54 protein-coding genes, 1 tRNA gene and 1 pseudogene (1 of these 56 only partly in view) are annotated in these 56,193 nt (G+C 62.9%); 25 read left to right on the top strand and 31 right to left on the bottom strand.

What is annotated here, in order from left to right; translation table 11 throughout:
* Together FJ978_RS13285 and FJ978_RS13280 are read right to left on the bottom strand one after the other, a co-directional pair.
* Positions 1–1,926 carry the 5' portion of a CheR family methyltransferase gene (locus FJ978_RS13285; protein ID WP_140572463.1) on the bottom strand. Its footprint begins 162 nt before the window's first position, so only the first 1,926 of its 2,088 coding nucleotides appear in the window; the start codon lies at positions 1,924–1,926; its stop codon lies beyond the left edge, outside the window.
* A complete protein-coding gene (locus tag FJ978_RS13280; RefSeq protein WP_013897203.1) occupies positions 1,880–2,980 on the bottom strand; it encodes a chemotaxis protein CheB in 1,101 nt (366 codons plus the stop codon). Before FJ978_RS13280 ends, FJ978_RS13285 begins: the two co-directional genes overlap by 47 nt.
* Positions 2,981–3,203: 223 nt before the next feature.
* Between FJ978_RS13280 and FJ978_RS13275 the strand changes: the two genes are divergently transcribed.
* Positions 3,204–3,407: a CsbD family protein gene (locus tag FJ978_RS13275; RefSeq protein ID WP_013897204.1), complete on the top strand. Its 204-nt coding sequence runs from the start codon at positions 3,204–3,206 to the stop codon at positions 3,405–3,407.
* 559 nt (positions 3,408–3,966) lie between these two features.
* Here FJ978_RS13275 and FJ978_RS33390 read toward each other — a convergent pair.
* The 4 genes and pseudogenes from FJ978_RS33390 to FJ978_RS13255 all read right to left on the bottom strand — a co-directional run bounded on the left by FJ978_RS33390 (position 3,967) and on the right by FJ978_RS13255 (position 6,799).
* On the bottom strand, positions 3,967–4,101 hold the full coding sequence (locus FJ978_RS33390) for a hypothetical protein (protein ID WP_281406135.1): 135 nt from the start codon (positions 4,099–4,101) through the stop codon (positions 3,967–3,969).
* 203 nt (positions 4,102–4,304) lie between these two features.
* Positions 4,305–4,520, bottom strand: a pseudogene (locus FJ978_RS13265) (hypothetical protein); the annotation flags it as partial.
* A 2-nt stretch (positions 4,521–4,522) separates the two neighbouring features.
* Positions 4,523–5,551: a YihY/virulence factor BrkB family protein gene (locus FJ978_RS13260; protein WP_140572461.1), complete on the bottom strand. Its 1,029-nt coding sequence runs from the start codon at positions 5,549–5,551 to the stop codon at positions 4,523–4,525.
* Positions 5,552–5,767: 216 nt separating this feature from the next.
* The gene (locus tag FJ978_RS13255; RefSeq protein ID WP_181176685.1) at positions 5,768–6,799 is read right to left on the bottom strand and encodes an SDR family oxidoreductase; all 1,032 of its coding nucleotides are present in this window, start codon (positions 6,797–6,799) and stop codon (positions 5,768–5,770) included.
* Between the two features lie 293 nt (positions 6,800–7,092).
* Here FJ978_RS13255 and FJ978_RS13250 point away from each other — a divergent pair, with 293 nt between their 5' ends.
* Positions 7,093–7,395 carry a DUF982 domain-containing protein gene (locus tag FJ978_RS13250; RefSeq protein WP_041164431.1) on the top strand — a complete coding sequence of 101 codons (303 nt, stop codon included), beginning with the start codon at positions 7,093–7,095 and terminating at the stop codon, positions 7,393–7,395.
* Positions 7,396–7,579: 184 nt separating this feature from the next.
* The gene (locus FJ978_RS13245; RefSeq protein WP_140572460.1) at positions 7,580–8,101 is read left to right on the top strand and encodes a ferritin-like domain-containing protein; all 522 of its coding nucleotides are present in this window, start codon (positions 7,580–7,582) and stop codon (positions 8,099–8,101) included.
* 382 nt (positions 8,102–8,483) lie between these two features.
* Here FJ978_RS13245 and FJ978_RS13240 read toward each other — a convergent pair whose 3' ends face one another.
* From FJ978_RS13240 to FJ978_RS13225, 4 genes are all read right to left on the bottom strand, one after another.
* On the bottom strand, positions 8,484–8,729 hold the full coding sequence (locus FJ978_RS13240) for a hypothetical protein (protein WP_140572459.1): 246 nt from the start codon (positions 8,727–8,729) through the stop codon (positions 8,484–8,486).
* Between the two features lie 147 nt (positions 8,730–8,876).
* Positions 8,877–10,031: a DUF3182 family protein gene (locus tag FJ978_RS13235; RefSeq protein WP_140572458.1), complete on the bottom strand. Its 1,155-nt coding sequence runs from the start codon at positions 10,029–10,031 to the stop codon at positions 8,877–8,879.
* A 38-nt stretch (positions 10,032–10,069) separates the two neighbouring features.
* The gene (locus FJ978_RS13230) at positions 10,070–10,324 is read right to left on the bottom strand and encodes a hypothetical protein (RefSeq protein WP_013897213.1); all 255 of its coding nucleotides are present in this window, start codon (positions 10,322–10,324) and stop codon (positions 10,070–10,072) included.
* Between the two features lie 2 nt (positions 10,325–10,326).
* Positions 10,327–10,518 carry a hypothetical protein gene (locus tag FJ978_RS13225; RefSeq protein ID WP_140572457.1) on the bottom strand — a complete coding sequence of 64 codons (192 nt, stop codon included), beginning with the start codon at positions 10,516–10,518 and terminating at the stop codon, positions 10,327–10,329.
* Between the two features lie 81 nt (positions 10,519–10,599).
* On the opposite strand from FJ978_RS13225, the gene FJ978_RS13220 reads away from it, so the two are divergent.
* Positions 10,600–11,244 (top strand): redoxin domain-containing protein, encoded by a 645-nt coding sequence (locus FJ978_RS13220; protein ID WP_013897214.1) that lies wholly within the window; start codon positions 10,600–10,602, stop codon positions 11,242–11,244.
* A 116-nt stretch (positions 11,245–11,360) separates the two neighbouring features.
* Here the strand turns inward: FJ978_RS13220 and FJ978_RS33180 are convergent, their stop codons facing one another.
* The 7 genes from FJ978_RS33180 to FJ978_RS13180 all read right to left on the bottom strand — a co-directional run bounded on the left by FJ978_RS33180 (position 11,361) and on the right by FJ978_RS13180 (position 15,795).
* Complete coding sequence (locus FJ978_RS33180) at positions 11,361–11,576, bottom strand: hypothetical protein (protein ID WP_013897215.1); 216 nt, start codon at positions 11,574–11,576, stop codon at positions 11,361–11,363.
* 750 nt (positions 11,577–12,326) lie between these two features.
* Positions 12,327–12,668, bottom strand: coding sequence for a hypothetical protein (locus FJ978_RS13205; protein WP_140572456.1), 342 nt, complete (start codon positions 12,666–12,668; stop codon positions 12,327–12,329).
* Between the two features lie 2 nt (positions 12,669–12,670).
* Positions 12,671–13,030: a hypothetical protein gene (locus tag FJ978_RS13200; RefSeq protein ID WP_013897218.1), complete on the bottom strand. Its 360-nt coding sequence runs from the start codon at positions 13,028–13,030 to the stop codon at positions 12,671–12,673.
* Positions 13,030–14,250: a divalent metal cation transporter gene (locus FJ978_RS13195; RefSeq protein ID WP_140572455.1), complete on the bottom strand. Its 1,221-nt coding sequence runs from the start codon at positions 14,248–14,250 to the stop codon at positions 13,030–13,032. Before FJ978_RS13195 ends, FJ978_RS13200 begins: the two co-directional genes overlap by 1 nt.
* Complete coding sequence (locus tag FJ978_RS13190) at positions 14,247–14,732, bottom strand: hypothetical protein (protein WP_013897220.1); 486 nt, start codon at positions 14,730–14,732, stop codon at positions 14,247–14,249. Before FJ978_RS13190 ends, FJ978_RS13195 begins: the two co-directional genes overlap by 4 nt.
* Positions 14,733–15,146: 414 nt before the next feature.
* Positions 15,147–15,395 (bottom strand): hypothetical protein, encoded by a 249-nt coding sequence (locus FJ978_RS13185; RefSeq protein ID WP_140572454.1) that lies wholly within the window; start codon positions 15,393–15,395, stop codon positions 15,147–15,149.
* A gap of 82 nt (positions 15,396–15,477) precedes the next feature.
* Positions 15,478–15,795 carry a DUF768 domain-containing protein gene (locus FJ978_RS13180; RefSeq protein WP_013897221.1) on the bottom strand — a complete coding sequence of 106 codons (318 nt, stop codon included), beginning with the start codon at positions 15,793–15,795 and terminating at the stop codon, positions 15,478–15,480.
* A gap of 544 nt (positions 15,796–16,339) precedes the next feature.
* Here FJ978_RS13180 and FJ978_RS13175 point away from each other — a divergent pair.
* The 3 genes from FJ978_RS13175 to FJ978_RS13165 all read left to right on the top strand — a co-directional run bounded on the left by FJ978_RS13175 (position 16,340) and on the right by FJ978_RS13165 (position 17,979).
* Positions 16,340–16,597 (top strand): hypothetical protein, encoded by a 258-nt coding sequence (locus tag FJ978_RS13175; RefSeq protein ID WP_049802428.1) that lies wholly within the window; start codon positions 16,340–16,342, stop codon positions 16,595–16,597.
* 191 nt (positions 16,598–16,788) lie between these two features.
* The gene (locus FJ978_RS13170) at positions 16,789–17,229 is read left to right on the top strand and encodes a hypothetical protein (protein ID WP_140572453.1); all 441 of its coding nucleotides are present in this window, start codon (positions 16,789–16,791) and stop codon (positions 17,227–17,229) included.
* A 177-nt stretch (positions 17,230–17,406) separates the two neighbouring features.
* A complete protein-coding gene (locus FJ978_RS13165; RefSeq protein WP_246678116.1) occupies positions 17,407–17,979 on the top strand; it encodes a hypothetical protein in 573 nt (190 codons plus the stop codon).
* A gap of 9 nt (positions 17,980–17,988) precedes the next feature.
* Here FJ978_RS13165 and FJ978_RS13160 read toward each other — a convergent pair whose 3' ends face one another.
* The 3 genes from FJ978_RS13160 to FJ978_RS13150 all read right to left on the bottom strand — a co-directional run bounded on the left by FJ978_RS13160 (position 17,989) and on the right by FJ978_RS13150 (position 21,840).
* Positions 17,989–18,900, bottom strand: a complete 912-nt coding sequence (locus FJ978_RS13160; RefSeq protein WP_140572452.1) for an alpha/beta hydrolase-fold protein — start codon at positions 18,898–18,900, stop codon at positions 17,989–17,991.
* Positions 18,901–18,920: 20 nt separating this feature from the next.
* Complete coding sequence (gene fhuB / locus FJ978_RS13155) at positions 18,921–20,900, bottom strand: Fe(3+)-hydroxamate ABC transporter permease FhuB (protein WP_246678132.1); 1,980 nt, start codon at positions 20,898–20,900, stop codon at positions 18,921–18,923.
* Between the two features lie 64 nt (positions 20,901–20,964).
* Complete coding sequence (locus FJ978_RS13150; protein WP_140572450.1) at positions 20,965–21,840, bottom strand: ABC transporter substrate-binding protein; 876 nt, start codon at positions 21,838–21,840, stop codon at positions 20,965–20,967.
* A gap of 369 nt (positions 21,841–22,209) precedes the next feature.
* Here FJ978_RS13150 and FJ978_RS33175 point away from each other — a divergent pair, with 369 nt between their 5' ends.
* Complete coding sequence (locus tag FJ978_RS33175) at positions 22,210–22,551, top strand: hypothetical protein (RefSeq protein ID WP_013897228.1); 342 nt, start codon at positions 22,210–22,212, stop codon at positions 22,549–22,551.
* 46 nt (positions 22,552–22,597) lie between these two features.
* Here the strand turns inward: FJ978_RS33175 and ggt are convergent, their stop codons facing one another.
* The 3 genes from ggt to FJ978_RS13125 form a co-directional block, all read right to left on the bottom strand.
* Positions 22,598–24,334: a gamma-glutamyltransferase gene (gene ggt / locus FJ978_RS13140; RefSeq protein WP_140572449.1), complete on the bottom strand. Its 1,737-nt coding sequence runs from the start codon at positions 24,332–24,334 to the stop codon at positions 22,598–22,600.
* Positions 24,335–24,634: 300 nt separating this feature from the next.
* Entirely contained in the window at positions 24,635–25,927 is a 1,293-nt protein-coding gene (rhaI, locus tag FJ978_RS13130) for an L-rhamnose catabolism isomerase (RefSeq protein ID WP_140572448.1), read from the bottom strand.
* 95 nt (positions 25,928–26,022) lie between these two features.
* A complete protein-coding gene (locus FJ978_RS13125; protein WP_013897231.1) occupies positions 26,023–28,125 on the bottom strand; it encodes a bifunctional rhamnulose-1-phosphate aldolase/short-chain dehydrogenase in 2,103 nt (700 codons plus the stop codon).
* A 184-nt stretch (positions 28,126–28,309) separates the two neighbouring features.
* Here FJ978_RS13125 and FJ978_RS13120 point away from each other — a divergent pair, with 184 nt between their 5' ends.
* From FJ978_RS13120 to FJ978_RS13090, 7 genes are all read left to right on the top strand, one after another.
* Entirely contained in the window at positions 28,310–29,113 is an 804-nt protein-coding gene (locus tag FJ978_RS13120; RefSeq protein ID WP_140572447.1) for a DeoR/GlpR family DNA-binding transcription regulator, read from the top strand.
* 55 nt (positions 29,114–29,168) lie between these two features.
* Complete coding sequence (gene rhaS / locus FJ978_RS13115) at positions 29,169–30,164, top strand: rhamnose ABC transporter substrate-binding protein (protein ID WP_013897233.1); 996 nt, start codon at positions 29,169–29,171, stop codon at positions 30,162–30,164.
* A 118-nt stretch (positions 30,165–30,282) separates the two neighbouring features.
* Positions 30,283–31,839, top strand: a complete 1,557-nt coding sequence (locus FJ978_RS13110) for a sugar ABC transporter ATP-binding protein (protein ID WP_224730534.1) — start codon at positions 30,283–30,285, stop codon at positions 31,837–31,839.
* Positions 31,836–32,813, top strand: coding sequence for an ABC transporter permease (locus FJ978_RS13105; RefSeq protein ID WP_013897235.1), 978 nt, complete (start codon positions 31,836–31,838; stop codon positions 32,811–32,813). The genes FJ978_RS13110 and FJ978_RS13105 overlap by 4 nt, the downstream gene beginning before the upstream one ends.
* A complete protein-coding gene (locus FJ978_RS13100) occupies positions 32,810–33,805 on the top strand; it encodes an ABC transporter permease (RefSeq protein WP_013897236.1) in 996 nt (331 codons plus the stop codon). Before FJ978_RS13105 ends, FJ978_RS13100 begins: the two co-directional genes overlap by 4 nt.
* Positions 33,805–34,122, top strand: coding sequence for an L-rhamnose mutarotase (rhaM, locus tag FJ978_RS13095; RefSeq protein ID WP_140572446.1), 318 nt, complete (start codon positions 33,805–33,807; stop codon positions 34,120–34,122). The genes FJ978_RS13100 and rhaM overlap by 1 nt, the downstream gene beginning before the upstream one ends.
* Complete coding sequence (locus FJ978_RS13090; RefSeq protein ID WP_140572445.1) at positions 34,119–35,495, top strand: FGGY-family carbohydrate kinase; 1,377 nt, start codon at positions 34,119–34,121, stop codon at positions 35,493–35,495. Before rhaM ends, FJ978_RS13090 begins: the two co-directional genes overlap by 4 nt.
* A gap of 163 nt (positions 35,496–35,658) precedes the next feature.
* Here the strand turns inward: FJ978_RS13090 and FJ978_RS13085 are convergent, their stop codons facing one another.
* Both FJ978_RS13085 and galE read right to left on the bottom strand, forming a co-directional pair.
* A complete protein-coding gene (locus FJ978_RS13085) occupies positions 35,659–36,909 on the bottom strand; it encodes a D-amino acid dehydrogenase (RefSeq protein ID WP_140572444.1) in 1,251 nt (416 codons plus the stop codon).
* 99 nt (positions 36,910–37,008) lie between these two features.
* The gene (gene galE / locus FJ978_RS13080) at positions 37,009–38,004 is read right to left on the bottom strand and encodes a UDP-glucose 4-epimerase GalE (RefSeq protein WP_140572443.1); all 996 of its coding nucleotides are present in this window, start codon (positions 38,002–38,004) and stop codon (positions 37,009–37,011) included.
* A gap of 277 nt (positions 38,005–38,281) precedes the next feature.
* Here galE and hemA point away from each other — a divergent pair, with 277 nt between their 5' ends.
* Entirely contained in the window at positions 38,282–39,559 is a 1,278-nt protein-coding gene (hemA, locus tag FJ978_RS13075; protein ID WP_140572442.1) for a 5-aminolevulinate synthase, read from the top strand.
* Positions 39,560–39,632: 73 nt separating this feature from the next.
* Here the strand turns inward: hemA and FJ978_RS13070 are convergent, their stop codons facing one another.
* Together FJ978_RS13070 and mscL are read right to left on the bottom strand one after the other, a co-directional pair.
* A complete protein-coding gene (locus FJ978_RS13070) occupies positions 39,633–40,799 on the bottom strand; it encodes a pyridoxal phosphate-dependent aminotransferase (RefSeq protein ID WP_140572441.1) in 1,167 nt (388 codons plus the stop codon).
* Positions 40,800–40,903: 104 nt separating this feature from the next.
* A complete protein-coding gene (gene mscL / locus FJ978_RS13065) occupies positions 40,904–41,326 on the bottom strand; it encodes a large conductance mechanosensitive channel protein MscL (protein ID WP_013897243.1) in 423 nt (140 codons plus the stop codon).
* A gap of 251 nt (positions 41,327–41,577) precedes the next feature.
* Between mscL and FJ978_RS13060 the strand changes: the two genes are divergently transcribed.
* Complete coding sequence (locus FJ978_RS13060) at positions 41,578–45,069, top strand: PAS domain-containing hybrid sensor histidine kinase/response regulator (protein ID WP_140572440.1); 3,492 nt, start codon at positions 41,578–41,580, stop codon at positions 45,067–45,069.
* A 1-nt stretch (position 45,070) separates the two neighbouring features.
* Here FJ978_RS13060 and FJ978_RS13055 read toward each other — a convergent pair whose 3' ends face one another.
* Positions 45,071–45,730, bottom strand: coding sequence for a response regulator transcription factor (locus FJ978_RS13055; protein ID WP_013897245.1), 660 nt, complete (start codon positions 45,728–45,730; stop codon positions 45,071–45,073).
* Positions 45,731–45,857: 127 nt separating this feature from the next.
* Positions 45,858–46,292, bottom strand: a complete 435-nt coding sequence (locus FJ978_RS13050) for a hypothetical protein (protein WP_023768334.1) — start codon at positions 46,290–46,292, stop codon at positions 45,858–45,860.
* A gap of 163 nt (positions 46,293–46,455) precedes the next feature.
* Here FJ978_RS13050 and FJ978_RS13045 point away from each other — a divergent pair, with 163 nt between their 5' ends.
* Both FJ978_RS13045 and FJ978_RS13040 read left to right on the top strand, forming a co-directional pair.
* Complete coding sequence (locus FJ978_RS13045; protein ID WP_041165157.1) at positions 46,456–46,806, top strand: DUF952 domain-containing protein; 351 nt, start codon at positions 46,456–46,458, stop codon at positions 46,804–46,806.
* On the top strand, positions 46,803–47,882 hold the full coding sequence (locus tag FJ978_RS13040; RefSeq protein ID WP_140572439.1) for a quinone-dependent dihydroorotate dehydrogenase: 1,080 nt from the start codon (positions 46,803–46,805) through the stop codon (positions 47,880–47,882). Before FJ978_RS13045 ends, FJ978_RS13040 begins: the two co-directional genes overlap by 4 nt.
* Here the strand turns inward: FJ978_RS13040 and FJ978_RS13035 are convergent.
* Entirely contained in the window at positions 47,875–49,215 is a 1,341-nt protein-coding gene (locus tag FJ978_RS13035; RefSeq protein ID WP_140572438.1) for an MATE family efflux transporter, read from the bottom strand. The two genes, FJ978_RS13040 and FJ978_RS13035, sit on opposite strands and share 8 nt — an antisense overlap.
* Before the next feature lie 131 nt (positions 49,216–49,346).
* Here FJ978_RS13035 and FJ978_RS13030 point away from each other — a divergent pair, with 131 nt between their 5' ends.
* Entirely contained in the window at positions 49,347–50,276 is a 930-nt protein-coding gene (locus FJ978_RS13030) for a histone deacetylase (protein ID WP_140572437.1), read from the top strand.
* Here the strand turns inward: FJ978_RS13030 and FJ978_RS13025 are convergent.
* Positions 50,264–50,527 (bottom strand): DUF6460 domain-containing protein, encoded by a 264-nt coding sequence (locus FJ978_RS13025; RefSeq protein ID WP_140572436.1) that lies wholly within the window; start codon positions 50,525–50,527, stop codon positions 50,264–50,266. The two genes, FJ978_RS13030 and FJ978_RS13025, sit on opposite strands and share 13 nt — an antisense overlap.
* Before the next feature lie 268 nt (positions 50,528–50,795).
* On the opposite strand from FJ978_RS13025, the gene FJ978_RS13020 reads away from it, so the two are divergent.
* The 5 genes from FJ978_RS13020 to FJ978_RS13000 all read left to right on the top strand — a co-directional run bounded on the left by FJ978_RS13020 (position 50,796) and on the right by FJ978_RS13000 (position 56,163).
* Positions 50,796–51,785, top strand: coding sequence for a glycosyltransferase family 2 protein (locus FJ978_RS13020; RefSeq protein ID WP_140572688.1), 990 nt, complete (start codon positions 50,796–50,798; stop codon positions 51,783–51,785).
* Between the two features lie 29 nt (positions 51,786–51,814).
* Complete coding sequence (locus tag FJ978_RS13015) at positions 51,815–52,270, top strand: GtrA family protein (RefSeq protein ID WP_140572435.1); 456 nt, start codon at positions 51,815–51,817, stop codon at positions 52,268–52,270.
* A 102-nt stretch (positions 52,271–52,372) separates the two neighbouring features.
* Positions 52,373–53,863: a hypothetical protein gene (locus FJ978_RS13010; RefSeq protein WP_140572434.1), complete on the top strand. Its 1,491-nt coding sequence runs from the start codon at positions 52,373–52,375 to the stop codon at positions 53,861–53,863.
* Positions 53,864–54,098: 235 nt separating this feature from the next.
* On the top strand, positions 54,099–56,066 hold the full coding sequence (locus FJ978_RS13005; RefSeq protein WP_140572433.1) for an acyltransferase family protein: 1,968 nt from the start codon (positions 54,099–54,101) through the stop codon (positions 56,064–56,066).
* A gap of 23 nt (positions 56,067–56,089) precedes the next feature.
* Positions 56,090–56,163, top strand: a tRNA-Gly gene (locus FJ978_RS13000).
* The last annotated feature ends 30 nt before the right edge of the window (positions 56,164–56,193 follow it).

The following is a 56,193-nucleotide window of genomic DNA, read 5'->3' as shown; positions in this document are numbered from 1 at the left end:
TCCACGGCTTCCGGTTTGATGCCCGCCGATATCGCGGAACACGAGCATGTAGAGCGGATCTGCCGAGCCGTCAGATGGCAGCGGCTGAACGACGAGGCTGATCGTCTGGCGTCCGCCATTGGTGCCTACCGTAATGTTGCTCTGGACCGCCACCTGTCCGGAGCTGACTGCTTTGTGAAGCGCTGCCCGCAAGTCCATGCGCAGACCCCGCCTGGCCATGGAGAAGACGTTGTGGTCGGGTGCGCCGGCGGCGAGCTCAAGATACTTGCCTGTGCCGCCGGAACTGTGCATCAGTTCGCCGGCGGCGTTGACTACCACATGGGCGGGCGAATAGCGCTGGAGGATCAGCCGTTCCGCGAACTCCTGCAAGGTTGAAGTCGTGGCGCGCTGACGTGCATGCGGGGCGGGCTGCCTGCCCGCTGCGGCGAGCGGGAATTCCGGCAGCCGCTGCACCGCCACCTCACCGCGCTTCTGGAAGATGCGGCTGGTCTTGTCCACGGTCGAGAACAGGCGCCCGTGACGCGTGACGTTCTCGGACGATCCGAGAAACAGATAGCCGTTGCTGCGCAGAGCGTAGTGGAAGACCGGCACGATCTTCTCCTGCAGTTCAGGGCCCAGATAAATCAGCAGGTTGCGGCAGGCGATCAGGTCGAGCCTGGAAAACGGCGGGTCGCGTAGAAGATTGTGTGCTGAAAATAGGCAGATTTCCCGCAAATCGGCGCCGACACGATAAGTGCCATCCTCGCGCGTGAAGAATTCCTTGAGGCGCTTCGGCGTGACATCGCTTGCGATCGCCGCGGGATAGCGCCCGGCGCGAGCTATTTCCAGCGCGCGCTCGTCAACGTCGGTCGCGAATATCTGCAGGCTGGCCGAAACGGCACCGCGCGCGTTCTCCTTCAGCAGCATCGCGATCGAATAAGCTTCTTCGCCGGTGGCGCAGCCCGGCACCCAGACCCGGATCGTCTCGTCCGGTTTGCGGTCCTCGAAAAGCTTCGGAATGACGAAACGTTCGAGCGCTTCGAAGGCCCGCGTGTCGCGGAAAAAACTGGTCACGCCGATGAGCAGATCCTGGAACAGCAGATCGATCTGCTGCGGATCGTCGCGCAAGTGCTCATAGAAAGTCGCCGGATCGTCGATCTGCAGCACCTGCATGCGGCGCTGGATGCGCCGCATGATAGTATTATCCTTGTAGCCGCTGAAATCGTGGCCGGTGCGTACTCGAAGCAGCGTCGAGATCCGCGAAAGCTGTTCCGCCAAGTCGCGCTTGCGGCGGTCGCGCTCGCTTTCGGTCCGGTTGGAGCGGCTGAAATAACCCACCAGCTTTCCCGCCATTTGACCTGCGGGAAGCACCATGTCGACCAGCCCACCCTGGACGGCGCTTCGCATCATGCCGTCATGTTCGGCGCTTTCCTGCGCCAGCGTCAGTCCGCCGTGCTCCTTGATTGCCCGCAGTCCGATCGTGCCGTCGCTGCCGGTGCCCGAAAGGATAATGCCCGCCGCATACTCAGCCTGCTCCCGCGCCAGCGACGTGAAGAAATCGTCGATCGGCGTGCGCTTGACACGCGCGGCAGGCATCTTGGCGAGGTGAAAGTGGCGGTCCTCGACTGTTACCGAGACGCCCGGGGGGATCACGTAGATATTGTCCGGCTCGATCTCCACACCCTCTGCCGCTGTTTGCGTTTCGATCGTGGTGGAGCGTTGGATGATGCTGGCAAGCGCGCTTTCATGCTCGGCGTCGAGATGCTGGATCACCACATAGGCAAAACCGCTGTCGGCCGGCACTTCGGGAAAGAATTGCTGCAGCGCTCCGATGCCGCCCGCCGACGCGCCGATGCCTATGATGGGGAAGGACGCGGGCTCTTTGGCATCCCCACGTGGCCTAGCCTTCGCGTTTCTTGCCGTTGCCTTCCTGGTCGACTGTTCCATTGCCCGTTACCCGAACCCGCCTGCTTTCGAGGATGCGCTCGACGAGAGCGGCATCCGCATCGTATTCTTTTGCCCGCTGGCCAAGCTCTTTCGCGAGCTGCGAGCGATGCCGTGTTCTTTCCCGCTCGGCCATGCGCCGGGCAAATTCCGCCCGTTGCTGATGTGACCGCAGCAGGCTCCATAGAATCTCATCCGCCTCGATCGCCTGCGCTTCCAATACCGCCTCGGCAGTAAAAGCGTGTCCGGTATGACACCGGTAGCGCAGCATGTCACCGTCTTCGAGCTCCCACAGCGGCCCGTTGCATTCTGGGCATGTAAACACCGACAATTCGCCAAGTCGATCTGCTTCTTTCATGGTCGAATGCTCCTGCGCGGCGATGGCCGCCTCCAGTCTGACCATTGGCGGGGCAGGCAAGGTGCTGTCAGCCGGCTCGGCCGCCAGCTTAGCCAGCAGGCGAGCGAGCTCGGCCGCCGGCACGCAATGGTCGACCTCGACATATTGCAGCGCGCTTTCCACCATGGATGGCACCAGCGCGTCCTTCGGGTGCTGCACGGCCGCGATCCCGCCGACCGCCTTGACGGCTCTCAAGCCGGCGGTGCCGTCGGAAAGCGCACCCGAGAGCAGGACGCCGATGACGCTCGCGCCGTAGCTGAGCGCCGCCGAGCGGAACAGCGGATCTATGGCCGGCCGGGCGAGGTTTTCGCGCGGTCCGCGCCGCAGCATCATGTGGTCGCCATGCAGGAGAAGATGGAAGCCGGGTGGCGCCACATAGATGTTGCCGGTCCTGAAGGACGCGCCGTTCTCGGCGACCGAGGTTTTGAGCGTGGCGACGCGGTCGAGGATTGCGGGCAGATAGCTGATCTGGCCGACATGGAGCACGATGAACACGGCTGCCGGCAGCTCGGCGGGCAGATCGCTCACGATCTTCTTCAGCGGTTCGATTCCGCCCGCCGACGCGCCGATGACAATAATGAAGCGGTTGCGCGCCTGTTCTTGCGGCGAGCTTGTCCGGTTCGCGCGAGCAGGTGAAATGCGGTTTCGAATATCGACCATGAAATCCGTGGGCGCCCTTGCCCTCGATCATAAAGTCGACCAAGCGGGATAAGGTTCCATCAGGTGGCGCCGTCGTCGATCTGCAACTGCAAAATGTAGTTGGGTACCAGCGAGGCGCAATACGTTTGCAAAAGCAAACGCCTACTCGCGACAACCCTCTTGGCAGGAACTCCCGGACATCGCCGCCGTTGTTATGCAATGCAACCTAAGGAGACTTTGGACCATGGATTGGAACCGCGTCGAAGGAAATTGGAAGCAGGTCAAAGGCAAGGTGAAGGAACAATGGGGTAAGCTCACCGACGATGATCTCGACCGCATCGCCGGCAAGCGCGACCAGCTTGAAGGCAAGATCCAGGAACGTTACGGCATCGAGAAGGATCGTGTCCGCGCCGACGTCGATGACTGGGCTCGCCGCCAAGGCTGGTAGGCCAACGCTCAATGAAGAAGGGTTGTATCGCTCGAATCAACCCTTCTCCAACTCGCGTCAGCGTATGACCACACGAACGTTGCGCTCTCGCCATGCTTCAAAGTCCGAATTTGGGGCCGCGAAGCTATTAGCTGACCAAATGAGTCTGCCACGGTGAACCATGGCCAAGAAGAAATTGAAATCAGCATTGTCCGCCATAGCGACAGCCTCTCGCTCGGAGGCTACCGAGGCGGTTTATTTTGCCCGCAAATGCGGTCTCACGCCTGAGGAAGCGCTAAGAATTATTCGGCAGGCAAGTGAATCCCCGGGGTACGAGATTCCAGCGAACGGGAGCGCTAACACTCAATCTCGTTAGGCTTGGCCTGCATGGATGGCGGCTGTGTTGCGGGCATTCTGGATAAGCACGTGCCGAGAGGGAACCTGCGCCTTTGCGATCGCAAGCCGACCCGGACGGAGCCGCCCGGCGCCCCGCCGCTGGAGACATATCGCGGAGATGGAACTTCAGTCACAGCTAATTGTTCCATCTTTGGAGGCGGATTAGCATGACCAGATCGTCGCTTCATCTGCTCAAGGGCATCGGATATTCGATCTCCGCGGCAAGCGTGATCCTGCTGGCGATCGTCAGCTGGGATAGCGCATCGAAAAGTCCGTTGCTGATTGCCTGCTTGCTCGGCGGCGCCGCCACTTCGATCATCGGCATGTTCTGCCGCTGGCTTTCCTACGAGATCGAAAAGCGATGGGAGAACGATAGGACCGACAATGAGGCGACGCCAGCCGCCAGGGCGGCTCGGGATGACTACCTGCCAGCTCCACTAAAAATAATTCGCCCGCCGGCAAGCCAGCGGGCGAATTTGATTGAGTAATGTCAGCAAGCGAGCGGCGTTTGCAGTCAGTCCGGACGAACAGCGCCTCGTCTTCATCGCGCTGCTTGCCGCCGAGCGCTGCGGCGACGCTGGCGATGAAAGCGCCCACAATCACGGATAAAGCGCCGACCAGCGCGAAAGCGGCGCTTGCCTTCCTGGCCGTATCGGCGGCCGCTTTTGCCTTGTTCTTGGCATCGTCCATGCCGGCGAGGACGGTGTCTACGCGCTTGGCGGCGTCGGCAGGGGCGACGCTCAGTCCTCCCGCCGCCAGACCTGCGAGACCAGCAGCGTGATCAGGCAGATGAAAACGATCCAACCACGAATCTTGTTCTCAGGAGATCCGAACCGCACTGCGGTCGTGGGTCCAGATCGAAATTGCGAGCCCGGCCTGCTCTGCACCATCGGCGCGCGATCCTGCCGGCTGCCGCTCAGCACCGAATAGGCGCGGGTGATCTCGGCGCCGAATAGAAATATCTGGGCCGAGTAATAGACCCAGAGCAGCACGACCATCAGCGCGCCAGCGGCGCCATAGGACGTCGCGATGGCGCTGGTGCCGATGTACCAGCCGATCAGCGACTTGCCGATGGTGAACAGCAGCGCCGTGACCAACGAGCCAACGGCGACGTCGCGCCATTTCAGCGTTCGGTCCGGCAGGACCTTGTAGATCGCGGAAAAGAGCAGCGCGATCAGCACGAACGACACGACGGTGTTGATCGCGCTCACGATCAGCTCGCCGAAAGGCAGGTGCTGGTTGATGACCGCGCCCAGCGCCGAGATCGCCGTGCTTGCCGCGAGCGACACCAGAAGCATGAAACCAAGAGCCGCCACCAGGCCTAGGCTCGCAGCCCTCGCCCGCACCAGGCGCGAAAGCGAAACGCCATTGGGCCTGACCTTCCATATCTGGTTCAGCGACAGCTGCATCTCGCCGAAGACGCCGGAGGCGGTAACAAGGAGCGCCATCAGCCCGATGAGGGTGGCCAGCGTGCTGGATCCTCGATGCGAAGCGGTCTCGATCGTTGCCTTGAGGAGATCGGCGCTCTGCGGCCCCATCACGCCCGCGAACTCGGCTGAGAGCGCGAGCTGGGCAGCATCGTTGCCGACGACGATGCCGGCGATCGCCACCACGATGAGAACGATCGGCGCAAGGGAGGTCGCCGCGTAGAAAGCAATCGCAGCGCCGTGGCTCAGCGCGTTGTCATTGACGTAGCCGCTGACGCTTTCCTTCAGCAAAAGCCAGCCTTCCTGCGACCAGTCGGTCTTCGATTTCTTGTCTTCCGCCATGCGATGGCCAGCGCCCAATTAAAGCGGGTCGGGTGGGACAAGAGCTCGACTGCCTTTTCGTTGGCCAAGGTGTGAAGCCGGAAAGACCACCCTGTTCTCTTTACCACCAGGTCCGACTAACGCGGCCCGCAGAGGTCAATTGCGCGTGGATCGAATGGTTCCGACCTTCAATGCCTGGTCGAAATAGGCCTGGTCTTACGGCAGCGGCGGTTGCGTTCAATAGCCTCCGATGATCGGCAAGATCTCGCCGGTGATATAGCTGGAGCATTGCGGCGAAGCGAGAAAGACGTAGGCTGGAGCGATCTCTTCCGGCTGGGCCGGCCTCTTCATCGGCGTCTGGGCGCCGAAGCGCGAGACATCCTCCGCCTCCTTTTCCGATGGGTTGAGCGGCGTCCACACAGGTCCAGGCGCCACGGCATTGACGCGAATACCCTTGCTGACCAGACTGCCCGAGAGAGCCCGCGTGAAGGCATGGATGCCGCCTTTGGTCATCGAGTAGTCGATCAGATCCTTCGAGCCTTCGATGCCGGTCACCGAACCGGTGTTGATGATCGCCGAGCCCTGTTTCATGTGCGGCACGGCCTCCTGCGCCATATGGAAATAGCCGTAGAGATTGGTCTTCAGCGTGGTGTCGAAATGCTGCTCGGTGAGATCGGCGAAATCCGACGAATGCACTTGAAAGGCGGCGTTGTTGACGAGCACGTCCAGTTTGCCGAAGACCTTCAGCGTCTGCTCCACCGCCTTGCGGCAGAAGGTCCGCCTGGCGACATCGCCGCGTATGGTAATGCAGCTCCTGCCTTCGGCCTCGACTGCTTGCTTTGTCACCTTCGCGTCGCGATCCTCGCTGAGGTAGACAACGGCGATATCGGCCCCTTCACGGGCGAACAGCACGGCGACCGAGCGGCCGATGCCGGAGTCGCCGCCAGTGATCAGCGCCACCTTGCCAGTCAGCTTGTTCGATCCCTGCCAGAACGGCGCATCATAAAGCGGCGCCGGCTCGATCGCCCATTCCTCACCGGGTTTCGGATGATGCTGCTTCGGGAACGGCGGCACCGGATATTTGCGCGCGCCCGCCTGCATGGCTCGTTGCGATTTGGATTTGCCGTTCGGCTTGGCGCGATCGGCCGCATCGACCTTGCGCTGCACACTCCGCTGCTTGCTAGCCGCCTGCTCGGAAGTGGATCTGGTCCGCGTGGCGGATTTGGTCGGTACGGCGGATACTGCGGCCCTGGCGGATTTCGTCGGCATCGGTTTTCTCCTTCGCTTTCGGGGGACAACGCATGCGGACAGAAAAGGTTGAGGTTGCACCGCGCCTCCAGCTTTCCGGTCATCTTCGGGCAGGCGCCAGCCCTCTGTGGATACATCGAAGTTGGATGCAACCACTCGGCGGCAGCTTCGTTTATGGCCACTACACGGTGGCAAGATGAAATCCTTTTGGACCTACAATCCCATTCTTGTTCCGGCAGCGGCGGCCCTGACGGCGGTGCCCTTCATCGGCCCCGCCTGCGGCGTGAACGAGTGGTTAGGATGGTGAAAGAGCCTTGAGCAGATTCCTGCCGCTCACGATCCACTTCGTCAACGGCGGCACGATGGTGGTTTCCTCGATCGCCGACGCCAAGAAGGCACTTGGCAGGGCGTGGAAGAATAAGGACGCGCCAGCCTATCTCAAGGCGGCTCGCCTTGTGGAAGACGCGGGTGAAGGGATTTGCCGTCCGGCAATCGCCTTTGCTGCTTTCAAGAAAGCGGCCGCTGAGCAGGGTCTGCTGGAGGATTCCGGGCCGAGCATAGCGCTGAGCATACTCGACCAGCTTTCGTCCGGCGACCGTAAAGGTCCGCTGACGTGACTACCTCCTCCTACTTCGGCTCGTCGGAATTTTCTGAACATCAGTTCACAAGTTATTTCGTCGGGAACATCGGTCGATCATGCCTGTTTTGTTGCTCAAGGAAGTCGAACACCTTCCTTGAGTTCAGTAGCTTAGAACAATGGGCGCCGTTCCTTGGAAAGGCATCCCGTCGAAGGAGACATTCATGGCGAAGAAAAGTTCGTCCGGCGCCGCGAACGGCCTCGAAAGCCTGTTCGTGGACGGCCTGAAAGACATCTATTATGCGGAAAAGAAAATCCTGAAGACGCTGCCGAAGATGGCTAAGGCGGCGCAGGCGGAAGAAGTGAGCGCGGCCTTCGAAAAGCATCGCACCGAAACGGAAGGCCAGGTCGACCGGCTCGAACAGGTTTTCGAAATGCTGGGCAAGCCGGCACGAGGCAAGACGTGCCCCGCGATCGACGGTATCATCGAAGAGGGATCGGAGATCCTCGAGGAATACAAGGACGAGCCGGCGCTCGACGCCGGCCTTGTAGCTGCCGCCCAGTCGGTCGAGCATTATGAGATAGCGCGCTACGGCACGCTGATCGCCTGGGCGGAGGAACTGGGGCTGAAAGACGCCCTGCCCTTGCTGCGCGAGACCCTCAAGGAAGAATCCGCCACCGACGAGACACTTACCAAGCTCGGCGAAAGCGGTGCGAACAAGCGGGCCCTGCAGGCGGCCGCGTAAGGCGCGCTGACGAGATATGCGCTGCCGTTCGCATGCCAGCGCCGAGCCTGGGGATGCGGTCCCGGTCACCTGACCGGGCCGCATTCTTTTGACGGGATAATGGCGCGGCGAGACAGCAACCAATCAGCGTGTCGTCTTTTTCTTTCTAGCGATATTCCTCATTCCTGCTTTTTTAGCAGAGCGGCCGCTTGCTTGGCGTTGCACCAGCCTTCCGCGAACCCTCGGCATTCCTTTGTTTGACGCGCATGAACTCATTCGATCGGGCCAAAAACGACTTTGTTGGCATCGAACATCACCGAAGCGGAGGTTCAAGAATTCAGAGATAGGGGTGCAAGAGCCAAAGCCGAAAGCGGACGCGCCGCTGCGCCGGTGTAAGGCGGTGCTACTTAGCACCTCGATTCGTGTTGTGTGCACTTTCCTGATTTTTGCCGCGAAGGATGTTGCGGTCGTCCGGGTCGACGAGGTCGGGCGGGTCGCTTCTGATATCCGACCCCTTCCGGCGCGCCTCGCGCTCGGCAGCCGATTGCTTCAGGTCCGCCTCGGCGTCGAATTCCTTGGGCGCGTTTTTCGTGTTCTCGCGCTCCTCGATGATGCGCATTTGCTGCTCACGGGTTCTGCGTCCGGTCATCGCTTTCTCCTGTGCTTTTATTGCTAACGGCAATTGGGACTGTGTCGTTCCGGCTGCGTGCGAGGAGTTTTTATCGTTCTGGATTTGATAAGCGCTCAGGCGCCGGTTCGGTTCTGAACGACAACAGATCGCCTACGACGAGAATGACTATCCAGGCAGGCGGCACTTAGCTTGCAGGACGACGGTATAGCGCGTGATCAGGCCTTCCTCGGGATCGTCTCCCTGGAAGTGGATGTCTGCGGCCTCCGGAGGCCTGCAATCTTTCCCGTACTGCTTGACGGCGGACACGCGGACGGTTCGGATTTCCGGATCCTCTCTCATCAACTCTATTGCAGCGAGCTCGGCCGTGCTGCTGCCGCCGACCCGCCAACTGGCCTCGAGCACGCCTGACCGCCAAATGCCGGACGAGTCGATCCCTTGGCCGACATCGTAGTTGCGTCGCGAGGCAAAAAATCCGGGGTAATTGGCCATGGCCGCGTCGTACGCTTGCGCCTGCTCGACGGCCAGCTTCAGCGTGAGCGGATGGTCCGAATTCTGAAGTGCCCGCCAACCACCACGCAGAACGTTCAGATGAGAGGCGCCATAGACGGCCTGACCTTTGTTGTCGAGAGTCGTCGTCTGGGTGCCGTGGTAGCCGACTTCGATTTCATTGATTCTCGTTATGCCAACGCTCAGCGTGATGATGGCGTGAATATTCGTTTCGAGCACAAGCCCACACGCTTCCAGATCAGACGAGGAAAAACGCTCCATCAGCCTCTCGAAGTCACGAAACGTCGTCGCGACGACTTGGCCACTGCCCCGCGACAAAAGCGGGGGCTTGAGACGAACCGGACCACGCCTGAGCAGACGTTCTGCTGCTCGCAAAGCATCCGATCGCGAGAAAACAGTATAGCCAGGTAGCACAGCCATGCAGGTGGCTTCGCCGAACTGTGAGCGCCATCCATTCGGTCGGCCGGCTGAACCGTCGAGGAGTGGGTGCGTTATGGCCTTGGTCTTTACGAAATGCCACGGCACAACCCCGCCATAGAGGTGTTCTGGTCCACGAATTCCCAAGCGGGCTGCATCGGCCGCAAGCAGGCTATCGTCAGGGACAAAATAGTGGTTCCCCGCCTTGTTGGTGACGCCTGCGACATCCTCTTCGAAGGAAAATCCCTTGAGACGAGCGATGGCGCGAACGACGGTCCCGATCACCGATAGCTCGTGGGCGCGGATCGGTTCACCCCCTGGTGCTCGGAAAGCAACGACCACGCCGGTTGCCTCGGTCGACATGTCCAAATGCACGCGGTTGTCGCGGTCTGACATTTTTGTTCGCCCGGAAAGTCGCAGCCCGAACGTCCCAGTCACGGCTCGTCAATGTCTCGCCTCGACGGGTTCTGCGAGGTGACGAGCTCTTCCTCGTCGTCCGGCAGTGGCTCGTCGCTGACCGGATGCGCATCCTGGTCATTTCCGTCGAGCGCTCGCTTCTTCTTGGGCCGACGAGGAAAATCGTCGCCCGTCGGCGCGGATCCCGGCAGCGTCCCGCTTTCTTTGATCGCGCTGCCCTCTTGCCGTTCGACCTCCGATTTCTCGGACGCATTTGTACGCTTCCTACGCATCGTCAGCTGCCTGTCTGCGCCTGCTGCGCAACGATGATGAAGGTCACTGCCAGTATGGTTTCGCTCTCACTGCCACCGTTGGCATTCTCCTTTGCAGCATAAACAACAGTTTCACAAAGCCGCTGTTCCATTCCACGAAAGCGGCCATGAGCGGCCCAGCGCGAGACCGGCGCGCTCAGCCTGGAGGCTTCCACCTCTCGCGCCGCGCAAATCCCAGGAACAAGCAGCAGCCACGCGGGTTCGGTACATGTCCCAAACACATAGGAGAATTCCGGATGAGACAGGATATATCGGCTGGAGCGAAATTCCCGGATTATGTTCTTCCCGACCACACCAAGACAGCTCGGCGCCTATCGGATCTGCAGGGCGACCAGCTTATGGTCATTGTGCTGACGCGTGGCTCATTCTGCCCGAAGGATCGTCGGCATATGCTCGAGCTCGTGCGCTTCCATCCGCAGTTCGTCGTCGGCTACACCCAACTTGTCACCATCACAACGGACGACTGGCATACCACGAACAACTACCGCCAGCAGACCGCGGCCTCGTGGCCGTTCCTCTATGACGAGGAGCGGATCGTACAGAAGGATCTGGACATCAAGGAATATACTGACACGTCGCACGACGTGATGATCCCACACACAATCGTGCTCGGCCGCGATCTGAAAGTGTTTAAGATCTACAACGGCTATTACTATTGGGGACGACCGGCGGTCTCGGAGTTGCACGCCGATCTGCGCGAGTTGGCGCGCCAGACCTATCGCGATTGGGACATTACCGAACCCGAACTGCGGCAGAAATGGAAAACCGGCGACAAATCAGACTTCTATCCCTATGGAGACAATTCAATCTCAATGGACGAGCTGATGCTACAAATGGCGGGGGCAGTCGATCAATTCGCAGGCCGATCTGACAAAGGGTGAAATCGTTCGCCCGCGATTTCAAGCAACTCGTTTCTTAGCCCAGCACAGCCACGGCAATGGCCCCGCGCGAGCATTCGGAGTCAGAAGCAAACCCGCCAGACAACCCGGGAAGCGGTTCACCGCCGGTGTGCAGGGCGCGTGTCGCCTTTTCTCTCCGGATCATGGCTATGATGACGGTCGCGCTCGCCGCCACCACCGGAGACCCCGCTATGGCTGCGCTGATCGGAACTCGCCGTTGGTTTTCTGATCTTCAATGGAGCTTTGGCGTTCTCGTGAGCTGCGCCCGGGCCGCCTTGTCTTACGCTCGCGGGCGTCTTGCTGGATGTCGACATGTTCAACGGTCCTGCTGACTACGCTGTGGAGTGACGTTCACCCTGGTATTGCCCTGGTGCCCGCGTTTCTCTGGATCTTGAACTGGAGATCCGCCCTTGCTCTTCTGATCAAGCGGCGCCTGTTTCGGGTCGCCGGGACCCTTCGGGCTTTGGTTCCCGGGAGGTGTGGGTGGTGCTTTGCCGGTCATCGAAACCTCCTTCCTGACTCGAAGCCTGAACGGCGAGGCCGAGGCGATGGTTCCGGAGGCATCCGCGCAAAACGGCTGGCGAAATGTCACGTTGCCGACCGTAGCGGCCTTGAGCTGGATGTGAACGCCTTGCGACTGTAGTCCATGGGCGAAAGCATTGGTCCCAATCCCGAAGCATAAGCCGGTGAAGCTCATTTGGTTAGGAACCGGCGAGCATCAGTCCCTTTGTCGTCGGTTCACAAACACCCGCCGTTGCCTGCGACACGGCGGGTGTTTGTTTGCGGGAGTTGCACATGCAGTTCGGCGAAATCATTGCGAACCTATTCGTAGCGCTTCTCCTGACATGCGTGCTCGCAATCCCCTTCTCGCTGGCCGGCAGACCGCTTTGGCGGAGCGAGAAGCGAAGATGATCGTCCTCTTGCCGCCGGACGTTTGTGACCACTGCATCCGTCAGGGCACCATTTCACCCGCGCTTGCCCGACACGTTCGATACCCGACTTTTGCAGCCTAGACCCGAGCGGGATCAATGGTTGGTTGGCTTGAGCCGTGTCTGACGAGCATTTCAGTGCGAAGTTTTTCGTCGTTGGCTTCCGGCCGTAAAGCCGGAAAGCTCTTGCTCCGAGCAGAGCAGCCTCGGGCGTGCCGGTTCGGAAATATCGATCTTGTCCCAGGGAATCCGATAAAGACCCTCGCGGCGCCGCAGCGCGAAGACGTCGAGCAATGCAGTGCCGATGGTCGAAGCGGACAGGCGCTCGAAAGCGGCGAAGATACCGACATGGAATTCAGTCACGACGAGGTCGTCGCCATCCTGCTCTGCGATGATCTCCTCGATATAGCCGATGCTCCTGCCGTTTTCGGACCACACGCGCCTGCCTGCCAGATGGTCGAGATTGACAGTCGCCATCGTCAGGCTCCCGGAATCCGGCCGACGACGTGTTGGCGCAGCCAGTCCTGCCAGGCAAAGACTTTGGTCCGGCGCACGTCGATATCGAATTCGATGTCGACCCCGATGTCGCGCACCTTGTTCCACGCGATCCGATGCGGCCGTGCCTGGCGCTTGCCGCTCAGCCTTGCCGCGAGCCGCGCGGCCCATCGCCCGGGCGCCGCGCCAAGCCGTCGCCCCAGCGCGACCGAGCCAAGTTCGATGGCAACGACCCTGGGCGGTTTTCCTTGTCTCAACTCGGCGACCAGCCCATCAACCTTGCCGATCTTGACCTGTTCGCGGTCGACGACCTGCTTGTCCAGGATATCGCGCAGCAGTTGCATCAGGTGCCTCCGAATATCTGCAGCGGAATGGTCACCACCGCCAGCACGAAGCCGAGTGCGATGATGAAGATCACTGCCGTGTTCGAAACGACGCCGTTGCGGTGCTCGCCGACATAGCGGTCGTCATTCAGCAGGATAAGGAACGGAACGACGGTCAGCGGCAGGCTGGCTGCGGTCAGCGCCATTGAGAAGATGGTGAGCTTCAGGGGATCGAGACCGAGCGCTATCGGAACGGCGGCGAGGAAGAGGCTCAGCGTGTAGACGAGGCTGAAGCCGGGATCGTCGCGCGGCTTGAGATCTTCGCCCCACGTCCACCCGAATCCCTGCGCGACAAGATAGGCTTGCTGCAACGCCACTTCGAGCGTGGCGCCGAAGCAGGCGACGGCCAGCGAAGCAACGAAAAGTACGAAACCCGAGAAGCCGAATATCGGGATCAGCATCAGCGGAAGCTGGTTATAGTCGTCCACCTCGGTAACACCATTAGCGCCAAGCACCACCGCCGCCACGATCAGAACGCCCACGGAAATCGTTCCACCGAAAGTCATGCCCAGGCCAGCAATCGCCCGATTGGCGCCGAGATAGCTCTTGTCCCACTGATCCTCGATCGCGCCTGAGGAATAGAACATAAAAAGGTAGGGCGAGATCGAGGCGCCGAGAATGCTGACGGCCATGAACCAGTATTTTGCCGTGTCATGCTGCGGCAGGCTGGGCACGGCACCGGCAGCCACCCCTTTCCAGTCGGGGTGAAGCATCACGGCTGCCACGACGAGGCAGAGGGTGACGAGGCCAAGGATCGACACGCCTTTCTCGATAAGGCCGAACGTGCCCTTCCACAACAGCAGCCACGCGAAAAACGCCACCGGCAACGCCCACCACTGGAAACCAATGCCCGTGGCAAGCTCGGCCGCAATGGCAACGCCGCCTATCTCGGCGGAGAGCACCAGGAAGTTGACCAACAAGGCTGCAAGCAGCGGCCAGATGAACGCATTGAAGCCGAACCGTTCGCGGATGCCATCGGAGATGGTATGACGGCTCACCGCGGCGAAGCGACCAGCCATCTCGACCAGAAAGATGATGCAGATGGTGCCGAGCGCGACCGCCCAGATGAGCTGGAAGCCGAACAGCGCGCCGGCCTGTGCCGCCGTCGCCATCGAACCGACCTCCAGGAAGCCGCCGACGCTGGTCACGACACCCAGCGAGATCTCGAGCAGCTTCTTCATCGTTGCGGCGCGAAATATTCGCTGTAGGCCTTGGCGAGATCGCCTTGCGCGGCACGAAGCTCCTGTTGCGCCTGGTCGGCCTGCGCGTGGTGTTCGGTCTTGACCGCGCTCGCGGCCCGGTTCGCCGCGTTCGACAACCGGCTGAAGGCAGTGCTTAACGCATCGCGCTTCGCTGGATCTGACGGAGAGGCCGACTGCACCTGCCGGGCGGCGTCGGCGAGAGTCTCGGCGAAGGATAGCAAGGCAGAAGAGGCGTAACAGGATGGCGCGGCACCCGAAAGCCAGGCATCAGTCACCATCGCGGCCGCCTGCGCCGTCGAGCTTGCAAGCTCCGTTTGCTGTTCGGCGGTGTCGGACGAAGAACAGGAGGTTAGCGCCAGTAAAAGCAGCGGTAGGCAGGCGCGGCTCAGCCGAATAACAGGGCCGACCATCTTCCCCTCATTGCAATCGCTTGAAATCATGAAGATAAAGCCCGCAACCACAGGAAAGTTCCTCTCGTCCGCGATTTGCGGCGTCGAGGCTGGCCTGGGTTCCGTGCTGGCAGCAGGGCCTGCTTCCGACATCGTTTGGCTATTGTTCGGTGGCCTGGCGATCGATCATCTGCTCGCGCTGCGCGCCAGACTCCAGCCGAGGCGGACTTAGCATTGGCCCATGGCCTGCCTCCAAGAAATGCAGCTTCGTTCTGCGGAGGTGGATGAAGCGCCCGAGCGGGCGTCCAGCCAATGCCCGTCTCGCAGGCAGGTTGTTGTACAGGGCCAAGCCAACCGTTGCCGCCGCAAGCAACAGGACGGCTTTCCGTTTGGGCTTTGCGGTCACGATTGCAAGGATTCGAGGGCGGGGAGTCCACCAGCAGGGCTTAACGATCCTCGGGGGCGCAGCGTCACTGATGGGCCGGTTCAGGCCGATCCTTTCTGGGGCAGTTCGGTCTCTTCCTCGACCTGATTGCGTAGCGCCTGGCGTCCAGATTTCGCGTTCTCGGTGTCAGCCGGCTGCTTTTGTCGATCGAGCTCATGATCCACCGTCTTGCGAGATCCCTCCACGGGATCTTCTTGCGACAAACGTTCGTCCGTCGCGGTTTGCCAGACGGGCTGACTGCTGCTAGATTCCGATCTGGCAGGATTCGCTTTCTCATTAGACTTCGTCATCGATACGTTCTCTGTTTCGACGGATTATCTGTCCGCCAAACCTTTGGCATCGGCCTTTTGTTCCGGCATGCACGCAGATCCATTACTGCGGGCCCTCGGCATCCTCCGAAGTCTCATGCCCAGGCTCGGCTGCTTCCAGGGCATCGATGACTGGCGCCAGTGAATTCTCCTCGCCGAGATACGCCTCCTCGTTTCCGTCGCCGGTTCTATCGAGTGCGCGCTGGATGGCATCTTCAATGTTGCCTAGCTCCTGCTCCCGCACTTCGCGCCCGTAACCGGCCGCATCGGCATCCTGCTCGAACTGCTGCGCCAGCATCGGAACGCTGACCTCGGTGTCGGCCGGCAAGTTGCCGACATTCTCCTCCAGCCAGCTGCGCAGGAATTCTTTCGTCGCATTCATGGAGCACCTCCTCGCAGTGAGATAACCGGGCCATGGCGCCGAGGTTCCGATGTGACTACAGGAGTTGGAAGCGCGCTTCGGCATGCCGCCGTTCGACCGCTCCCAGCGCACACCCCGACTGACGTTGCAAATTCTGATCGAGCCGCCGTTGCCTTCCCGTTTGGTCCCGAGTGCCGGTTCGCGACGCCCGGCGCGCCGATACATCAAAGTTAAATGCAGCGACTGCCGCGTTAGTGTATGCAAGCTTCGGGGGGCTGCTCGGGAGGAGCGCCCATGGAGATACGAGACTTCGTTTCCAAGCTGTCGGCCGCGTTGCGCAAGCGGCAGGCTGCTGCCGTGCCATCGCTGCCCGGCAAGCCGATGCGGGTATCGCTGGCCGATGTTCCGCTCAAACCACCGCAGAGGCCGGAATATCGACCTCGGCCACCCATCCGGCCAGCTTCAAATATGTAATTCGCCATCCGTGATCAGTCGTTGTCGGAACCAACGCGATCAGCAGCGGTTAACGAAGCGAAGGGACCGCAACCCGAATGGGAGCGGAAGAATGGATTTGCTGGATATGAAACTGGCCAAGGCCAGGCAGAATGTCGGCCGGGCGAAGCTGGATCTCGAACGTGCTGAAGAATTGCTCGGAGACGACTGCGGCATCGGCATCAGCTTGGCGTTGTGCGGCCGGATACGGTCCGCTCAACGCCGGGTGAGCGAGGCCAAGCGACAGATGATGAAGATCGACCCGCCAGCCCGGAAGGCTTCGGCACGACTCGGCGCACCAAGTCGAGCACGCACTGGCAAAGCTGGCTGAGGCAAACATGGCCGACCGCGTGCAGCGATTGGCCGGCGTCGCGACTGTCGATCTTCTCCCCAAGACCCCGTTGCGACTTCCCCCGCGATCTGGCGGAACAACTTTGCTCTGATCCACCCGTGTCGGGATTCAATTTGCTTGGCGCCCCCTCAACCCTAGGGCAAACTTCCCTTGGGGCCGCAGGAGGTGAAATGAGAGCACGCGCAGCTACGCTCGGCGATCTCGAGGACGTCTTTCATGGCCTCTCCAAGCGGATGTCGGACGAGTACGTCGCCGCCGGCAAGGACAGCAAGATCGCCTACGACAATCTGATGATGAATTTGAAGGAAGGCCGTGCGCACGCGCTGATCGAGGGCGAGAAGGCGGTGGCGATCATCGCCTGGCATGAAAGCAGCGACGCCGCCGATACGCTGTTCGCCGCGCAGGATGATTTCTTCCGGGCCTCGACCGTCCGCTTCTGCAAGCGGCATATCAGGCATATCCAGGCGCTGGCCGGTAACCTTCCCATCCACTCGCGCAGTTGGCTCAAGGGGCCCGATGTCGCCAGATGGTTTCACATCATCGGCTACGTCGAGCGCGGCCAGGAGAACGGCGCCAATCTGTTCGAACTGCCCTCGGCTCGCGCCGGCTAAGGAGCCCCTGGCCAGCGGCAGGTGTTGCTGCTCCTTACCGCAAACGCCGACTGTACCCCGCCATTGCCCGTGCAGATTTGTCGGTGCGGGTCACCGTCTTCGGCTCCTCGCCCTTCGACTGCGGCGGCCTTGCGAATTGCACACCCGACCGCCTTATTGACTGCCTCAGCAAGCGGCTTGCGCAGGGCGACGATTGGCGGGATGTTGCTGGGGGCAACCGGCGCCAAACCGGCAGGCCGGGATCGATATGGCTGCTGGAAAATGTCGCGAGCTTGCTTCGCCTTTCTTGTCTTTGTTGCCTTGCTGACGCCGGTAGAGGCAAGCGAGCGCATGTCTCATCTGCTTGACCGCTCCAACCTGCCGATCTCCTATTTTCGCGGATCGGATCTTGTGACCGCATACACGACTGCAATGGCGCATTTCCGTCTGCAGCTCGCAGGGCGTGCCGGCGAAACCAATCTTGCGGTCCCTCTCGAACCATCGCTTTTGCGGGCGGAATTCCGTGCGCGGACATGGCGCTCGGCGGATGGCAGCTTGTTGCAAGGCTTCGCCGGCAAGGGCGGCTTCCGGTTGACTATCGGCAACTGCCTGGCGCGTATCTGCGCCGCCAGCGAATGCAGCGATGCCGGTTGGCCGGTCTACGCCTGCAGCGACGGACGCAAGCGCAAGATGTCCGTCACGGATTTTGTGACGGCAAGATTCGATGGCATCCCCTATCGTCGATTGAGCGCGCCCCCCTCACAGGAATGATGGCGCTTCTTACCGAGGCAGGCGTTCGGCAGCGGCAATATTCCCTTGCCGCACCTCGAACGCCGCCTGCACAGCTCGGTTGACTGTCACAGGCAGGATCGACATGTGGTTCTCGCCAGCGTGCAGTTCGAAGCTCGCGCGTATCCCGGGCAAAGCGTCGAGGCGCTCCGCCATCGCCCGGGCGAATTCGTCGGTGCGCGTCAGCTTTTTCTGCTCAAGGCGCTTTTGTTCGTCGTCGGCACCGATCTGGAATGGTGCCAATTTCGCGGTCTCATATTCGCCTGCCGACAGGATGACATTGGCCGTCAGGCCATCGGGAACAGCCGCTTCGAAAGTTTCCAGGAAACGGTCGATGGTGCGGTCCTCCCAATAGATGGCGGGGCTGGCCGCGATGAAGGTTCGGAACGAAAGCGGGCGCGTGAACAGGGCGTAGAGTGCGAACAGGCCGCCGAACGAGTGGCCATAGAGTGCCTGGCGTTTCCCGTCGATCCTGGTCCGGCCGGCGACCCACGGCTTCAACTCGTCTTCGATGAAGGCCAGGAAATCCCCTGCCCCGCCGGTCCTGACTTCGGACGTGCCCTCGTGGAAGGGCGGATATATCTTGCCGGGCGGCGGGCCGAGGTCCCATGAGCGGCGCAGCGGGTCGTAGGCGCTCTCGACGGGATAGCCGATGGCGACGATGACGCCCCAGCCGACATTGGTGCCCAGGGGATAGAAGGCCTGCGCGCGCATGGCGTCGACCGCCGTGGCGATGACGGCGTTGCCGTCGGTCATGTAGAGCACCGGCCAGCCGGCCTCGGGCGCCGGGCCTGATGGCACATGGATGAAGACGCGCCAGGGATCGCCGCCGTCCTTGGGTACAAGATCGTGCATGGTGGTGTCGGCGATCAAGGTGGGCGATGCCTTCGGCGAGACGGTCATGGCTCTTCCAGGAGACAAGATCAGCGACGGCGCAGCAGCCACATCAGCACCGGGCCGCCGATCAGCGTGGCGACGAGGCCAGCCGGGATCTGCCGCGGGAAGATGGCGGTGCGGCCGATCCAGTCGGCGGCAACCATGATCAACGCGCCGGCGAGCACCGCGCCGACGGCTTGCGGCAGTGCGCGGGCGAGGCCGAGACGGCGGGCAAGATGGGGCGCCATCAGGCCGATGAAGGTCAGCGGCCCGACCACCAGGGTCGAGGCCGCGGTGAGTGCGGCGACCATCAAAAGCACGAGGAGCCGCGTTACGCTCAGATTGACGCCGAGGCTTTGCATGGCAGCGGACCCAAGCGGCAGCATGTCCAGCCAGCGCATGAAGAGCGGAGCAAGCAAGGACAGGCAAAAGGCGATCGCCGAGGTCAAAAGCGCCGAGTTCGCATCGACGCCATAGGTCGAGCCGGTCAGCCAGTTGAGCAAAAGCATGGCGCGCGGATCGCCGGTGGCGGTGAGCACCAGGATCAGCGCGTCGAACAGGGCCGTCAGGGCAACGCCGGCAAGCAGCAGCCGCTCCGGCGCATAGGCGGCGCGGCGGCCGATGGCGAGCGTTACCAGCAAAGCGGCGAAGGCACCGACGGTGGCGGCCGCGGTCTGGACGGAGCGGCCCGCATCGGACAGCGAAAACAGCGCCACCATCATGCCGAGCGCGGCGCCGGCGCTGATGCCGAGCACTTCGGGGCTGGCCATCGGGTTGCCGGTCAGCCGCTGCATCATAAGCCCGGCCAGCGCCAGCATTGCGCCGGCGGCAAGCGCGGCGCACACCCTGGGCAACCGCCAGGACAGCAAGGGCTGCAGCTGGTCGCCGGACGCGAATGTCCAGCCATGCGGCCCCGGTGCATAGAGCAAGGCCAGCGCGAGCAGCAGAAGCAAGAGGCCGCCTATCGCCGCAAGCGCCAGGCCGGGACGACGGGCACGCGGCAGACGATCCGAGCCCAGCGACAGCGTCTCGGTGGCAAGTTTCAGGCGCGGCAACAGCCAGAGCAGCAGCGGCGCGCCGAGAAGTGCTGTCATCGCGCCGGTCGGCAGCAGATCGCCCTGCGGGCCGGTCGCGACCTGCACGCCCTGGTCGACGGCCCACAGCAAGGCGCCGCCGATCAGCGGCGCTATCAAGAGCTGCTGGCCGAGCCGCCGGGCGCCGCCGATGCGCGCCAGGGTCGCGGCGGCGAGGCCGACGAAACCGATGACGCCGACAGCGGCGACGACAAAGGCGATGAGGGCGACGGCGGCCGCCAGGCCGGCGAAGCGCCAGATGCCGAGCGGAACGCCCAGGCTGCGTGCGCCTTCGTCGCCGAGGCCAAGCAAGGTCAGCGGCCGCACCATCAGGCCGATCGCCAGCGCCGTGCCGCCCAGGCGCGGCAAGAGCCACAGCGTCGTCGACCAGTCCTGCTGGCCGAGCGAACCGGCGCCCCAGATGAACAGGCTGGCCAGCCATTCATGCCGCAGCACCACCAGCGCCGCGCCGATAGCGCCGGCATAGAGGCTGACGACAAGCCCGGCCAGCACGACCGCAAGCGGCGACAGGCCCTTGTGCCAGGACAGCGCGAAGACCGCGGCCAGGGCCGTGAACGCGCCGGCCAGCGCCACCCATTCGCGGCCGAAGGCAAGCAGCGACGGCGCAAGAAGCGTCGTGAGCGCCAGCGCCAGATAGGCGCCGGCCGAGACGCCGACGGTTTCAGGCGAGGCGAGCGGGTTGCGCAGAACCTGCTGCAGCACCGTGCCGGCTAGGCCGAGTGCCGCGCCACAGAGCAGGCTGACGGCAAGCCGGGGCAGGAAGGCGTAGTGGACGAGCACCTGCCGCATGTCTCCGATATCGGGGCTTGCAAGCGCATCGAGCCAGAGTGCAGGCGGCAATTGCACGATCATGTTGGAAAGGCTTGCGGCAGCGGCGACGCCGACAAGCACGGCGCAGAGCAGGATCGCGCCCGCCGGATATTTCTTGAGGATAGGAAACGACGACGCACAAACTGGCGGCGCGAACCTGGCATCGTCGGACAAGATTGCCTCCTGCTCAGCCACCGGCGGGCTCCGTCGTCAGCGCTTGCGCCAGCAGCCGGGCAAAACGGCTCGCCGAAGGCAGCGTGCCGAACATCAGAACGGGGGCAAGACGCATGATCGAGCGGTTGCGCACGAACGGCATGGCATTCCAGACCGGGCTTTCGGTCAGCGTGCCGCCCGCCCCCTCCGGCAAGGGTTCGAGATAGGCAAGGCGCGCATCGTCCGATGTCGCCAGCCCGTCGATGCCGACAGTTGCAAATCCCCAGTAATTGGTCTCGCCGGTCCAGGCGTTGCGGATGCCGATGCGGTCGAACACCGCCTGGAACAGGCTTTTCTCGCCGTAGACACGCACATTGCGCGGATCGAGGAAGCTGACGACATAGATCGGCCTCGCCGACAGCGGCGCCAGCCGCTGCCTGACATCAGAAAAATGCGCCTCCGTTGCGGCGATCAGGGCTTCGCCTTCGCTTTCCCTGCCGACAAGCGCCGCCAGCTGGCGGGTCGCCTCGATGGCGCGCTGGTAGGGCTGGCCATCCGGCGTGTAGATGCCGATCGTCGTTACCGGCGCCACGCGTTCGAGTAGCGGTTTGATGCCGTCGAGATAGGGGATGGAGAGAATGACGTCGGGACGAAGTTGCTGCAGGAATTCGAGATTGGGCTCCAGGATCGTGCCGATATCGGCCACCTGCGGCGGCAGCGGCGGCTCGACCACCCATTTTTCCCAGACCTCGCGGTCGGCGACGGCGACCGGCGTGACGCCGAGCATCAGCAAGGTCTCCGCCAGCCCATCGTCCAGGCAGACGATGCGCAGCGGCTTCACGTCAGCCGGCCGAACCATGGTTGCGACCAAAGGCAGCACGAACAGCGCCAGCGCGCCGCGCCGAGTCATCCGAGCGCGCGGGCGATCGGTGACCCGCCCGTTATCCTGATCTGTTTTCAACGTGACGTGCCTGTCTGCGGATCTAGGCCCGAACGACCAATGCTGGTTGACTATAAAACATGATTTTCGTAGTCAAGATTTTAGATGACTGGGAGCCATCAATCTGGCGGCTGCAGGCAGGCGCTGCGACTCGCGGCCGCAGTCGCGAAGGCCGAAACGGGGGGCGAATTGCGGGCGCGGTCAAGCCAGGTATCTGAAAAGACGGTGACAAGCGCCGCTGGAACGTGTTGAAGATGACACTCAGCACCTAGGGGACATACGATCGGGTTGCGCTCGGCAAGTGTTGATGGTTTGTTGCCGGTCAGCGGAGAACGAGTGATGCGAGAATCCTTAGGTCAAGACGAGTATGGGTCGGCCAACCCTTTCGATCCGGACGACCTGCCAAATCTGAACGCGATCGGGCCGGGAATCGGCAACAACGATTTCGAGAAATACGCGGTCGCCGTGATCATCGTGTTCGGCGCCCTGATCATTGGCGGGCTGATGGCCGCATCGATGACCTTCGGCCACCGCAACGGCTTCCTCTTCGCGCTGGGCGGCGCCACATCGGCGTGGATCTCCGGAAACGCACTTCTGCTCGACCGGCCGCGCATCTACGCGCTGTTCGTCGCCATCGCCGCCCTGATGCTGATCGCATCGACGATCACGCTGGTGACCTGACGGCCCTCGCCGGGCTTTGAACCGCTGTCCGAGAATCCGCCTGGAATCAGTATCCGAGCGCCTCGCCTGAGGCCGCGCGGCTGTCGATGGCGCCGTTATAGCGCGCGCCGCCGCCCTTCCCGATTTCCGCCAGGCTCTTGCCGCCAACGAGAATGCCGGCCGCCTGGCCCCAGGTCTGGTCGCTCAGATCGAGGTGATAGCCCATGCCGGCCAGCAGCCTTTCGGTGTCCGGCGACAGTCCGAACGGTTCGATGTAAACCGTGTCGGGCAGCCACTGGTGGTGGATGCGCGGCGCGTCGATCGCCTCCTGGATGTTCATCCCGTGGTCGATGACGTTGACGATCGCTTCTAGCGTGATGGTGATGATGCGCGAGCCGCCCGGGCTGCCGATGACCATGAACGGCTTGCCGTCCTTGGCGACGATAGTCGGGCTCATCGATGACAGCGGTGTCTTCTTGGGCTGGATGGCGTTGGCCTCGCCCTGGACCAGCCCATAGAGGTTAGGCACGCCAGGCTTCTGGGTGAAGTCGTCCATCTCGTTGTTGAGCAGGATGCCGGTGCCGTCGGCGACGACGCCGGCGCCGAACGAGCCGTTCAGCGTGTAGGTGACCGCGACCGCATTGCCGTCATTGTCGATGATGGAGTAGTGGGTCGTCTCCTTCGACTCGCCAAAGCCCTTCGGCATCAGATCCTGCGAGACGCCGGCGCGGAACGGATCGATCTTGTCGCGGATGTCCTTGGCGTAGCCTTTGTCGAGCAGCTTCGAGACCGGATTGTCGACGAAATCGGGATCGCCAAGTGCCGAATTGCGGTCGACATAGGCATGGCGCATGGCCTCGACCATGACATGGACCGTCTCGGCCGAACCAGCGCCGAGATAGGACAGCGGATAGCCTTCCAGCACGTTGAGTATCTCGCAGATGATGACACCGCCCGAGCTTGGCGGCGGCGAGGATGTGATCTCGTAGCCGCGATAGCTGCAGGTCACCGGTTTGAGTTCGCGCACCGCATATTGCTCGAAATCTGGTTTGGCCAGGATGCCGCCCTTGGCGCCGCTTGCCTTGACGATGGCGTCGGCGATGGCGCCTTTGTAGAATGCATCAGGACCTTTGTCGGAAATCGCCGAGAGCGAGGCGGCAAGATCAGGCTGGACCAGCCGCTCGCCGATGCCATAGGGCTTGCCATCGGGCTTCAGGAAAATGGCGGCCGCGGCGGGATCCTTGGCCAGCCGCTCCGCATTGCCGGCAAGGGACGCGGCATCGCCCTGGTTGAGGACGAAGCCGTCCTTGGCATAGGTGATCGCCGGCGCCATCAGGTCTTGCCGGGACAGCGTCCCATATTTTTCACGCGCCATCTCGAAGCCGGCCACCGAGCCCGGCACGCCAACGGCGAGGTAGCCGTCCAGGCTCGCCCCCTTCACCGGTTTGCCGTCCTTGTCGAGATACATGGTCTTGGTCGCCGCCAGCGGCGCGCGTTCGCGGAAGTCGAGAAAAGTCGACTTGCCGTCCTTGAAGCGGACGGTCATGAAACCGCCGCCGCCGATGTTGCCGGCATTCGGGTAGACGACGGCGAGCGCATAACCCACCGCGACCGCCGCATCGACGGCATTGCCGCCCTTCTTCAACACCTCGACGCCGACTTCGGATGCCAGGTGCTGGGCCGTCACCACCATGCCGTGCTCGCCCTTGGCCGGCGCCGGCGAGGCGGCGAAAACCGCCACCGACTGAAGGGTAAGCATCAACGATAGACTGACGGCGATCAGCGTTCTGCGGGTGAGCGGCATGGCGTGCCTCCGGGAGCGTGAGGGGTGCGCCTAGAAGAGCCTCTTGGGGTGGGTTAGTCCAGCCAATAATAACGGGTGGCGATCCTTCACACCCCCCTCTGTCCTGCCGGACATCTCCCCCGCAAGGGGGGGAGATCGGTTGTTGTCCCTGCTTTCGCCAATCTCCGACGTTGCAGGAAGAGCGCCGCCGATGAAGCGGCCAATCTCCCCCCTTGCGGGGGAGATGCCCGGCAGGGCAGAGGGGGGTGCTCAAGTGCTGTCCTCGCCCCTGTCGGATCGACTGAAACGTCGAATTATGGGCTACACTATCCCGCCGCTCCCGCCGGCGACCGCCGGACGCTCTCCCGCGACCTTGGCGCGGTAGCCCGCGGCACGGTAGGCGGCGACGGGATCGATGGCACCGCCGGTCTTCAGCCGCGCCATGGCCAGGATCGGCTCGATGTCGGTGCGGTAGGCCGCTTTCAGCGTCTGCGTCGCCATCAGCGCGTCATTGGCCTCCTGGAAGCCTTCGAGCGCCTTGCGGTCGACCAGCAGCGCCTGCGCATAGGCGCGCTGCACCTCGACCGCCGACAGCATCAAGCTTTCGATCGGATCGGTGACGTTATGGCTCTGGTCGAGCATATGGGCGGGATCGAAACCCTCGGCGCCGGAGAGTTCGGCATCGACCAATTCGTTGAAGACTAGGAACAGCCGGTAGGGGTCGATCGAACCGGCATCGAGATCGTCGTCGCCATATTTGGAATCGTTGAAGTGGAAGCCGCCGAGTTTCCGGAACTGGATCAGCCGCGACACGATCATCTCGATGTTGACGTTGGGCGCGTGGTGGCCAAGGTCGACTAGGCAGAAGGCCTTGTCGCCCAACTCCCTGGCGATCATATAATTGGTGCCCCAATCCTGCACGACGGTGGAATAGAAGGCCGGCTCGTACATCTTGTGTTCGCTGAACAGCTTCCAGTCCGTCGGCAGCCCGGCATAGACTTGCTTCATGGCGTCGAGATAGCGCTCGAAGGCCCTGGCGAAATTCACCTGGCCGGGAAAGTTCGAGCCGTCGCCGATCCATACCGTCAGCGCCTTGGAGCCCAGCGTCCTGCCGATCTCGATGCATTCGAGATTGTGCTCGACCGCTTGCCGGCGGGTGCCGGCATCGGCATGCGACAGCGAGCCGAATTTGTAGGACAGCTTCTGGTCCCTGGCGTCCGAGAAGGTGTTGGAATTCATGGCGTCGAAGCCGAGACCGAAGCGCGAGGCCGCCTGCTTCAGCCGGTTCGGATCGGCCTTGTCCCACGGAATGTGCAAGGAGACGGTCGGCGTCGCCTGCGTCAATTGCTGGATGACGGCGCAATCCTCGATCTTGTCGAAGATGTCGCGCGGCTCGCCGGCGCCGGGAAAACGAGCAAAGCGTGTGCCGCCAGTGCCGACACCCCAGGAAGGGATGGCCACGGCGAATTTCTCGACCTTGTCGCGGATGGCGTCGATGGCGATGCCGCGACGGTCGAGGCGTTCGCCGAGCGAGGCGTAGTCACGCTCGAGGTTGGCTTTGCGCGCGGCGTTGTCCTTTTCGACGATTTCGGTGGAGATGATGGTTTCGGACAACTGCTATTCCTCCCAAAATGCGTTCCGTCAGCGCTGCCCCTCATCCGGCCCTTCAGGCCACCTTCTCCCCGTGAACGGGGAGAAGGAAAGAAGGCCTAGCGCGTAAAGCTCTGCGCGTTGCCGGCATCGACGTTGATGATGTTGCCGGTCGACTTGGCCGACATGTCGGATGCGAAGAAGTAGATCGCCTCGGCGATGTCTTCGGGAAACACCGAACGCTTCAGCATCGAGCGCGAGCGGTAGTGCTCTTCCAGATCGTCGGTCGACATCTTGTAGGCAGCGGCGCGCTGTTCCTTCCACTCGCCGGTCCAGATCTTCGAGCCGCGCAGGACGGCGTCCGGATTGACGACATTGACCCTGATCTGGGCCTCCGCGCCCTCAAGCGCCAGGCAGCGGGCGAGATGGATTTCGGCCGCCTTGGCGGTGCAATAAGCGGCGGCGTTGGGCGAGGCGGCAAGGCCGTTCTTGGAGGCGACGAAGACAACGTTGCCGCCGATCTTCTGCACCCTGAACAGCCGGAACGCTTCCCGCGAGACCAGGAAATAGCCGGTCGACAGGATGTCCATGTTCTTGTTCCACAGCGCCAGCGTCGTCTCCTCGATCGGCGCCGAGGAGGCCAGCCCAGCATTCGACACCAGAATGTCGATGCCTCCGAACTCGACCGCCGTCTCGGCGAAGCCGGCGACGACCTGGTCCTCCGAGGTGACGTTGATCACCACGGGCCGGACGAAATCCTTGCCGTAGGCGTTCGCCAGTTCCTCATTGGCGCTGGCGAGCGCGGCTTCATCGATATCGGCCAGCACCACGCAGGCGCCTTCGCGCAGCAGCCGGTTGGCCGTTGCCCGGCCAATGCCGCCGGCGCCGCCGGTGACCAGCGCGATCTGGCCGGCGAGCGACTTCGGTCTGGGCATGCGCTGCAGCTTCAGATCCTCGAGCAGCCAGTATTCGATGTCGAAGGCTTCCTGCGCGGGCAGGCCGACATAGGAGGAGACGGTCGAGGCGCCGCGCATGACATTGATGGCGTTGACGTAGAATTCGCCCGAAATGCGCGCGGTGGCCTTGTCGCCGGCGAAGGTGAACATGCCGACGCCGGGCATCAGGTAGACGACGGCGTTGGGATCGCGGATGGCGGGCGAGTCCGCATGCTTGCAGCTGTCGTAATAGGCCTGGTAGCCGACGCGATAAGCGGCAATGTCGTCGGCGAGGCGGGCGATGACGGCGTCGACATCGGGTTTGGCCGGATCGAACTCGATGACCAGCGGGCGGATCTTGGTGCGCAGGAAGTGGTCCGGGCACGAGGTGCCAAGTGCGGCCAGCGAGCGCAAATCCCTGGAGTTGACGAATTCGAGCACGGCGGGCTGGTCGTCGAAATGGCCGAGCTTATGGCTCTTTTCCGAGATCAGGCCGCGGATTTTCGGCATCAGTTTCGCCGCGATGGCGCGGCGTGCGGCGGCGTCGAGCGACTTCACCACCTCGCCGCCGAATATGGCGAGGCCCTCGGAGCGGCGCTCGAACCACTCGATCGCCTGGTTGATCACCGAGATCGTGGTCTCGTAGCATTCCTTGGGCGTGTCACCCCAGGTGAACAGGCCGTGGCTTTCCAGGATGACGCCCTTGGCCTCGGGGTTTTCAATGCAGAATTTCTCCAGCCACAGGCCGAGTTCGAAGCCCGGCCGCTTCCATGGCAACCAGCCGATGGCGTCGCCGAAAATTTCCTTGGTCAGCGCCTTGGAGTCCTTCGCGGCGGCGATGGCGATGATGGCATCGGGATGCATGTGGTCGACAAAAGGCTTCGGCACATAGGCGTGCAGCGGCGTGTCGATCGAGGCCGCGCGCGGATTGAGATTGAACGTGCAGTGCGGCAGGAAGCCGACCATCTCGTCCTCATGCTCGACGCCGCGATAAAGGCCTTTGAGCGCGCGCAATTTGTCCATGTAGAGCGTGGCGAAGCCATCGAGCTTGATCGAGGCGCTGTCGCCGCCGGAGCCCTTGACCCAGAGCACCTCGACGGTCTCGCCGCTGAGCTGATCCTTCTGCCAGATCTTGGAGGAGGTGTTGCCACCGCCATAGTTGGTGACGCGCTTGTCGGAGCCGAGCGTGTTCGAGCGATAGACCAGAAGCTCTGGGTCGCTCATCCCCTTGGCTTTCGCATCATCCCACAGATTGGCCAGGCGCGAGCCGGAGCGCTTGTCGAGCATAGGTATCCTCCCTGGGACGCAAAAGGGCGCAGTCCATTTTGCCGGGAATGTCTACGCAAGCCGGCCGATTGTCAATCATAAACGATCAACATCGATCATATTGCACTGCACAATGAAATTATATGATCGGAAATGATTGACACTGCTCGTTTTGAGTGCCTAGATGGCCAGGCAGGGAGGAACCATGCACGAAAAAGAGCGCCACAGGATCATTCTGTCCGCCGTCCAGGAAAAGCCTGTGGTGACGGTGCAGGAGATGGTCGACCTGACGGAGTCCTCCGAGGCGACGATCCGGCGCGATATCGCGGCACTGCATGTCCAGAAGCGACTGCGGCGAGTGCGAGGCGGCGCCGAGGCAATCTCGCCGCCACAGTTCATCGGGCTCGCCGGCCGGCCCTTTTCCGTAAACGAAACGATCAATGCTTCTCAGAAGCGGGTGATTGCGCGTGAAGCGGTCGAACTGTGCGGGGATGGCGAGCCGATCATCATCAATGGCGGCACCACGACGTTCCAGATGGTGCATTTCCTGACCGGCCGGCGCATGCCGATCTTCACCAATTCGTTCCCGATCGCCGAGCATCTGCTCAAGCATTCCAAGAACACGGTGATGCTGTCCGGCGGTACGATCTACCGCGAGCAGAACATCATCCTGTCGCCCTTCGACAATGACGTGACGCGCAATTTCTACGCGCGCCGCATGTTCATGGGCGCTCAAGGGTTGGGGCCGCTCGGCCTGATGGAAGGCGATCCGCTGTTGATCCAGGCGGAGCAGAAGCTGATCGACCAGGCCGACGAGCTGGTGGTGCTGGTCGACTCCTCGAAATTCCGCAAGCGCTCCAGCCTGATCCTGTGCGGCCTGTCGCGCATCGCCACCGTCATCACGGATGACGGCATCGAGGATCGCGAAGCCAAGATGTTGGAGACCGCGGGCGTGACGCTGATCGTCGCCCGCAAATCGGCAAAGGAAGAATCTTCGCTGCAGGCCTGAGGCCAACTCACGCCCGCAGCGGCGATGGAATGCAACGCTCAAGGGAGGAAATTCGATGAGCTTTCTGAAGAAATTGATGGTTACGGCGGCGTTTTCCGCCGCCATGTTCGTGAATGCCGCCTACGCCGAAAACGTCAAGATCGCGCTGGTGGTGAAGTCGCTCGGCAACGGCTTCTTCGATGCCGCCAACAAGGGCGCCGAAGAGGCGGCCAAGGAACTCGGCGATGTCGACATCATCTACACCGGCCCGACCAAGGCGACCGCCGAAGCGCAGATCGAAGTGGTCAATTCGCTGATCGCGCAGAAGGTCAACGCCATCGCGATTTCCGCCAATGACGCCGACGCCCTGGTGCCGGTGTTGAAGAAGGCCATGGAACGCGGCATCACCGTCATCTCGTGGGATTCGGGCGTTGCCAAGGAAGGCCGCCAGCTTCACCTCAACCCGTCCGATACCGGCCTGATCGGTGAGACCATCATCAAGCTTGCCGCCGACTATCTGCCTGAGGGCGGCGACGTCGCCATCCTGTCGGCTTCCTCGACCGCGACCAACCAGAACGCCTGGATCGACGCGGCCAAGAAAATCCTGCCGGAGAAGTTCCCCAAGATCAAACTGGTCGCCACCGTCTATGGCGATGACGATTCGGCCAAGAGCACCGACGAAGCCAAGGGCCTGTTGAAGTCCTATCCGAACCTCAAGGCGATCATCGCGCCGACCACTGTCGGCGTCGTCGCCGCCGCCCAGGTCGTCACCGACGCGAACCTGATCGGCAAGGTCAACGTCACCGGCCTCGCGCTGCCGTCCGAGTTCAAGAAGTTCATCGACAACGGCGCCAGCCAGGCGGTGGCTCTCTGGAACCCGATCGACCTCGGCTACTCCGCCGTCTACCTCGCCCATGACCTGGCGGTGAAGAAGGAAGAGGCCAAGCCCGGTGCGACGCTGTCGATCGGCCGCGTCGGCAAGGTCACGCTCGACGACACCAATTCGGCTGCGATGGCTCCGCCCTTCCAGTTCGACAAGTCCAACATCGAGAAGTTCTCCAAGATCTATTGATCTCGGACGCTCGCACCACCCTCCCCCCTTGTGGGGAGGGTCGGCGAGCCGGCTTCGCGAAGCGATGCAGGCGAGACGGGGTGGGGGTGGCGACATCTCCATGCACCAGGACCTTGATATGCTAGTAGACCCCCACCCCGCTCACATTGTTCGCGACCCTCCCCACAAGGGGGAGGGTAAGGCAGCCCCACGCCTGACGCTGTCTGGCATCTCCAAGAGCTTTCCCGGCGTGCGGGCGCTGCACAATGTCAGCCTGTCGCTCTATCCTGGCCAGGTAACAGCGCTCATCGGCGAGAATGGCGCCGGCAAGTCGACGCTGGTCAAGATCATGACCGGCATCTACCAGCCCGACGCGGGCACGATCAGCATCGATGGCCAGCCGGTCACCTTGCCAAGCGCGCATGCGGCCTTCGGCCATGGCGTCACCGCCATCCATCAGGAAACCGTGCTGTTCGACGATCTGAGCGTCGCCGAAAACATCTTTCTCGGCCACGCGCCGCGCACGCGTTTCGGCACCATCGACTGGCGCACGATGCGCAAGAATGCGCGCGAAGTGCTCGATGCCATGCATGCCGGCCATATCGACGCCGATGCAAGATTGAAGGATCTCGGCATCGCCAACAAGCATCTGGTCGCCGTGGCGCGGGCCATGTCGATCGACGCGCAGATCGTCATCATGGACGAGCCTACCGCCGCGCTTTCGATGAAGGAGATCGAGGAGCTGTTTTTGCTCATCGAGTTTCTCAAGGAACAAGGCAAGGCGATCCTGTTCATCAGCCACAAGTTCGACGAGATTTATCGGATCGCCGACCGCTACACGGTGTTCCGCGACGGCGAGATGGTCGGCGAAGGCCTGATCAGGGATGCTGCCCAGAGCCAGATCGTGCGCATGATGGTCGGCCGTTCGGTCGATCACATCTTTCCGCAGCGCAAGGCCGAAATCGGCGCGCCCGTGCTCACCGTCTCCGGGCTTTCGCATCCGACCGAATTCAATGACATCGGATTCGAACTACACAAGGGCGAGATCCTCGGCTTTTACGGCCTTGTCGGCGCCGGACGCAGCGAGGTGATGCAGGCGATTTCAGGCATCACCCGCATTTCGAGCGGCACCATCACGCTGGACGGCAAGGCGATCGCGCCGAAATCCGCGGCGGATTCGATCGAGGCAGGCATCGTCTATGTGCCCGAAGAACGCGGCAAGCAAGGCGTGGTGATCGGCCTGCCGATCTTCCAGAACGTCTCGCTGCCTTCGCTCAAGCGCACGTCGAGATCCGGCCTGCTGCGGCTGGCGGAAGAGTTTTCGCTCGCCCGCTCCTACACCGAGCGGCTCGACCTCCGGGCCTCCTCGCTCAGCCAGGATGTCGGCACGCTGTCGGGCGGCAACCAGCAGAAGATCGTCATCGCCAAATGGCTGGCGACCGCGCCCAAGGTGATCATCCTCGATGAGCCGACCAAAGGCATCGACATCGGCTCCAAGGCCGCGGTGCACGGCTTCATGGCCGAGCTGGTGGCGCAAGGCCTGTCGGTGATCATGGTATCGTCGGAGCTTCCCGAAATCCTCGGCATGTCCGACCGCGTCGTCGTCATGCGCGAAGGGCTGGTCGCGGCGGTCTACGACAACAAGGAACTGGACGCCGAGACGCTGGTCCGGACGGCAGCGGGGATCGCGGCATGAAGGCTTTGTTGAAATACCGCGAAATCTGGCTGGCCGCGGCGATCATCGTTTTGATCGGGCTGATCTCGACGCGCTTCCCGGCCTTTGCCGATCCCGGCAATCTGCGCCAGGTGTTCAACGACACCTCGATCCTGATGATCCTGGCGCTCGGCCAGATGGTGGTCATCCTGACCCGGTCGATCGACCTGTCGATGGCGTCGAACCTCTGCTTCACCGGCATGGTGGTGGCGATGCTCAACGCCGCGCATCCGGCGATCCCGATCCCGCTGCTGATCGTCATCGCGCTGGCCGTCGGGCTGGTGCTTGGCGCCATCAACGGTCTGCTGGTGTGGCGGCTGAACATCCCCTCGATCGTGGTGACCCTGGGCACGCTGACCATCTATCGCGGCGCCACGTTCGTCCTGTCCGGCGGCGCCTGGGTCAATGCCGACAAGATGAGCCCCGAGTTCATTGGTTTCCAGCGAGCGGCCTTCCTCGGCATTCCCGTGCTGTCCTGGATCGCCATCGCGGTCATCGCGCTGTTCTTCGTTGTGATGACACGCACCGCGCTCGGCCGCTCGATCTATGCCATTGGCGTCAACCCGACGGCGTCGGTCTATGCCGGCATCGATGTCGGCCGCACGAAATTCATCGTCTTCTGCATCTCCGGCATGGTCGGCGGGCTATCCGGTTATCTCTGGATCTCGCGCTATGTGATCGCCTCGGTCGAGGTCGCCAACGGCTATGAGCTCAACATCATCGCCGCCTGCGTCATCGGCGGCATTTCGATCGCCGGCGGCATCGGCTCGGTCGGTGGGGCGGTGCTCGGCGCGTTGTTCCTCGGCATCATCTCCAACGCTCTGCCGGTCATCAACATCTCGCCCTTCTGGCAGATGGCGATCTCGGGCAGCGCCATCATCCTGGCTGTCGTGCTCAACGCGCGCGGCGAACGCCAGCAGGGCCGCATCATCCTGAGAAAGGCGGAGGCGGCATGACCGACATCCCTGCCCCGCGCCACATTCCCGACCGGCTCGACAAGCCGCTGCGTTCGGCGATCTTTTCATGGGAGGCGCTGCTGATCGTGGTGGCGGTCGCCATCTTCGCCATCAACAGCTTCGCCTCGCCCTACTTCCTCGACCCCTATTCGCTGTCGGACCTGACCTTCAACTTCACCGAGAAGGGCCTGATCGCCTTTGCCATGGCGCTGCTGATCATTTCAGGCGAGATCGACCTCTCGGTGGCCGCCATCATCGCGTTGGCCTCGACCATGATGGGCATGGCGGTGCAGGCCGGTGCCGGAACGCCGGTGCTAGTGCTGATCGGCATCGTCGTCGGGCTCGGCTGCGGCGCCTTCAACGGGCTGCTGGTGACAAGGCTCGGCCTGCCCTCGATCGTCGTCACCATCGGCACGATGAGCCTGTTTCGCGGCATCGCCTTCATCATCCTCGGCGACCAGGCCTACAAGGGCTATCCCGAGAGTTTTGCCTTCTTCGGCCAGGGCTATGTCTGGTGGGTGGTGTCGTTCGAACTGATGCTCTTCCTCATCGCCGCCGTCATCTACTGGTTCCTGCTGCATCGCACGAGCTTCGGCCGCCGCGTCTTTGCGATCGGCAACAACCCGGTCGCGGCGCAGTTTTCCGGCGTGCGCGTCGGCCGCATCAAATTCACCCTGTTCTGCCTGACCGGACTGATGGCGGGCATCGCCTCGGTGCTGATCACTTCGCGGCTCGGCTCGACAAGGCCATCGATTGCGCAGGGCTACGAGCTCGAAGTCATCACCATGGTGGTTCTGGGCGGCGTCAGCATCCTGGGCGGCGCCGGCAGCATCCTGGGCGTCGTGCTCGCCGCCTTCATCATGGGACTGGTGACCTTCGGGCTCGGCCTGCTCAACGTGCCCGGCATCGTCATGTCGATCTTCATCGGCCTGTTGCTGATCATCGTCATCGCGCTGCCGATCGTCTGGCGGCGGTTGCGCGGGGGACGCTGATGCCTGAGAAATACGCGTTCAAGATGAAGCTCAAGCCCGGCATGAAGGCCGAGTACCAGAAGCGCCACGACGAAATCTGGCCGTCGCTGGTCGCGCTTCTGAAGCAGGCCGGCGTCTGCGACTATTCGATTCACCTCGATGAGGAGACCAACATCTTGTTCGGCGTGCTGTGGCGGCGTGACGACCACGGCATGGCCGATTTGCCCGGGCATCCGGTGATGCAGCGCTGGTGGGCTGATATGGCCGACCTCATGGAGACCAAGCCGGACAACGAACCGGTGGCGGTGCAGCTGGAAACCGTGTTCCATATGGCATGAGTGCGATGCGCCACATCGCCGTCATCGACATCGGCAAGACGAACGCCAAGGTGGCGCTGGTCGACCTCGCAACGCTAGGCGAGGTCGCGCTGCGCCGCATGGCGAATGCGCCGGTGCGCCAGGCGCCCTATCCGCATCACGATGTCGAAGCGCTGTGGGCGTTCATCCTCGACAGCCTTGCCGGCCTCAACCGCGAACAGCGCATCGACGCCATCTCGATCACCACCCATGGCGCGACCGGCGTGCTGGTCGATGCCGCGGGCGAACTTGTGCTGCCCGTGCTCGACTATGAGTTCGACGGCCCCGACAGGCTGGCGGCGGACTATGACGCGGTTCGCCCGCCCTTCGCCGAGACCGGCACGCCGCGCCTGCCGCTCGGCCTCAATCTCGGCGCGCAATTCTTCTGGCAGCAGAAAGGCTTCCCGGCCGAATTCGCAAATGCCGCCGCCGTGCTGATGTATCCGCAATACTGGGCCTTGCGGCTGACCGGCATCGCCGCCAACGAGGTGACCTCGCTCGGCTGCCACACCGATCTGTGGAACCCGTGGAAACCGGATTTTTCGTCGCTGGTCGACACTCTGGGTTGGCGCGCGCTGATGGCGCCGGTGCGGCCGGCCAGGGATCGCCTCGGTCCGGCCCTGCCCGCGCTTGCGGCGCGAACCGGCCTTGATCCGCAAACACCTGTCTTCTGTGGCCTGCACGATTCCAACGCATCGCTGCTGCCGCATCTTCTGTCCGACGCGCCACCGTTCTCGGTCGTCTCGACCGGCACCTGGGTGGTGTCGATGGCGGTGGGCGGCAAGGCGGTCGCCCTCGACCCGGCGCGCGACACGCTGGTCAACGTCAACGCGCTCGGTGATCCCGTTCCCTCGGCCCGTTTCATGGGCGGGCGCGAATTTTCGTTGCTGACGCAAGGCCAGCCGGAGAACTGGACCGAGGAAGATGTCGACGCCGTGCTGGCGCGAAGGACGTTGCTGCTGCCCTCGACCCAGCAGGGGTCGGGGCCGTTCCCACATCGGACCGCGATCTGGCTTGATGCCGACGACATGAACAGCGGCCAGCGCTTCGCCGCCATCTCGTTCTATCTGGCGCTGATGACGGCGACCTGCCTCGACCTGATCGGCGCCGACGGTCCGACCACTGTGGAAGGACCGTTTGCCCGCAACCGGCTGTTTGTCGGCATGCTGGCCGCAGCGACCGCACGCACCGTTGTTGCCTCGGAGGCGGCCACCGGCACCAGCATCGGCGCGGCGTTGCTGGCAACGAAACAGATAACAGCGCACGGCAAGGGCGAGCGAGTTGAACCGCCGACCGACTCGGCCTGGGCCGGCTACGTCAGCGCCTGGCGCAGGGCGGTCGAAGCGCGGGGATGATCACAGGATCCGTTTGGGTCCGGGAGAATGGGTTCGGTGCCAGCACGACGATAGAGCAATTCCAGGAAAAGCGCGTAGCGCTTTCCCTTGGGGAATCGCGCCAAAACAAAGAGTTAGAGCGGTCCGACGTTTCCGTGAAACGGTGGACCGCTTGAGAGCTCCTTCAGTTGACATAGACCAGCCCTTGCGGATCGATCTCCGGCTTTCGCCCGGCAACCAGATCGGCGAGAAACTTTCCCGAGCCGCAGGCCATGGTCCAGCCGACATGGCCGTGGCCGGTATCGAGATAGACGTTTTCATAGCGCGCCTGGCCGATGACCGGCACGGAGTTCGGCATCATTGGCCTGAGGCCAGCCCAGAGTTCGGCCTTCTTCTCGTCGAAGGCGCCGGGGAACAGATCTTTGCCGGTCCTGAACATGGTGGCGAAGTCGCTGGGTTTGTGGGTGCGGTCGAAGCCGGTGAATTCGGCGGTCGAAGCCAACCGCAATCGATTGCCAAGGCGCGAATAGGCCATCAGCTGGTCCTCGTCGGCGCCGCCCATGGTCGGCCCCTTGCTCTCGTCTTCCAGGGGAATGGTCGCGGTATAGCCCTTCACCGGGTAGACCGGCAGGTCGATGCCATAACGGCGGCCGAGCAGGCCGCTCTCCGGTCCCATAGAAATGACCACGGCATCGCCGGCAATCGGTCCGGCCGAGGTTATCACCGCGCGCACCCGGTCGCCCTCGATGTCCAGCCCCTCGACCGCGGTGCCGTAGAGAAATTTCACGCCAAGCTTCTCGGCGGCATGAGCGGCGAGCTTCTCGACGAACTGGCGGGAATCGCCGGTCTGGTCGATCGGCGAATAGACGCCGCCGGCGATCTTTTCCTTCACGCCGGCAAGACCCGGCTCAAGCTCCACCAGCCGGTCGCGGCCGACGATCTCGATCGGCAGGCCGTGCTCGGCAAGATAGCGGTAATTGTCGGTGCCGGTGTCGAGACTGTGCTGCGAGCGGAAGAAATAGAGGATGCCCTTCTTGCGCTCGTCGTAGCCGATGCCCGTTTCGGCGGAGATGGCGTTGATGCAATCCCTGGAATAGAGCGCCAGGCGCAGCTTGACCTGGCTGTTGGCGCGCAGGCGCGCCACAGTGCATTGGCGCAGGAAACGCAGGCTCCAGGCGAGGAAATAGGGATCGAAGCGCAACCGCACCTTGATGCCGAGATCATGGTTGTAAAGCGCGCGCAGGAACGTCTTCAGCGCCGCCGGCGAGGCCCAGGCGGTGGCATCCCCCGGCGACACCAGGCCGGCATTCGACTGGCTGGTGCCGCGCGCCGGCGCCGCGTGACGCTCGATCACGGTGACCTCGTGGCCATCCCCGGCCAGGTAATAGGCCGCCGCCGTACCGACGACGCCGGCTCCGAGCACCGTTATCTTCATGCCATCCCCCAAGCTCGACACGGCGCAGCGCGTCCGCGCCCTCCGCGAGTGCCTTCCATAGCGCTTCGCCGGATGGCTTGCGAGCCCTCGGAGGCTGACTCAGCCGCGCGAGGAGTTCTTGCCGGTCAGGATGCGTTCCCAGGCGAGCGCGTCGGCAACGATCTGGTCGAGATCGTCGCGCTGCGGTATCCAGCCGAGTTCCGCCCGGGCGAGATCCGAATTGGCAACCACCGCTGCGGCGTCACCGGGCCGGCGGGCGCCCATCTTCACCTCGAAATCATGGCCGAAGGCACGGCGCACGCTGTCGATGACCTCGAGCACCGAATAACCATGGCTGTAGCCGCAATTGGCGACGAGGCTCTCGCCCCCGGCGCGCAGCCGCTGCAAGGCCAGGCGATGCGCCGCCGCCAGATCGCTGACATGGATGTAGTCGCGCATGCAGGTGCCGTCCGGTGTCGGATAATCGGTGCCGAACACCTGCATGAAGGGCCGCTTGCCGAGCGCGGTCTCGCAGGCGACCTTGATCAGATGGGTGGCGCCGGGCGTCGACTGGCCTGTGCGCCCCTTGGGATCGGCGCCGGCGACGTTGAAGTAGCGCAGCGCGGTATAGTGGATGTCGTGCGCGAGGCCTGCATCGCGCAGCATCCATTCGCTCATCAGCTTGGACAGGCCATAGGGCGATTCCGGCGCCAGGCGGGCATCCTCGCGCACCGGCTCCAGTCCGGCGCCGCCATAGACGGCGGCGGTCGAGGAAAAGATGAAATTGGGCACGCCCTCGCGAACCGCGGTTTCGATCAGCGTGCGCGTCTTCGAGGTGTTGTTCTCGTAATAGGCGAGCGGGTCGGAAACCGATTCCGGGACGACGATGGAGCCGGCGAAGTGAATGATGGCGTCGACCTTGTTGTCCCTGATGATCGAACCGACCAATTCCTTGTCCGCGACATCGCCGACGACCAGCTTTGCCTCCGGCGCCACCGCCCATTCGAAGCCGGTGGACAGACGGTCGAGAACGACCACGCTGTCGCCGGCATCCAGCAGCTCCCAGACCATATGGCTGCCGATATAGCCGGCACCGCCTGTCACCAAAACCGTCATCCGCGTCCTCGCTTATCCAAGATTTATCGGAAACTGTCTCAACCATCGCCTTACTGGAAAGCCTGCCGCGTGGCCATTAGAACCGTTGGTTACCGGCGTTCACCGATGTGGCGTCATGCTGAAACAAAAGTGATCCAAAGGGGGTATCGTGGAGGGGAATAGGCCACGATCCGCCGGCGTTAGGAACAGGTGCGGGGCGTGGCATTTTGACCAAAATGGCCCGGTGGACGACCAACAGGTCAATGATTATGATCCCGCCAAAAATTGGGAAGCCGACATGAACTATCAGCGGTTCTTCGAGGAAGCGATCGACCAGCTCCATGCCGAGCGTCGTTATCGCGTCTTCGCCGACCTCGAGCGCATCGCGGGCAAGTTTCCACGCGCCATATGGCGTTCCAACGGCCGCGCCGAGGAAATCACCGTCTGGTGCTCCAACGATTATCTCGGCATGGGCCAGCATCCCGACGTCATCGCCGCGTTCCAGAACGCGGCCGGCAAGATGGGTTCGGGCGCCGGCGGCACCCGCAACATTTCCGGCACCTCGAACCCGCTGGTCGAGCTCGAGCACGAGCTTGCCGACCTGCACGGCAAGGAGGCAGGCCTGGTCTTCACCTCCGGCTTCGTCTCCAACGAAGCGTCGATCTCGACCATCGCCCGGCTTTTGCCCAACTGCCTGATCATCTCGGACGAGTTGAACCATGCCTCGATGATCGAGGGCGTGCGGCGCTCGGGCGCCGAAAAGAAGATCTTCCGCCACAACGACGTCGCGCATCTGGAAAGCCTGCTGCAGGCGGCCGGCCGCGAACGCGCCAAGCTGATCGTCTTCGAAAGCGTCTATTCGATGGATGGCGACATCGCGCCGATCAGGGAGATCGTCGAACTGGCCGAGCGCCACAATGCCATGACCTATATCGACGAGGTCCATGCGGTCGGCATGTACGGACCGCGCGGCGGCGGCATCACCGAGCGCGAGGGCCTGGCCGACCGCATCGACATCATCGAAGGCACGCTGGCCAAGGCGTTCGGCACGCTGGGCGGCTACATCACCGGCACCAGTGCGGTGATCGACGCGGTGCGCTCCTACGCGCCGGGCTTCATCTTCACCACGGCGTTGCCGCCGGCGATCGCCGCCGCGGCCACCACCTCGATCCGCCATCTCAAGCGCTCGCAGGCCGAGCGCGACGCCCAGCAGCAGCAGGCGAGCCGGACCAAGCAGATCCTGTCGGCCGCCGGCCTGCCGGTGATGGAATCGCCGACCCATATCGTGCCGCTGCTGGTCGGTGACCCCGAACTGTGCAAGATGGCGAGCGACCGCCTGCTTGGCGTGCACGGCATCTACATCCAGCCGATCAACTACCCGACCGTGCCGCGCGGCACCGAGCGGCTGCGCATCACGCCGACGCCTTTCCATTCCGATGAGTTGATCGCGGGACTGCAGGATGCGCTGGTCGAGACCTGGGATGCGCTGGGCATTCCCTATGGTTCCGCCGGCCGGCCTTCTGTCGCCAAGAGCGACCGGATCGTTCCGCTGCTGGTGCCCAAGTCAGGCGGCTGAAAGCCCGTTTGAAACTCAACTCCGGCGGGATCTGAGGCACCAGAGCGACTTCAGTTCGGGCTTCACCGCTTGGTCAGACAGTTCCCATCCACTTCGCCAGCCGGTGCGCGGCCTCCTCGATCTGGTCGAGGCGGCGGTGGAAGCACAGCCTGAGGAAGGCTTCGCCGCCGGGACCGAAGGCGGTTCCCGGAGCCAGGCCGACATTGGCCTTGTCGACGATATCGAAGGCAGCGGTGCGGGAATCGGTGATGCCGTCGACGGTGAAGAACAGGTAGAAGGCGCCTTGCGGCACGGTAAACCGGGCGCGGCCGGTGGCGCCGAGAATGCCGCAGACCAAGTCGCGCGCCTTCCTCGCCCGCTCCACCTGTTCGGCGATGAAACCATCTCCCTCGTCGAGAGCCGCGACCGCGCCGCGCTGCATGAACTGGGCGACGCCGGAATTCGAATACTGGATCAGGTTCTCGAACACCTGCTGCAGGCTCGGATGCGTCTTGATCCAGCCGACGCGCCAGCCGGTCATCGCCCAGTTCTTGGAAAAAGAGTTGACGAACAGGATGCGGTCTTCCGCCGTGGCGATGTCGAGGAAGGACGGCGCGCGGCCATGGCCATAGTGGAACAGCGAATAGATCTCGTCGGCGATGATCCACACGTTCTTGGCGCGGGCGAGATCGAGGATCGCCCGCAAGGTTTCGTGATCGGCGGTCCAGCCGGTCGGGTTCGACGGCGTGTTGATGAACAGCGCCTTGGTGCGCGGGGTGATCGCCGCGGCGATCTTCTCGACGTCGCAGGACCAGCCATTGCCGGAATGATCGAGCGTGACCGCCACCGGAACGGCGCCCGACAGGGCGGCGGCGGCGTCGAAATTCGGCCAGGCCGGCGACAGATAGATCACCTCATCGCCGGCGCCGGCGAGAGCGGTAAGGGACATCTGGATGGCATGCATGCCGGATCCGGTGACGATGAACTGCTCCTCCGGGAAGGTCTTGGCGAAATGCCTAGCGTAGTAGCGGGCCAGCGCCTGCCTGAGGTCGGGAATGCCCCTCTGCCAGGTGTAGAACGTCTCTCCGCCTGCCAGCGCCTTCGACGCGGCATCGGTGATGAAGGCCGGCGTCGGCAGGTCGCCCTCGCCGGCCCAGAGCGGGATTAGACCCTCACGCAGGCGGCCGTAATTGACGACGGCGACAATGCCGCTCTCAGGTGCGGCACGGGCTTCGGCGCGAAAGCTGTCGATCAGGCTCATGGACAAATCCGTTTTGATTAGAGTTGCCGCTCTTTACCAGATGCTCGAACAGAAAACCCCGGCCGCGAACGGCCGGGGTTTTGGTCCAGCAACGGTTGGCTAAATTATCGCTTGGCTAGCAGATCGCGGATTTCGGTCAGCAACACAACATCGGCGGGTGGCGGCGCAGCGGGGGCCGCAGGCTTCTCGGCCTCGAGCCGCCTGCGCAGATTGTTCACCGCCTTGACCATAAGGAAGATGATGAAGGCGAGGATGAGGAAGTTCAGCACCACCGTGATGAAGCTGCCATAGGCAAAGACCGCACCCTGTTTCTTGGCGTCGGCCAGCGAGGTGGCATTCACGGCAGAGGACAATCCAAAGAAATAGTTGTTGAAGTCCAGGCCGCCGAAAATCGCACCGACGATCGGCATGATGATGTCGTTGACAAGGGAATCGACAATCTTGCCGAACGCAGCGCCGATGATGACGCCGACGGCCAAGTCCATCACGTTACCCTTGGAAATGAATTCCTGGAATTCTTTCAGCATTCGACCCTCCTTGTCATGACCGGCCGCGTTGCCGCTCCGTCCTTGCGGCATCGACCTGAAGGCAACATAACAAAAACCTGGAGTTGCAACATGGGCAAAAAGGGGAAAGCAACCGCTTTCTCCTTGGGTAGCGCCCGGGCTCGCTGCGTAGCCGCGATCATGCTGCCAAAGCCGCAATGGACTCCGGCGCCAAGCTGTGATTGCGTTCGCACAAGCCGGATAAAAAGGCGGCAAGGAAGGAAATTCCAGGCGTGCAGGGCTTGTTCATCGTCATCATCGCGATCGCCTATGTGACGCTGCTGTTCGCCATCGCCAGCCTGGGCGACCGCCGCTCGGCCGTCTCCGGACCCGGACGCGCGCGGCCCTTCATCTATGCGCTCAGCCTTGCCATTTACTGCACCTCCTGGACCTTCTTCGGCTCGGTCGGGCTCTCATCCGAGCGCGGCCTCGAATTCCTCGGCATCTATACCGGCCCGGTGCTGGTGTTCGTGTTCGGCTTCCCGCTGCTCAACCGCATCGTGCGGCTGGCCAAGACCGAGAAGATCACCTCGATCGCCGACTTCCTTGGCGCCCGCTACGGCAAGAGCTTCACCGTCGCCGCGATCGCCACGCTGATCGCGACCATCGGCGCGGTGCCCTACATCGCGCTGCAGCTGAAGGCGATCTCCGGCTCGGTCAGCCTGATGGTCGAGCACTATACGGGATCGCCGCCCTCTTTCGATCCGTTCGTCAGCGACATCTCGCTGGTCGTTGCCATGCTCTTGGCGCTGTTCGCGGTGCTGTTCGGCACCCGCCACGCCGACGCCACCGAGCACCAGGACGGGCTGGTACTGGCGGTGGCGGTCGAGACCGTGGTCAAGCTTGCCGCCTTCCTGGCGATCGGCCTGATGGTCACCTTCCTGATCTTCAGCGGACCGGGCGACATGTTCGCCAAGCTGGCGCAGAATGGGCAGGTGCGTCAGGCGATGGGCTACAACACTTCGCTCGCCACCTGGCTGGTGCTGACGGGCTTGAGCGGCTTTGCCATCATCCTGTTGCCGCGGCAGTTCTACGTCACGATCGTCGAGAACCGCGGCGAGGCCGAACTGCGCACCGCGACCTGGGTGTTCCCGCTCTACCTCGTGGCGATCAACCTGTTCGTGCTGCCGATCGCCTTTGCCGGCCTGTCGCTGGTCGGCACCGGCACCAGCAGCGATCTCTACGTCTTGTCGCTGCCCCTGTTCAGCGGCCATGACGTGCTCGCTATGATAGCCTTCATCGGCGGCCTCTCGGCGGCGACGGCCATGGTGATCGTCGAAAGCGTGGCGCTGTCGATCATGATCTCCAACGATCTCGTCATCCCGCTGTTCGTGCGGCGCCTGCTCAAGACCTCGACCTCGGAGAACGAGGACTGGTCGACGCTGATCCTCAATGTGCGGCGCGGGGCGATCTTCATCCTGTTGTTCATCGCTTTCCTCTACTACCGCGAGAGCACCAACAGCGCACGACTGTCATCGATCGGCCTGATGTCGTTCGCGGCCATCGCGCAGTTCGCGCCGGCGCTAGTCGGCGGCCTGATCTGGCGCGGCGCCAACGGCAGGGGTGCCGCGCTCGGCATGGTCGCGGGCATCCTCGTGTGGGGCTACACGCTGCTTTTGCCCTCGCTTGTCGCGCCCGATACCGACATGGTCGTGCACGGGCTGTTCGGCTTCGAGGCGCTGCGGCCACAGGCTCTGTTCGGCACGGTGGCCGAACCACTGAACCACGGCGTGTTGTGGAGCCTGTCGATCAACACGCTGTTCTTCGTGCTTGGCTCGCTGTCGCGCGCGTCGGTGCCGCTGGAGCGCATCCAGGCATCGATCTTCGTGCCGAGGGATGCCGGCCCGATGCCGAGCCTGCGCCGCTTCCGCACCGCCATCACCGTCAACGACCTCAAGGATACGATCGGGCGTTACCTCGGCGTCGAGCGCACCGAGCGTTCCTTCCAATCATTCGAGAAGACCAACGGCACCACGCTGCTCGGCAAGGAGCAGGCGAGCATGGACGTCATCCGCTTCTCCGAGCAACTGCTGGCAAGTGCCGTCGGTTCCTCCTCGGCGCGGCTGATCCTGTCGCTGCTGTTCCGGCGCCACGACCGCGAATCCAGCGATGCCTTCCGCCTGCTCGACGACGCCACCGAGGCGCTGCAGCACAACCGCGACCTGTTGCAGATCGCGCTCGACCAGATGGAGCAAGGCATCACCGTCTTCGACCGCGATTTCAGGCTGATCTGCTGGAACCGCCAGTACCGGGCGCTGTTCGACCTGCCCGACGACATGGGCCAGGTCGGCGTCTCGCTCGACCAGATCCTGCGCCATCTCGCCGAACGCGGTGACATTCCCGCCGACCAGCGGGTGACGATGCTCAATCGGCTGACCAGTTTCGTCAGCCCGTGGCAGATGGAATTGAAGACCAGCGGCCGCATCCTGGAACTGCGGTCCAACCCGATGCCGGATGGCGGCATCGTCGCCACCTATGCCGACATTTCCGGGCGCGTCGAACAGGATCTGGCGCTGAAACGCGCCAATGAATCGCTGGAGCAGCGCGTCAAGACCCGCACCATCGAACTGACCAGGGTCAACGAGGAGCTGGCGCAGGCGCAAATGCTGGCCGAGGAGGCCAATCTCGGCAAGACGCGGTTCCTCGCCGCCGCCGGCCACGACATCCTGCAGCCGCTGAACGCCGCCCGGCTCTATTGCTCCTCGCTGATCGAGAAGGCCGGCAAGGGGCCGGCCGGAAAGGCGGCGGTCAACATCGAATCCTCGCTGGAATCGGTCGAGACGATCCTGGGCGCCGTGCTCGACATCTCGCGCCTCGATGCCGGCGCGATGAAGCCGGATGACAGCGCCTTCACCCTCGACGGACTGCTGAGCCAGATCGGCAACGACTTCCGGCCGCTTGCCGCGGAAAAGAAGCTCGGGCTGACGATCATGCCATCGTCGCTGACGGTGGTGACGGACCGCAATCTGTTGCGCCGCCTGATCCAGAATCTCGTCTCGAACGCCATCAAATACACGCGGCACGGCCGCATCCTGGTCGGTGTGCGGCGGCGCGGCGAACTGGCGGAGATCCAGGTGATCGATACCGGCATCGGCATTGCCGGTGACAAGCTGAACACGGTCTTTCGCGAATTCACGCGACTGGACGAGGGTGCGCGAGAGGCCGAGGGCCTCGGCCTCGGCCTCTCCATTGTCGACCGCATCGCCCGGGTGCTCAGGCTCGAAATCCGCATCTTCTCCAATCCAGGCAAAGGCACGCGCTTTTCCGTTGTCTTGCCGGTCGCTGCCATGCAGGAGCCGCGACGCGAAATCGAAAAGACCAGAGGCCCTGTCCGGGCGGCGGCTTCGCTGGCGGGATTGCATGTGCTTTGCATCGACAATGATGCCCGCATCCTCGAAGGCATGCGGCTGCTGCTCGAAGGCTGGGGGTGCCATGTCGAGACGGTGTCCGGCTCACGCGATCTGGAGACCGCCGCGATCCGCCGCCCGGACATCGTGCTTGCCGATTACCATCTCGACGGTGAAACCGGCCTCGACATCATCGCCAGGCTGCGGGCGGCTCATGGCAGCGACCTGCCGGCCGTATTGGTCACGGCCGACCGCTCCAACGAGGTGCGGGCGGTCGCGAGCGAGCTCGAGATCCCGGTGATCAACAAGCCGCTGAAGCCCGCCGTGCTGCGTTCGATGATGGCCAGGGTCAGGCCGCTGGCCTCGGCGGCGGAATAGGTCAGCTCGTCGGCTGCAGCGGGTCGCCGCCGATCTTGGACAAAAGGATCACCGCCTGGGTGCGGCTGTCGACGCCGAGCTTCTGCAGGATGGCCGAGACATGTGCCTTGATGGTCGCCTCGGAGACGCCGAGTTCATAGGCGATCTGCTTGTTGAGCAGGCCTTCCGCCAGCATGCCGAGCACCCGGGTCTGCTGCGGCGTCAGCGCCTGCAGCCGCTTGATCAGGTCCGAGATTTCGGGATCGCGCTCGACGCCGAGATCGATGCCGACGGGTGCCGCGATGTCGCCGGCAAGCACCGACTGCACCGCATTGCGGATCTCCTCCATGCTGGCCGATTTGGAGATGAAGCCGGAAGCGCCGAGATCGAGCGCGCGCCTGATCGTCGCCGGGTCATCATGCGCCGAGACCACGACCAGCGGCACCGACGGATGGACGCCGCGCAGCGAAACCAGGCCGGAGAGACCGCTGGCGCCCGGCATCGACAGGTCGAGCAGCACCAGATCGACGTCCTCATTGGCCACGACCAGCGCCTTGGCGCTTTCGAAGTCGCCGGCCTCGTGGATGGCGGCGACATTGCCGATGCCGGCGAGCGCCTCGCGCAGCGCGCCGCGAAACAGCGGATGATCGTCGGCGATGACGAAAGAATAGCCTGACGGCAAATGTCCCTCCCCGAATCCCCGATGATTTTTTAAGCTTTTTCCGGGGCAAGTTGGACGATTATGAGGGGCGGCGCGCTGTTTTCAAGCGGCAAAGCCAGCGCGCCGCGTTTTCCCTTATCTATAGCGCTCAGGTCTTCTGCGAGTTGAGCTGGGCGCCGTCACCCTTGTCCTTGTCCATATCCTTGACGATGCCCATGAAGCCGCGCAGGAAGCGCTCCATGTAGCTCATCGTCTTGTTGAATTCCTCCTCGCTCGGCAGCTTCGATTCGAGCCGGGCGGAGAGCGAATTTTCCAGCTTGGTGACGCGCTCGTCCATCGCCTTCATCGAGGTCTGCAAGCGGTCGACCTCGTCCTGGAACGCGGCGCGCTCGTCGGCCGCCATCTTGCAGACGAGCTGCCCGGAGCGTTCCTCGCAGATCGACATCGCGCCGGTCTGGGTGTCCATGCGGATATAGCCGGTGGCCGACTTTTCCAGCCGGTAGCGGTCGGTTTCTTCCGAATATGCCGAAGCCGCGACCAGCGAAACGAGCGCGGCGGGGATCAAGATGTGCTGCAGACGCATGTTGTCCTCCATGGCCAAAGCCTGAAATATCGCATCTTTGCGCCAGAAATGGGGAAGACCCTTGGCGTGGCCTTTCCCGCACGGCTGGTTCCGACTCGTTTTGACGCAATTCCGGACGGAAAACCGTTTCACACTTGTCCTGGAATTGCTCTATAGCGCAACCATGTCTCAGTTTATCTACAAGATAACCCCGCAAGCGGCGTGGCGCGAGGCCGAAACCAATGGCCGCTTCACTGGTGCCGCGATCGATGTCGCCGACGGCTTCATCCACTTCTCCACGGCGTCGCAGGTCAGGGAAACAGCGGCAAAACATTTTTCCGGCCAGACGGATCTTCTGCTGGTCGCCATCGACGACGCCAGCCTGGGCGATGCCCTGAAATACGAAGTCTCGCGCGGCGGCGCGCTGTTCCCGCATCTTTACGGCGTGCTGGACCTGAAAGCGGTCAAGTGGGTCGAGCCATTGCCGCTCGGCGCCGACGGCACCCACCAATTCCCGCCGCTGGAGGGGCAATGAGCGTGCTCGACCGGCTCGGCCAGAAGCTGCTGTTCACCTTCGATCCGGAAACAGCGCATGGCCTGTCGATCGCGGCGTTGCGCTGCGGCCTGCCAGTTGGCGCGCGAACCGTACGCGACGTCCGCTTGAAGGTCAGCCTCTGCGGTCTCGATTTCCCGAACCCGCTCGGCATGGCGGCCGGCTATGACAAGAACGCCGAGGTGCCCGATGCGCTGCTTGGCCTCGGTTTCGGCTTTGCCGAGGTCGGCACGGTCACGCCGCTGCCGCAGGCCGGCAACCCGAAGCCGCGCATCTTCCGGCTGACGGCTGACGAAGGGGTGATCAACCGTCTGGGCTTCAACAATGAAGGTCATGCGGCTGCCGAAAAACGCCTCGCCGCCCGCAAGGGACGTGGCGGCATCGTCGGGGTCAACATCGGCGCCAACAAGGACACCGCCGACCGCATCGGCGATTATGAGCGCGGCGTCGCCCGCTTTGCGCCCTATGCCAGCTATCTCACCGTCAACATCTCCTCGCCCAACACGCCGGGTCTGCGCAACATGCAGGCGCGCGAACAGCTCGGCGAACTGCTGTCGCGGGTCATGGCCGCACGCGCCGCGGCGTCCGCACAGCCGCCGGTCTTCCTGAAGATCGCGCCGGACCTGGTCGAGGCTGAACTGGAGGACATCGCCGCGGAGGTGACCGAGAAGCGGATCGACGGCGTCATCGTCTCCAACACAACCATTTCGCGACCGGCCTTGCGCAGCGGCGACGTTGCGCGCGAGACGGGTGGGCTGTCGGGCAAGCCGCTGTTCGAACGCTCGACCATCGTGCTGGCGAAAATGCGCAGGCTGCTCGGCCCCGAGAGGACCATCATAGGCGTTGGCGGCGTCGATACTACGGACGCTGCACTGGAGAAAATCCGCGCGGGTGCCGATCTCGTCCAGCTCTACACCAGCATGATCTATGCCGGTCCTGCGCTGCCGGCCCGCATTATTGCAGGGATGGCAAGCTTCATGGAAAAAGGGCGGCTCAAGTCGATCCGTGAATTGCGCGACAGCAATCTCGATCGGTGGGCGTCGAAGCCACTCAGCTGAACGCCGTGCGCATTCGCAGTTGCAGAATCATCAGCAGGCTGAAGCCGCGTGCCAAAAGGAACACGTGCAGCGCCGCCCATAGGCCGTGATTGCCGAAGGCCGGCGCCAGGGTCAGCAGCGCGGCGGCGAAAGCCAGGAACGACAAGAGCATCATGTTGCGCATGTCGCGCGACCAGGTTGCGCCGATGAAGACGCCGTCCATCTGGAACGCCAGCACGCCGGTCAGCGCGGTGAATGCCGCCCACGGCAGGTAGATGTCGGCCACGGAGCGGACCTCCTGCGATGTCGTGACGACGGCGACCAGATTGGCGCCGGCCAACAGAAGCACCAGCGTCGCGGCCCCGGCCAGCCCGAAACCCCAGAACAGCGTCAGCCGCACGGCCTGACGGAAGGGCTGCTCCGCGCGTGCACCGACGGCGCGGCCGGCGAGCTGTTCGGCGGCGGTGGCGAAACCGTCGAGGAAATAGCCGGCGACGAGGAAGAAATTCATCAACACCGCATTGGCGGCCAGCGTCACGGTGCCGAACTGCGCGCCCTGGCGCGTGAACAGCGCGAAGGCGGCAAGCAGCGAGAACGAGCGGATCATGATGTCGCGGTTGAGCGACATCATGCGCAGGAAGGCGGACATGTCGAGCAGGCGATGGCGCGGCAAGGGCGGCGCCGTCCGGAACCGCCTGATAACGATGGCCAGACCGAGCAGCATGGCCAGGAATTCGCCACTGACGGTCGCCCAGGCGACGCCGGCGACGCCCCAGCCAAGTTCCAGTCCGAGCAGGAAGCAGAGCGCGATGTTGATGCCGTTGAGCACCAGTTGCAGCACCAGCCCAAGCCCGCCCTCGCCGCGTCCCAGCACATAGCCAAGGATGGCATAGTTGATCAACGAGAAGGGCGCGGCGAGCAGCCTGATCCTGATATAGACGCCCATCGCCTCGCTGACGCGCGGTCCGGCATCCATGAACCACTGGCCGCCGACGGCGATCAACGGCGAAAGTGCCGCCAGTACGATGCCGGCGACGACCGCGATCAGCACCGCGCGCCAGAACACCGCCTGTTCCTCGAGCGCGTCGCCACGCCCGAAAGCCTGGGCGACGAGGCCGGTGGTGCCGGAGCGCAGGAAATTGAAGCTGGTGAAGACGACGTCGAAGACCAGCGCGCCCGCCGCCAGGCCGCCGAGCAAGGCGGCATCGCCGAACTGGCCGATCACGGCCGTATCGACCAGGCCGAGCATCGGCGTCGTCAGATAGGCAAGCGTCATCGGCACCGCGATGGCAAGCACGGAACGGTTGGTGACGACGAAAGGTCTCGCGTCGGCTGTGGTCACGCCCTTGTCCAAGGATTGCTGCCTTGCTGATTGCGGCTTGATCGAGCGTCCGATGTGCCCCATTTTCCTGCCACCGCGCAATCACCCTTGCCGCGACGGCCAACCGAAATCCCGGTCTGGCGTGAGCCCGCCGGACCCAGTCCATGCCCCTGCAGATCGTCCACCATCCCGACTACGACGCCGGCTTCGCCGTCAACCACCGCTTTCCGATGAGCAAGTATCCGCTGCTGATGGAGGCCTTGCACGCACGCGGCCTGGCCGGCGCGCTCAACACGGCGGAGCCCGCGCCGGCATCATGGCTGAAGCTTGCCCATGCGGCCGATTATGTCGATCAAGTCATCGGCTGTTTTGTGCCGGAAAAAATCGAGCGTGAGATCGGCTTTCCGATCGGCCCACGAGTTTCACGTCGCGCGCAGCTTGCAACGGGCGGCACTATACTGGCGGCTCGGCTCGCCTTGCGCCACGGCATCGCCTGCAACACCGCCGGCGGCAGCCATCATGCGCGGCGCGCGCAAGGTGCCGGCTTCTGCACCTTCAACGATGTCGCCGTTGCCGCGCTGATGCTGCTCGCGGAGGGCGCCGCGCACAACATCCTTGTCATCGATCTCGACGTGCATCAGGGCGACGGGACGGCGGACATTCTGGGCGATGAACCACGCGCGTTCACATTTTCAATGCATGGCGACCGCAACTACCCGGTTCGCAAGATCGCCTCCGACCTCGATGTCGCGCTGCCCGACGGCACCGGCGATGCAGCCTATCTCGAAAGGCTCGCCGCGATCCTGCCGGAATTGTCGGCCAAGCGACATTGGGACATCGTTTTCTACAATGCCGGCGTCGACGTCCATGCGCAGGACCGGCTTGGCAGGCTGGCGCTTTCCGACAACGGCCTGCGCAGCCGCGACGAGATGGTGATCGGCCATTTTCGCGCAGACGGCATCCCCGTCTGCGGCGTCATCGGTGGCGGTTATTCCACGGACGTGCCGGCACTTGCCGCGCGCCACGCCATCCTGTTCGAGGTCGCCTCGGGTTATGTCCGACGAACTTTTTCGAGCACGGCCTACTTCCGGTAGTTGGCGATCCTGAGCAGGATGAAGGCCGGAACGACGATCGCGGCGCCGAGCAGGATATAGCCAAGGAAGCGGTCGATGGCGCGGAAGCCCAGGTTCCAGATATCCATGAAGAACTTCTGGATGCCATAGAAGACATCCATCGGCGACCAGCCGAAGGCATTCATGACAAGGCCGACGAGGAACGAGACCACCAGCAGCTTCAGGATCACCCTGAACGGCGAGTCGCCGAGAAAACGCGTCAGTGCGGACAAGGCCGTCTCCCGATTGAGATGCCCAGACTCACAGGCACTGTCCAGAGATACGTGCTTGGCGGTCATCCATCAAGCCGGCGCGGTCTGCACGGCAGAACCTGCCGCGTTGAACCGTGACCGTTGGCGGCGCCGAACCCGGTGACCGGCCGACAACCCATCCATTGGCCTGTGACTTATCTGTTTTCTAACCAATTGCCGCTATTGCCGTTCCAAGAGCGGGAGCCAGGCTTTGGCGGGAACAGGAAAAATCGGCGCGCACCGCACAGTCATGCTGTCGGTCGTGGTGCCATGCTACAATGAGCGCGACGGCGTGGCGGAGCTTCATCGACGCGTCAGTGCCGCATGCCTCGAGCAAAGCCCTTCCTACGAGATCGTGCTTGTCATCGACGGGGCGACCGACGGCACCCGCGAGGCCATTTTCGAACTGGCCGAAAAGGACGACCATGTGGTCGCCATCGACCTTGCCCGCAATTACGGCCATCAGATCGCGCTCAGCGCCGGGCTGGAATTCTGCCGCGGCGAGCGCATCCTCATTCTGGACGCCGACCTCCAGGATCCGCCCGAACTGCTCGGCGCCATGATGGCGAAGATGGATGAAGGCTTCGACGTCGTCTACGGCCAGAGGGTGAAGCGCGACGGCGAGAGCTGGTTCAAGCTGGCTTCCGCCTCGATGTTCTATCGCTTGCTGGGCCGGATGGTCGATGTCGAGATCGCGCAGGATTCCGGAGACTTCCGGCTGATGAGCCGCCGCGCGGTGGACCATTTGAACGCGATGCCCGAACGCTACAGGTTCATTCGCGGCATGGTGAGCTGGATCGGGCTGAGGCAGGTCGCCTTCCCCTATGAAAGGCACCGGCGCTTTGCCGGCACCACCCACTATCCGCTGAAGAAGATGGTTCTTCTGGCGGTCGACGCGATGACCAGCTTTTCGATCGTGCCTTTGCGGTTCGCCTCGCTGCTGGGGATGATGTTCGGCGTGCTCGGGCTGGTCGTGCTCGGCTATACGCTGTTCGAATGGTCCAGGGGCAACGTGGTGCCCGGCTGGACGAGCCTTGCCGCGATCATGCTGATCATGGGCAGTGTGCAGCTTCTGGTGCTCGGCATATTCGGCGAGTATCTCGGCCGCATGTATATGGAGACCAAGCGGCGGCCGCTCTACTTCGTCAACGAAATCGTTTCGCGCGACCAGCCCGCCAAGGACAGCGACCTGCCCGTCCACCGCCTGCAGGAGATGGCGAAAAGGGCCGCGCGTGGTTGAGAAGGTCGACCGGATGCAACGGGAACGGCATGGACAGGATGCGGTCGGCTCTTCCGTCTGATTTCTCGCGGATGCTGCGCTTTGGCGCCGTCGGGCTGCTCAACACGGCGCTTGGATATACGCTCATCCTGGCCGGGCTGTGGCTGGGGCTGGGCGACATCGTCTCCAACGCGGCAGGCTACGCAGCAGGCCTCACCCTCGGCTTTTTCCTCAATCGCCGATGGACATTCACAGCCGCCGGCGGCTTTCGCCCCGGCACAGCCGTTCGATACGCGATCACCTTCATTGTCGCCTATGGCGCCAATCTGGGCATAGTGATCGCCGCAATGTCCGCCGGCATCATCGAAAACCCGTTCGTCCATCTGGCTGGAAACTGCCTCTACACCGTAATCTTCTATCTCGGCTCGTCCCGTTTCGTCTTCGTCGGCGGCGCGGATGATGCCGTGGCCGCAACGAACGCGAAATGGCCTGGAGTTGTGACATGACACAAGCCGCAGCGATCGCGACGGCGACGCCGTCGCTGGGAGCCGTGACATGACACAGGCCACTGCGATCGTGACGGCGACGCCGTCACTTGGAGCCGTGACATGACACAGGCCACTGCGATCGTGACGGCGACGCCGTCACTTGGGGACGCGCAACGCATCAGACTGATATTCTGCCTTCTCTGCGCCTGCGTCGTGGCCTATGTGCTCACCGCCTTCGCCGGCGCGATCCTGCAGGATCCCGACAATTGGTGGCAAGTGAAGGTCGGGCTGGACTTCCTGGCAAACCGGACGTTTCCAACCGTCGACCCCTATTCCTATACGTTCGCCGGCCAGCCCTGGATCGCCAAGGAATGGCTGGGGCAGGTGCTTCTGGCCCTTGCCTACGGTGCGGGCGGCTGGAATGGCGTCGTCACGCTGATCATCGCCACCGTCGGCCTGACGGTTTTCCTGATGGGATGGTTCCTCAGCGCCTGGCTGAAGCCGATCCTGGCGATAGCGCTGGCCTTCGCGGCCGCTTTCCTGGTCGCTCCGATCTATACGGCGCGCCCGCATGTCTTCACCTTGCCGATCATCGTCGTCTGGACGGCAATGCTGTTTCGTGCCGCGCATGAAGAGAAAGCCCCGCCCCTGTGGCTGCTCGTGCTTGTCGTCTTGTGGGCAAACCTGCACGCCACCTTCACCCTGAGCTTCGTCATCGCTGGATTCGCCGGACTGGAGCTGCTGTCACGGATCGGCCTGTCGAAGCCGGCGCTTCTGGCAAAATGGGTTGCGTTCGGACTGCTCTGCCCACTGGTCAGCCTGATGCATCCCTATGGGGTGAAGGCCATCCTGGCCACATTCACCGTCGCCTATGGCAACGAGGCGGTGCCGCTCATCCTGGAGTGGCGCCCATTCAATGCCCAGGAGCACCTCTTCCAGGAAGCGGTGATGCTGCTGGCGCTTTTCGGGCTTTTGGTGTCGAGGCTCCGGATCGGCTGGGCCAAGGCGTTGTTCATCGTCTTCGCCTTGCATGTCTATCTCAGCCATATGCGATTTGTATATCTGCCTTTCCTGTTGATCCCCCTGGTGATCGCGGTCGAGGTCGCACGGCAGTATCCTTCGCTCTCAACCACGACCTGGTTGGCGGAAAAACGTGACGGGCTGGAAAGGCTCTTCGCCAGCCGATTCCATGCGCTCTGCGGCACCATGGCTGTCTTGCTGGTCGGCGCGGTCTTGATCCTCGGCAACGCCTATCAGGTCGCACCGAGCCCGAAGACATCGGCCAGCGGCGCCCTGGCATTCGCCGGGGATCACCACCTCACAGGCAACGTGCTGAACTCCTACAATTTCGGCGGCACGCTGATTTTCCATGACATCAAGACCTATATCGACGGCAGGACGGACCAGCTGTTCCTGGGCGGGTTCACGAAAACCGATGGAGCGACGGGCAAGAGCGACGGCAAACCGCTGCTCGAGGCCCAGCTGAAAAAATACGCTATTGGCTGGGCGCTGCTCACAGCCGACGATACCCGCATCCCGTTCTTCGCGGAATTGGGCTGGAAGCGGGCCTATGCGGACGACTATGCCGTGATCTACCTGCCCGGCGCCTGATTTTTACGGCGATTTTTCAACGCTGATCTTTCAACGCCTGCGCCAATCGGCTTCATCAATCGAACACCGGTTTGCCTTGACACCGATGTTGCAGTGCAGCAAAATTGCGCGACAGAGGGTAGATCTGTGCGACCAGCAAACTGGCATTTTTCGCAATATCAGGACGTCGCCGCATGAGCGATCCAGCAAGCCGCGGCAAGCCAATACCGCCGACCCCATCGTCCGGACCGGTCAAATGAACTACAGGCGCGACATCGACGGTCTGCGGGCGATCGCGGTGCTGCCCGTCGTGCTCTTCCATTTCGGCGTGTCCGCCATTCCCGGCGGCTTCACCGGCGTCGACATCTTCTTCGTCATATCGGGCTATCTGATCAGCGGCAGCCTGCTCGACGATCTCGAGCGCGGCCAGTTTTCGATCGGCCGCTTCTACTGGCGCCGTGCGCGCCGCATCCTGCCGGCGCTAACCTTCGTCATCGTGCTCGCGAGCATTGCTGCCTGGTTCATCCTTCTGCCGACGGATCTACACGAATTCAGCCTCAGCGTTATCGCGGCCTCGACCTTCTGGTCGAACATCTATTTCTGGAAGACGACCAACTATTTTTCAATCGATGCCGCCCTGCGGCCGTTGCTGCACACATGGTCGCTTTCGGTCGAGGAGCAGTACTACATCTTCGCGCCGATCCTTGTGTATCTGATCTACCGCTATGCCTCGAAACGCTGGCTGGCGATACTGCTGCCGATCGCCATCGGCAGCTTTGCCGTCGCGGTCATGGCAACCACGCTGGCGCCGACCGCCGGCTTCTATCTCTTGCCGACACGGGTCTGGGAACTGGCACTGGGCGCCATGCTGATGCTGAAAAGGCCTCCGGCGCTTGCCAGCCGGCTGGCGATGGAACTGATCGGCCTGGCCGGCTTTGTCCTTGTCGCGGCCGGTTTCCTGACGATTTCGGAAAGCGACCCGTTTCCGGGCTACAATGCCCTGTTGCCCTGCGTGGGAACGGCGCTGCTCATCTATGCCGGCACGGACCGCGCGGGCGCGGAAGGGCCGGCACCCATCGCCACCCGCGTGCTTCGGTTCGCCCCGCTGGTCTGGGTCGGCCTCATTTCCTATTCGCTCTACCTGGTCCACTGGCCGATCAACTCGTTCGTCCACTATCTCTCCCTGAAGGCCATCGGCGTGCCGACGATCGTCGCGATGACGGTGGGCAGCTTCGCCCTGGCGACGTTCTCCTGGAAATATGTCGAGCAACCCTTTCGCCAGAAACGGGCGTTCACCGCCCCTTTGCCCATCTTCGCCTTTTCGGCGACGGCGATCGCGCTGCTGTGCGTCGTTGGCCTGACTGGTGCGCTGGGCAACGGTTTTCCGCAACGGTTCCCGGATTTTTCGACCGAACGGATTCGCGTCGGCGACTGGCGCAACGGCGTCTGTTTCAATGAAGGCGGGACCCGGATCGAGACCTGGAACCTCGCCGACTGCACCCGCACGGAGGGCTTTGCCACCAATGTGCTGCTGTGGGGCGATTCCTTTGCAGCCCATTATGTTTCGGGGCTTGAGGCCAACGCCCAGAAAGTCCAGGCCAACGTCATCCAATACACCTATGCCGGCTGCCCACCGGACCTCAGCTATTTTTCCTATGCCCGGCCGGCCTGCACCCGCTTCAACGAACGGGCCCTGTCGATCATCCGGGATGCCAATATCCAGGCGGTGATCCTGAGCGGCCGTTGGAGCGACTATCAGATCCGGGGCTTCGATGGCCTGCAGAAGACGATCGACCGGCTTCGCGAAATGGGCGTCAAGGTCTATGTCATCGGCCAGTCTCCGGAATTCGTCGCCGACGTCCAGAAAATCGCCTTCTTCGCGACGCGGGAGCATGCCACGAACACGTCCTGGCCGATGGCCATGGATCCGGACATCAACAAGCGAGTGCTGCCATTCGTCAAAGGCGCTGATTTCATCGACCCGCTGGCCTATCTATGTGACGCGGCCGGCTGTTCCTATGCTGATGCAGGCACCAGGCAATTTCTTTACTTCGACTACGGCCATTTCTCGACCGCCGGAGCAGCGCTCGCCATCTCGAAATACTGGCCGAGCTTTGCCGCGAGCAACGAAGTCGCGAAGGCAAAAGGGCAATCCGCGGGCCATGGACCCGCGGAACCGCCGCAACTTGCGACGGGAGCCGGTTTGCGATTGCCCGGAGGCTAATCCTCATGGTAACGAGGCGCTGCGCGGGTATGATGTAATGGTAGCCTGTCAGCTTCCCAAGCTGAACGCGCGGGTTCGATTCCCGCTACCCGCTCCACCTTGCTCCGCAAGGCTTTGCGCCTGATTT

Origin of the sequence: Mesorhizobium sp. B1-1-7, from assembly GCF_006442705.1 — a bacterium.
GTDB lineage: Bacteria > Pseudomonadota > Alphaproteobacteria > Rhizobiales > Rhizobiaceae > Mesorhizobium > Mesorhizobium opportunistum.
Note: the sequence above shows the minus strand (reverse complement) of the source record. Positions and strands in the feature narration are given on the sequence as shown.

Excerpts from the sequence above, each read along its gene's own strand:
- FJ978_RS13005 (WP_140572433.1), top strand. The coding sequence starts at position 54,099 with ATGAACTACAGGCGCGACATCGACGGTCTGCGGGCGATCGCGGTGCTG.
- galE (WP_140572443.1), bottom strand. The coding sequence starts at position 38,004 with ATGACGGTTTTGGTGACAGGCGGTGCCGGCTATATCGGCAGCCATATG.
- FJ978_RS13235 (WP_140572458.1), bottom strand. The coding sequence starts at position 10,031 with ATGTCAGACCGCGACAACCGCGTGCATTTGGACATGTCGACCGAGGCA.
- FJ978_RS13280 (WP_013897203.1), bottom strand. The coding sequence starts at position 2,980 with ATGGTCGATATTCGAAACCGCATTTCACCTGCTCGCGCGAACCGGACA.
- FJ978_RS13175 (WP_049802428.1), top strand. The coding sequence starts at position 16,340 with ATGGATTTGCTGGATATGAAACTGGCCAAGGCCAGGCAGAATGTCGGC.
- FJ978_RS13205 (WP_140572456.1), bottom strand. The coding sequence starts at position 12,668 with ATGGCGACTGTCAATCTCGACCATCTGGCAGGCAGGCGCGTGTGGTCC.
- FJ978_RS13240 (WP_140572459.1), bottom strand. The coding sequence starts at position 8,729 with ATGACCGGACGCAGAACCCGTGAGCAGCAAATGCGCATCATCGAGGAG.
- ggt (WP_140572449.1), bottom strand. The coding sequence starts at position 24,334 with ATGCCGCTCACCCGCAGAACGCTGATCGCCGTCAGTCTATCGTTGATG.
- FJ978_RS13125 (WP_013897231.1), bottom strand. The coding sequence starts at position 28,125 with ATGCTCGACAAGCGCTCCGGCTCGCGCCTGGCCAATCTGTGGGATGAT.
- FJ978_RS13195 (WP_140572455.1), bottom strand. The coding sequence starts at position 14,250 with ATGAAGAAGCTGCTCGAGATCTCGCTGGGTGTCGTGACCAGCGTCGGC.
- FJ978_RS33180 (WP_013897215.1), bottom strand. The coding sequence starts at position 11,576 with ATGTCGACATCCAGCAAGACGCCCGCGAGCGTAAGACAAGGCGGCCCG.
- FJ978_RS13085 (WP_140572444.1), bottom strand. The coding sequence starts at position 36,909 with ATGAAGATAACGGTGCTCGGAGCCGGCGTCGTCGGTACGGCGGCGGCC.
- FJ978_RS13015 (WP_140572435.1), top strand. The coding sequence starts at position 51,815 with ATGGACAGGATGCGGTCGGCTCTTCCGTCTGATTTCTCGCGGATGCTG.
- rhaM (WP_140572446.1), top strand. The coding sequence starts at position 33,805 with ATGCCTGAGAAATACGCGTTCAAGATGAAGCTCAAGCCCGGCATGAAG.
- FJ978_RS13050 (WP_023768334.1), bottom strand. The coding sequence starts at position 46,292 with ATGCGTCTGCAGCACATCTTGATCCCCGCCGCGCTCGTTTCGCTGGTC.
- FJ978_RS13020 (WP_140572688.1), top strand. The coding sequence starts at position 50,796 with ATGCTGTCGGTCGTGGTGCCATGCTACAATGAGCGCGACGGCGTGGCG.
- FJ978_RS13090 (WP_140572445.1), top strand. The coding sequence starts at position 34,119 with ATGAGTGCGATGCGCCACATCGCCGTCATCGACATCGGCAAGACGAAC.
- FJ978_RS13245 (WP_140572460.1), top strand. The coding sequence starts at position 7,580 with ATGGCGAAGAAAAGTTCGTCCGGCGCCGCGAACGGCCTCGAAAGCCTG.
- FJ978_RS33175 (WP_013897228.1), top strand. The coding sequence starts at position 22,210 with ATGCGAGAATCCTTAGGTCAAGACGAGTATGGGTCGGCCAACCCTTTC.
- FJ978_RS13120 (WP_140572447.1), top strand. The coding sequence starts at position 28,310 with ATGCACGAAAAAGAGCGCCACAGGATCATTCTGTCCGCCGTCCAGGAA.
- FJ978_RS13255 (WP_181176685.1), bottom strand. The coding sequence starts at position 6,799 with ATGCCGACGAAATCCGCCAGGGCCGCAGTATCCGCCGTACCGACCAAA.
- FJ978_RS13045 (WP_041165157.1), top strand. The coding sequence starts at position 46,456 with ATGTCTCAGTTTATCTACAAGATAACCCCGCAAGCGGCGTGGCGCGAG.
- mscL (WP_013897243.1), bottom strand. The coding sequence starts at position 41,326 with ATGCTGAAAGAATTCCAGGAATTCATTTCCAAGGGTAACGTGATGGAC.
- hemA (WP_140572442.1), top strand. The coding sequence starts at position 38,282 with ATGAACTATCAGCGGTTCTTCGAGGAAGCGATCGACCAGCTCCATGCC.
- FJ978_RS13100 (WP_013897236.1), top strand. The coding sequence starts at position 32,810 with ATGACCGACATCCCTGCCCCGCGCCACATTCCCGACCGGCTCGACAAG.
- FJ978_RS13180 (WP_013897221.1), bottom strand. The coding sequence starts at position 15,795 with ATGAATGCGACGAAAGAATTCCTGCGCAGCTGGCTGGAGGAGAATGTC.
- FJ978_RS13275 (WP_013897204.1), top strand. The coding sequence starts at position 3,204 with ATGGATTGGAACCGCGTCGAAGGAAATTGGAAGCAGGTCAAAGGCAAG.
- FJ978_RS13110 (WP_224730534.1), top strand. The coding sequence starts at position 30,283 with ATGCTAGTAGACCCCCACCCCGCTCACATTGTTCGCGACCCTCCCCAC.
- FJ978_RS13220 (WP_013897214.1), top strand. The coding sequence starts at position 10,600 with ATGAGACAGGATATATCGGCTGGAGCGAAATTCCCGGATTATGTTCTT.
- rhaS (WP_013897233.1), top strand. The coding sequence starts at position 29,169 with ATGAGCTTTCTGAAGAAATTGATGGTTACGGCGGCGTTTTCCGCCGCC.
- FJ978_RS13040 (WP_140572439.1), top strand. The coding sequence starts at position 46,803 with ATGAGCGTGCTCGACCGGCTCGGCCAGAAGCTGCTGTTCACCTTCGAT.
- FJ978_RS13010 (WP_140572434.1), top strand. The coding sequence starts at position 52,373 with ATGACACAGGCCACTGCGATCGTGACGGCGACGCCGTCACTTGGGGAC.
- FJ978_RS13230 (WP_013897213.1), bottom strand. The coding sequence starts at position 10,324 with ATGCGTAGGAAGCGTACAAATGCGTCCGAGAAATCGGAGGTCGAACGG.
- FJ978_RS13200 (WP_013897218.1), bottom strand. The coding sequence starts at position 13,030 with ATGCAACTGCTGCGCGATATCCTGGACAAGCAGGTCGTCGACCGCGAA.
- FJ978_RS13185 (WP_140572454.1), bottom strand. The coding sequence starts at position 15,395 with ATGACGAAGTCTAATGAGAAAGCGAATCCTGCCAGATCGGAATCTAGC.
- FJ978_RS33390 (WP_281406135.1), bottom strand. The coding sequence starts at position 4,101 with ATGATCGAAGTGGCGGCGCCGCCGAGCAAGCAGGCAATCAGCAACGGA.
- FJ978_RS13170 (WP_140572453.1), top strand. The coding sequence starts at position 16,789 with ATGAGAGCACGCGCAGCTACGCTCGGCGATCTCGAGGACGTCTTTCAT.
- FJ978_RS13260 (WP_140572461.1), bottom strand. The coding sequence starts at position 5,551 with ATGGCGGAAGACAAGAAATCGAAGACCGACTGGTCGCAGGAAGGCTGG.
- FJ978_RS13105 (WP_013897235.1), top strand. The coding sequence starts at position 31,836 with ATGAAGGCTTTGTTGAAATACCGCGAAATCTGGCTGGCCGCGGCGATC.
- FJ978_RS13070 (WP_140572441.1), bottom strand. The coding sequence starts at position 40,799 with ATGAGCCTGATCGACAGCTTTCGCGCCGAAGCCCGTGCCGCACCTGAG.
- FJ978_RS13160 (WP_140572452.1), bottom strand. The coding sequence starts at position 18,900 with ATGACCGTCTCGCCGAAGGCATCGCCCACCTTGATCGCCGACACCACC.
- FJ978_RS13030 (WP_140572437.1), top strand. The coding sequence starts at position 49,347 with ATGCCCCTGCAGATCGTCCACCATCCCGACTACGACGCCGGCTTCGCC.
- FJ978_RS13150 (WP_140572450.1), bottom strand. The coding sequence starts at position 21,840 with ATGACTCGGCGCGGCGCGCTGGCGCTGTTCGTGCTGCCTTTGGTCGCA.